Source organism: Clostridium novyi NT (assembly GCF_000014125.1).
GTDB lineage: Bacteria > Bacillota > Clostridia > Clostridiales > Clostridiaceae > Clostridium_H > Clostridium_H novyi.
Genome location: NC_008593.1, coordinates 1,556,631 through 1,614,301, shown reverse-complemented (window position 1 = coordinate 1,614,301; position 57,671 = coordinate 1,556,631). Strand labels below are relative to the sequence as shown.

The following is a 57,671-nucleotide window of genomic DNA, read 5'->3' as shown; positions in this document are numbered from 1 at the left end:
ACCAGAGATAATAGACCTGTTATTGTAGAATTAAAAAAGGAGACTTTAATAAGAGAAAATATTGCTCAAATACTTGAATATAGGGCATTAATGGTTTCTATGGATGACGAAAGTAAAATAGAGTGGAAAAGTGAGTTTGGACAAAATTACTATTATCCTAAATTAATACTTGTTGGGACATTTGCTTCAGAAGAAGTAAAAATAAGTGCTAATTTAGCAGGTATTGAAATAAGAACTTTAGTTGGAATAGAAGATTTAGAAGTTAATTTTAGTGATATTAAGGACATAAATGATAAATTAAATAATTGGAATAAATTTCTTAATACTGGCAATAGAACTCTTGAAGATAGAGATGAATGGATAGAGGAAGTATATCACTGGACAAAAGAAATAATAGATGAATATGAAAATAAAGAAGTAAATACAATAAAAAGGTTGTATAAAACATCTATAAAAGATGCATGGATAACAGAAAGAGCAAATGCATTTATAAATATCCCATTTTATTATAAAGATAGATATTTATGTGGATTGTATGAATACTATGATGAGGAACTAAGTTTTTCACAAGACCATGTTTATTTTGATTTTTTAATTCAAAGTATTTATTATAAGGAATACAAAAATCATGAACAATTAGAAGAAATGAATAAAAAATCAAATGAATTGATAAAAATTAAGGGGTATAAATTATTAAATTTTGAAGAAGGAATGATGTCGATAAAACTACCAAGAAGTATTTTAAATAATTATAATAAGTTTAAATATAAATTGATTTCATTAATTGATGATGCTGTATATATAAATGATAAGGTTGCTGAAATATTTAAAGATTTTAATAAAAACACATGAAAATTAATTATGAAGGCATGGAAATAGAATATAAACTAAGTTACAAAAGAAGAAAGACTTTAAAAATTTCAGTTAAACCTGATTGTACAGTAGAAGTAGTTGCTCCTTTAGGAGTAAGTGAGGAAGAGGTTAAGAAGATTATTTTAAAAAAATCTAAGTGGATATTAGATAGGAAAAAGTACTTTAAAGAAAATCCTCCAACACAAGAGATAATAAGTTATAAAAGTGGAGCAACCCATAGGTATTTAGGAAAGAACTATAAGCTTAATGTATTCTCTTCTAAAAAGAACTATGTAAAATTAGAAGAGAATAATATTTACATATATTCACGGTATAGTACCAATGAAGAATACAATAAAAAGTTGTTATATAATTGGTATAGAGAAGGTGCTAAAATAGAGTTTGAAAGAGTTTTTCAAGAATGCTTTGAAAAATTTACAAAATATAATTTTGAAAAACCAACTTTGTCTATTAGAAAGATGAAGAGAAGATGGGGAAGCTATACACCTTACAAAAATCATGTAATGTTGAATTTAGAATTAATAAAGGAAGATAGGGAACTAATTGAATATGTTATAATCCATGAACTTTGTCATATAAAACATCAAAATCATAGAAAAGAGTTTTATGAGTTTTTGAGTGAAATATTGCCACTGTGGAAAGATAGAGAAAAGAGACTAAAAGAAAGATGAGGTATACATATGAATAAAATTATGAATCAAGCAAAATCAATAAAGAATGACTTAATAGACTACAGAAGAACTATACATAGTAATCCTGAAGTAGGATGTGAGCTACCAAAAACTAAAGCTTATGTAATGGATAAATTAAGAGAGTTTGGATATAATCCAAGGGAGATATGTGAAAGTGGTATAGTTGCTACAATAGAAGGAAATAAAAAGGGAAAAACATTTTTACTTAGAGCTGACATGGATGGACTACCAATGGAAGAAGCTACTGAATGTGATTTTAAATCAACTAATGGTTGCATGCATTCATGTGGACACGATATACACACAGCAATGCTATTAGGTGCGGCTAAATTACTTAAGGAAAATCAAGATGAAATAGAAGGAACAGTTAAATTAGTATTTCAGCCAGATGAAGAAGGATTTACTGGAGCGAAAAGAATGCTAGATGCAGGTGTTCTTGAAAATCCTAAAGTTGATGCGGCTATGGCTATGCATGTGAGTTCTGGAACACCTTCAAATACTGTGTTATGTGGACTTGGAACTACTATAGCAGGATGTATTAGATTTAGAATAGTTGTAAAAGGAACAGGATGTCATGGAGCTATGCCAGAACTTGGGGTAGATCCTATAAATATAGCATCACACATATATATATCTTTACAAGAAATAATCTCTAGCGAAATATCGGCTCTTCAATCTGCTGTTTTAACAATAGGTAAGTTTGTAGCTGGAGAAACAGGAAATATAATACCTGGTGAAGTTATTATGGAAGGTACTATAAGAAGCTTAAATAAAGAAGTAGGAGAATTTATATTTAATAGGATGAATGATATAGTAGTGTCTACTGCTAAGATGTTTAGGGGAGAAGCAGAACTTATAAAACTTCCATCAGTACCACCATTAATTAATGATATTAATCTATCTAAAGAAGTTACTTCTTATGTGGAAGATTTGATAGGTAAAGATTCAGTTATTTTATTTGAACAAGGTGGAATGGCATCAGAGGATTTTGCTTTTTACTCAGAGGAAATTCCAAGTGTTTATTTAATGATTGGTGCTGGTTCAAAAGAAGAGAATTCTTTATATGGTGAACCAATGCACAATAAAAAGGTAGTATTTAATGAAGATATATTAGTTACAGGTGCAGCTATGCATACTCATTGTGCTATTTCATGGCTTAAAAACAATAAGGATAATGCATAATATTTAAAATAAGAAGTTTAGTATATTAAAATTAGGCTAGTTTTTATAAATAATATTGTCAATTAATAAAGGAACTTACTATGTTACTTAGTAGGTTCCTTATAAGTTTATTCATCACTTGTTTTACATAATTCTGATGATTGTATTCCTTTACCTTTTGAAATCATAATTTCTTTTGCAAATTTTAAAAACAATTCAGTGGAAAGTGGTAGTTTTGCATCTTTACGTTTTATATAATAAACATAACGCAGTAATTTAATATCATTAACTAGCTGAATTTTAGTTAATAATCCTAGATTAAGTTCTTGCTTTACTGCACTTTCAGATACTACAGATATTCCTAAATTATCATAGATGCTTTGTTTTATTGCTTCAACACTTCCAACCACACATATGTTTTTTGGAACAAATTTAAAGTTTCCTGTCTTCTCTAAGTAGTAAATTAATGAAGTGTTTGGATTAGATATTAAAAAAGTTTCATTTTTCATCTCATGAAAGAATATTCTTTTTTTCTTAGCCCAAGGGTGATTATTATTTACTACTATTACAAGAGGATCTTCTAAAATAGGTTCGCATAATATGTCTTCATTGTCAGACAAGTAGGGCTGAGAAATTATTCCTAGAGAATAAGTTTTATTTAGTATGCTATCAATTACGTTTTGGGTATATTGAACATTATTAACTACGGTGATAAAAGGATATTTTTGTCTAAATAAAAATAATATATTTGGCAATATATATGTTCCAGGTGTACTAGATGATGTAATTGATATTTCGGATTCTTCCATTAACTTTGATTGTAGTAAATGTTCTTTAGCATTAATAAAAGTATTTGATATTTGCTGGGCATAGGGTAGAAAAAGGATACCATCTTTAGTTAGCTCAGCTTTTTTTGAATTTCGGTTAAATAAACTACAGTTTAAGTATTTTTCAAGCCTTCTAATTCTCATAGAAATTGCAGCTTGTGTACAGAACATTTCTTTAGCTGTTTTTGTAAAACTTTTATTCTGTGATATGAGTAAAAAAGTTTGAATAGTTTCTAAGTCCACTATTTTTCCCCCTTATACAATATAGATTAATAAAATTTAAGGATTTTATTGAATTTATACATAAATATTATTTATTATAGTATAAGCTATTTATTATATAAAGTATATAAAAATAATAGTATAATATTATTGTTTTAATTGAGTTATAAATAATATTTATGAATAGGGTTTAATTAATATAGTTATAAATAATATTTATGATTGTTATAATTAAATATAATTGGAATATATAAAGTTTTTTGATTATTATTAATTTATCAAACAGTTAACTTTTGATTGAATTTTATATTTTATAAAAGGAGAGGTTAAAATTATGGAAACAAAAGTTAAGGTTAAAAAGGTAAAAAGTCCTTTTGAACTTAAAATGCAGTTTTTTGGTTTACCATTGGCATTATTAGTTTTTGCAGCAATATATACAATGCCGACTCCAGTGGGTTTATCTTACGCAGGAAAAATGGCATTGGGAGTTTTCCTTACAGCCCTAATACTTTGGATTACAGAAAGTTTACCTAATTATGCGGTATCTTTACTAGTAATTGTTGCCTTACCATTAACGGGAGCTTGGACTGAAAAACAAGCTATGGGAGTTCTTGGATATGAAGTAATTTGGCTTACTTTTGCCGCATTTATAATAGCTTCTGGTATGGAGAAAAGTGGACTAGCCAAGAGAATGGCATTATATTTAATAACTAAGTTTGGAAAAAGTGTTAATAGTGTATTGATACTTCTTATTGTAATAAATTTCTTAATATCATTTGTTGTTCCTTCAACTACAGCTAGAGCAGCTATGATGTTCCCAATAGTACTTTTAGTTGTGGAAGCTTTTGAAGTAAATATTAATGATCCAAATAATAATCTTGGAAAATTACTTGCTATACAAGGTATACAAGCTAATAATTTTTCTACGGCTGCAATTGTTACAGCTACATCATCACAAATTCTTGCAATTAGTTTTATAAAAGATTTCACAGGACATGATGTTTCTTGGATGGAATGGTTTATAGCATCTGCACCAATTACAATTTTAACTTTAGTTGCAATGTTTTTTATAGGTAAGATGTTATTTAAAATACCGAAAACAGATTCAAAAACACTTGATCTTACGAAACTTAAAGAAGAATATAATAAGCTTGGAAAAATGACTATTACAGAGAAAAAGGCACTAGTAATTTTTGCTATAACTTTAGTTCTTTGGGCAATGGATAGTCTTCAACTTAAACTTTTCGGATTCCAACTAAGTCTTGTAATGGTTGCTATATTGTCAGCTGGACTTTTCTTCTTACCTTATATAGGAATTTTAAAATGGAAAGAAGCAAAAATATCATGGAATCTATTGATATTTGCATGTGGTGCTTACGCTGCTGGTGTAGCACTTGATGAAACAGGATTAGCATCTTGGGGATTAAAGATTGTTTTTAAGAAGTTAGGAGTAGAAAATATGAGCTTTACTGTATTATTTGCAGTAATAATGTTTATTGCAAGTTTCAGCCATCTACTATTTACTTCAAAGACTGTGAGAACTATTATACTTATCCCAACTATAATTGGAATTGCAAATACTACAGGATATAATCCAGTTGCATTAGCATTACCAGCTGCATTTTGTATAGCAGATACTGTTACTTTACCGCCTCATAGCAAAGTTAATTTGGTTTACTATGGTACAGGATATTTTACAGTACTTGAACAAATGCTTTATGGAGTACTAGTGTTACTTGCTAAGTGGGGAATATTAGTTTTAGCTTCACTTACATGGTTTAAAATTATAGGAATTGTATAGGAGGGACAAAGGTATGAAAAAAATGATTTTTGCCCTATTAGCTGTTGTTTTTACTTGCATGGTTTCTGTTAATGCTTATGCAGTTGATTTAGGAAAGTTAGAAAAGGTTGAGGATACTATTATACCTGATGGAAAAAATGCAATTATATCACAAAAAATTACTGCTGTAACAAATGATAAAGGTGAAGTTGCTTTTCCGCTTTACAGTAAGAGTAAGATATCAAAAGTAGAATCTATAAAAGGTAATATATCTGAAAAACAAAAGAAAGTAGAGTATGGAGATGAAAAATATAATCTTATAGTATTTAAGGAAAAGAATTCTCAGGTTATTTTTCAAGTATCTATGAATAAAGAAAATGGTTATAAGGGGAAAAAAGCTAAGATTGGTGATACTTTTCCAGGAGGAGCATTAGCTATAGAACATAAAGTTGTAAATACTTCTCCAAATACTATTAAATCTTATTCAACTAAGATAGCTGTGCCAAAGGGAAAAGAACTTTTAAATATTGTAGGATATGATGCTAAAAAAGATTTTAAAGTAACAGAAGAAAATGGATATATATTTGGTGGATTTGATTTTGGAAGTGTTAATTCTGGAAAAGAAACTAAATTTGCTATAAATACTTTTAGTCCACTTAAAGTACACAGAATACTTGTGTGGGTAGGAGCTGTTGTATTATCAGTGGCATTTATGCTTAAAAATAAACATTTACTTAAAGGTAAAAAAGCTTAGAAAAATACTAAAGATTTGGAATTTATATATTAGGGTGGTGTAGGTTATGAGAAAAAGACAAGGAGTACTTATCATATTAGATGGGCTAGGAGATCGTCCAAATCCTCAATTAAAGGGGATGACTCCACTTGAAAGTGCAGAAACACCAAATTTAGATTATCTTGCGTCAAGAGGAATGTGCGGAAATGTTTATCCAATAGCACCAGGTATAAGAGTAGGTACTGATGTTGGACATCTTCACATATTTGGATATGATAGTGATAAAGTTTATTCTGGAAGGGGACCACTTGAAGCTTATAGTGCGGGAATAAAATTAATGCCAGGTGATGTTGCATTTAGAGGAAACTTTGGAACTATTGATGAGGATTATACTGTTATTGATAGACGTGCTGGTAGAATTCGTAAGGGTACAAAAGAATTAGCAGAGGCACTTAATGGTTTAGTGTTATCTGATGGTACACAAGTTCTTGTAAAGGAACTAACAGAACATAGAGTTGCAGTTGTTTTAAGGGGAAATGAATTAAGTGACAAAATATCATGTACGGATCCAGGTACTGCAGAAGAAGGTGCTAAACTTATTGTTCCAAGTGCATTAGATGGCACAAATAATGCAGAAAAAACAGCAAAAAATTTATGGGAATTTACAAATCGTGCTTATGAAATTTTAAAAGAACATCCTATAAATAAAGAACGTGAAAAACAAGGGTTAAAGGTTGCTAATGTTGTAATAACTAGAGGAGCAGGTCAGGAAAATCATATACCATCTATTAAAGAACTTTATAATATAAAGGCTGCTTGTGTAGCTGGAGATATAACTGTTGGTGGTATTGCAGAACTTGTAGGAATGGATTACTTTAGTGATGAAAGTTTTACTGGAAGTTTTGATACTAATCTAATAGGAAAAGTTAATTTAACTCTTAAACTTCTTAATGAAGATAAATATGATTGGGTTGTAATGCATGTTAAAGCCACTGACCTTGCAGGACATGATAATCTACCAATGGCAAAAAAGGATATGATTGAAAAGGTGGACAATGCTATTGGAATAATTCTAAAAAATATTGATCTTAATAAATGCTATGTATCGGTTACAGCGGATCATTCTACACCTTGTGAAGCACGAGATCATACTGGGGATGGAGTGCCAACAATTATTTCAGGTGGAGATACTAGAAAAGATGGTGTTAAATCTGCCGGAGAATCTCAATTTACATCAGGAAGTCTTAACAATATTACTGCAAATGATGTTTTTATGTTACAGATGGATTTATTAGGCTTTACTGAAAAAGTAGGTTCTTAAAACAAAATATTTTAAAAAAGGACATCTATCTATAAAAGATAGGTGTTCTTTTATATTTTATAAACTAAAATAACTTTGAAATATATGAAACATGATTTTCCATATATTGATTTATATAGACAAAAGTTAATAAATACTATATATTTATTAATTGACAAATAAGACAAATATATAAACATTCAAAGGAGTTAAAATCATGGAAAAAAGATTAACCAAAGATATATTAAACTTAGCTGCTCCAATATTTCTTGAAACATTACTTATAATGTTACTTGGTTTTGGAGATATTCTTGTTTTAGGCAGATATTCTGATAATGCAGCCATAGCAGTAAATACAGCTAATCAGCCTATAAATATAATGAATATAGTTTTTACACTTATGGCAAGTGCGTCTTCAGTCTTAATATCACAAGCACTTGGAGCTAAAGATAGAAAACGAGCTTCTGAAATTGCTATAGTTTCTATAATTTTTACACTGGTACTCGGAATTTTTTTTACCTTATTTTTTTGTTTTATGGGAAAGGAGGTTCTTATTCTTATAGGATTAAAAAAAGAACTTCTTGAGTATGGACAAGTTTATACTTTAATTGTAGGTGGATTTTTATTTTTGCAAGGAATTATATCTGCATGTACTGCAATAGTAAGGACTCATGGTAGACCAAATGTTTCTCTTAAAATTACATTCCTTATGGTAGTATTAAATTTATTTTTAGACTATGTACTTGTTTATGGAATTTTTATATTTCCTTCATTAGGTGTAGCTGGAGCTGCTATTGCAACAACAATTAGTAGGTTTATTGGAGCATTAATATTATTTATTTATGTGTTTAAGAATTTTGAGACACTATCCTCTTTTAAAATTATTAAAAATTTTCCTAAAAAAGTATTAAAAGAATTGATGAAAATAGGAATTCCTTCGGCATTAGAGTCTTTAAGTTATAATGTTGTACAAATTATATTAACTTCTTTAATATTACGTTACTTAAGCAAAGAAGACATAGCAGCTAGAACCTATGTTTTTCAATTAGCTACATTTGTGTATGTATTCTGCCTGTCTATTGCCCAATCAAACCAGATATTAATTGGGTATTCAGTTGGTGAGAAGAATTATGATATGGCTAACAAGACTTGCATGTTATCAATGAAGTTATCCTTAATTATTACTATGATAATGAGCTTTATGGCAGCTTTATTTAGATATAAATTGATTTCTATATTTACAACTGATGAAAAAGTTATTTTAATAGGAGCAGGTATTTTAATAGCAGATATTGCTGTGGAGTTTGGTAGAACATTTAATCTTATATTTATAAGTGGCCTTAGAGGGGCTAGTGATGTAATATTTCCAGTAGTTATGGCATTAATATCTATGTGGGGTATTTCATTAGGATTAGCTATAGTAAGTATATATAATGGATGGGGAATTATAGGCATATGGTTAAGTGTAGCTTTAGATGAATGTTTTAGAGGAATTTGTATGCTTATTAGATGGAAAAGTAAAAAGTGGATTAACAAAAAACAAATATAAATCACAAAGTAAAGCCAGTTAGAGTAACTTTTTATAAAATTATTCTGACTGGTTATTTTTATTTTAGAATATGGATAAGTGCATATCATTTCGGTATTAATGGTAAGATAAATTTAATTGCTAAGCATATAGGAGGTACTTTTTAATGAATGTTTTAGAAAAAGAAAAAGATAAACATAATAATCCTAATAAATTAATAAATGAAAAATCACCATATTTACTTCAACATGCTTATAATCCAGTACAGTGGTATCCATGGTGTGAAGAAGCTTTCATAAAAGCAAAAGAGGAAGATAAACCTATTTTTTTAAGTATAGGATATTCTAGTTGTCATTGGTGTCATGTTATGGAAAATGAGTCCTTTGAAGACGAAGAAGTGGCAGAGATTTTAAATGATAATTATATATCTATAAAAGTAGATAGAGAAGAAAGACCAGATGTAGACAATATATATATGACATTTTGTCAGGCTGTTACAGGAAGTGGTGGATGGCCTTTAACAATTATAATGACACCTGATCAAAGACCATTTTTTGCAGGAACATATTTTCCTAAAAAAAGGATGTACGGTAGACCTGGACTTATTCAAATACTAAATCAAATAGCAGATGAATGGGAAATTAATAAAAATAATATTATAAATTCATCCGATGAATTATTAAAAACATTAAAAGAACATGAAGCACAAGATAAATCAGGAGAAATAAATGAAGAAGTATTACAAGATGCTATAGAAGAAATGAAATATTATTACGATGATGTTTATGGGGGTTTTGGTATTGCACCTAAGTTTCCTACACCTCATAAGTTGATGCTGCTTTTAACCTACTATAAAGAATATAATGATAAAAATGTGCTACATATAGTAGAACATACACTGAAATGTATGTATAAGGGGGGAATATTTGATCACATAGGTTTTGGCTTTTCACGTTACTCTACAGATGAAAAATGGCTTGTTCCTCATTTTGAAAAAATGCTATATGATAATGCATTATTAGCTTATGTATATACTGAGGCATATCAATTAACAGGTAAATCTTTTTATAAAGAAGTAGCGGAAAAAATATTTACCTATATCTTGAGAGACATGACCTCACCTGAAGGAGGATTTTATTCTGCAGAAGATGCAGATTCAGAAGGTGTAGAAGGAAAGTTTTATTTATGGAAGTTAAATGAGATAGAAAATATTTTAAAAGAAGATTATAAGAAATTTTGCAATACATATGACATAACTAGAGTTGGCAACTTTGAAGGAAGTAATATACCTAATTTAATAGGTAAAGATATAGAAAATATAGATAAACTAGAATATATAAGAGAAAAGCTTTTTCAAATAAGAGAAAAGAGAATTCATCCATTTAAAGACGATAAAATATTAACTGCTTGGAATGCACTAATGATATCAGCACTAGCCTATGGAGGTAGGGTTTTTGAAAATAAAGAATATATAAAAAGAGCAAAAGATGCCTATGATTTTATAAAAAATAATTTAATAAGAAAAGATGGGAGACTTTTAGCAAGGTTTAGATATGGAGAAGCGGCATATATAGCGTATCTTGAAGATTATTCTTTTTTAGTGTGGGCACTTATAGAACTTTATGAAGCTACATTTGAGTCTAAGTTTTTAAAGGAAGCACTATACTTTCAAGATGAAATGATAAAACTATTTTGGGATGAAAAATCTTATGGATTTTTCCACAGTGGTAAGGATGGAGAAAAGCTTATATTAAATTTAAAAGATAGTTATGATACGGCAATACCATCTGGAAATTCTGTAGCAGCTATGAATTTAATTAAACTTTCAAAAATCACAGGATATAATAGCTTAGTAGAAAAAGCATATAAAATGATTAAAGGTTTTGGAGGAAATATTAAAGAAAGTCTGCAATCTCATAGTGTATTTTTAATGGCTTATATGAATTACATTAGACCTAGTAGACAAATAATAATAGCTTCTAATAAAGAAGATAAAGTGCTTAATGATATGATAAGAGAAGTAAACAAAAAGTTTATGCCATTTACAACTGTACTATTAAATGATGGAACTTTAGAAGATATAATACCCTCTATAAAAAATGAAAAAATAATAGATAATAAAACTACTGCTTATGTATGTGAAAATTTTTCATGCAATAGACCGGTGAACAATGTAGAAGATTTTAGAAAATTACTAAATTAGATAATAATAAATATAAGAAAGAAAAGACTATGAAAAAAGCTGTTAGGGGCTTTGAAATTCATAGTCTTTTATTTAATCAATTTTAAATACAAATAATAAAATAAGAAGTTTATTCTTCAGCAGCCTCTGCAATTGCTTTGGTTTCATGAACTGTACCATATGGATGCTGAGGTGGTGCATATATGGAGTATAATTTAATGGGCTTATTACCAGTATTGATTAAATTATGCCATTTACCAGCAGGGATAATAATTGCAAAATTATCGTAGACATTTCTTTGGAAATTTAAGTTAAATTTATTATCACCCATTTTAACAATTCCTTGACCTTCTTCAATACGTATAAACTGATCAGTATTAGGGTGAACCTCTAAACCTATGTCTTCTCCAACGTTTATGCTCATTAGGGTAAGTTGTAAATGTTGTCCAGTCCATAATGCGGTACGAAAATTATTATTGAGTTTAGTGGCTTCTTCAATATTAATTACAAATGGTTTTCCACCATAATCTTTTAGCTGAAGTGAATTGTAATTATTTGGAGATTGCCCCCAACCATGTCTTGAATAGCATTCCATTTCATCATCATAAGGAATATATTTTCTAGAAAAATTATTCATAAAACTTGATATATACATTGGATTGTTATAGTAATAAGGACACGGATATGCATTATAAGGATTATACATATTATCTAAATAAGGGTTTGGATGTACGTTATAAGCATTGTACAAATTGCTCATTCCTTTCATAGAACTTTATAACTTTATAATATGTTATATATTTAGATGTGTGATTTTAGTGACAAGATTAGACTATAAAATATATAGAAATTTATTAAGATAATCAGAGTATTAGAACATTTAAAACTATTCTTTTAGATAATATATTTACTATTATAATTTATTGATTATGAATTATATGAAAATTATGGAAAAAATATTTAATATTTTATATAATCATAATATATTTTATGTTTATTTGTATATATAGAAAAAAATGTAAAGTATATATAAATATATACAGAAGGATAACATGTACACTATATGTCCATGTTATTGACTAATATATTATATAGAGAGGTGATAAACATGTATGAAGAAAAAGGTGGAAAGGTTAACAGAAGCTTATTGATTTATGAAAAATTTATAAGGAGGGAAGTTGTAAATAAAAAGCAATAAATAGATAATACTCAAAGAAAACATGTTAATGAGCTTATAGTTAATGAGTTATTTAATTTTGTGCCATTGAAGCACAATGATAAATTATTATCTAAAATATGGGATTTAATTGAGTATATAAGACTTAAACAAGTCATAAATATAAATTATGTGAAAGTGTATAGGGTTAAAGTTAATAGAACAATAAAACCAGTAGCTATTATTTTTCAGAGTATTATTTTTATTTGATAGCTTATTTTGAAGATAGAAATAAAATTCAATTTATGTATTCTGGTGAATTTATAAAGGTTAAATTTAAATTTTGGGGAAGTTCTGTAGAGGCTGTCTTAGATAGATTAGCAACTGCAAGAATAATTGAAAAGGAAGGTAATAAATATATAATTCAGGCAGGAGTATATGGAAAAGGGATATTAATGTGGATAATGAGTCAAATGCAATTTATAGAAGTAATGGAGCCTAAAGAGTTTAGAGAAGAAATAAAAAAATTATAGTAGAAATGAATAAAAACTATAATTAAAAAGGAATATAAACATATATGTAATGAAATATTGGGGTGGTGATATCATATGAATTATGAGAATATGACCAAAGAAGAGCTTATTGAAATTTTAAGATATAAGGAGAGTGTATTAAATAAGTTATATTTAGAAAAAGAAAAGTTAAAATATTATGCAAATACAGATGTTATGACAGGTGTATTAAATAGAAGAGCTGGTCTAAAGCTTTTAAATAAGGAATTTGATTTATCAAAAATAAGTAATGAGAATATTGTTATTTGCTTTGCTGATGTAGATAAGTTAAAGATGATAAATGATACCTTTGGACATAAAGAGGGAGACAAGGTATTAAAATTTGTAGCTAAAACATTAAGGGATAGTATTAGAAAAGATGATTTTATAATTAGAATGGGTGGAGATGAATTTTTAATAGTGTTTCCTAGAACCAGTATAAAAGATGTTGGTAAAATATGTAATAGAATTGATGAAATTTTAGAAGAAATTAATAAAAATAGTTGTGATTATAATTTAAACTTAAGCTATGGATTTTATGAATATAATTCTAAAGTGGATAATAAAATGACTCTTAGTGATTTAATAAAAAGTGCTGATATGGAAATGTATAAGAAAAAAAGAGAAAAGACATAAAGTGAATAAAATTAGTTTAACAATATATTGTAATACTTTTAGATTAAAACAATAATTATTTATGGACAATAAGATATATTAAGACGAATTGAGTTTCTAGATATGATTTTATAAGTAGATTCTAAAAACAAAGAATTATTATAAAAAGTTTTTATTAAAAAATAAGTTTAGATATTGTTATTGTAAAAATTATATAAAATAAGTAGAAGATTTCTATTACATTTGTGATATTTTTCTAAAGCATGTACTTCAATTACAGGTTTGCGTTACACTTCCGTGGTTGATAGAAAAATAAATAAAATATAGAATATAGTTTTCAAAAAGATATTGCCGCATTTATTTTACAATAAAAATCATCTGGTATATTGAGGATTTGTAATGTGGCAATATCTTTTAATATAAATCAATTAGAGATTTAATATATTTGAATTCGATTTGTTACTTTTTTGAAGATGTAATATAATAATATTATTATTAGTGCAAATGATTTGCATTTGCACTATATTAAAATAGATGTAAGGAGATGGGGATATGATAAAAACAAAAATAGATATTTTTTCAGGTTTTTTAGGAGCAGGTAAAACTATGCTTATAAAAAAGCTTATAACGGAAGAACTTAATAAAGAAAAAATTGTTATTATTGAAAATGAATTTGGAGAGGTTGGAATAGATGGTGCTATATTGAAGAAAACCAATATTGAAGTTAAAGAAATAAATGCAGGTTGTATTTGCTGTACGATAGTAAATGATTTTACAAATGCTATAAAAGAGATTACAGAAAAATTTCATCCAGATAGAATAATAATAGAGCCATCTGGTGTCGCAAAGCTTTCGGAAATATTGGATACTTTTAAAAGACAAGAATTAAAGGAAAAAGTATCAGTGAATATAGTTATGACTGTAGTAGATGTATTAAAGTTTGATATGTATATTAAAAACTTTAGTGACTTTTATAAAAATCAAATTGCTAATTCTAAAACTATAATTTTGAGTAGAACTCAGTGTACATCTAATGATAACATATTAAAAGTTACAGAGAATATAAAAAAAATAAATGGTAGTGCAACAATTATAACAACTCCATGGAATGATATGACTGCAATGAATATATTAGAAAGTGCCAATAAAGAAAATGAAAGTATAATTAAAAAACTTAATTTATTAAAAAAACCTACAAATTTTAAAATAAAGAATGTAGATAAAAAGACAAATGAAACATTTCAATTTTGTAGTATAGAAACTCCTAAAGAGTTTTCAAAAGATAAATTGAAAAAAATATTTGATATTTTAGAACAAGATAATTCTTTTGGATACATTCTTCGTGGTAAAGGAATAGTTAAAAATGATTTAGCGGAATGGATACAGTTTAATTATGTTCCTAGAGAATTAACATTTAAAAAATCTCTGCCAGAGTATACTAGTCTAATTTGTATTATAGGTAGCAATTTAAATAAATTAGCTATTAAAGCGTTATTTGCAAAATAAGGATTGATAAAAATGAGAACAAAGTGTGATATTGAAGTTGTTACAGGATTTATAGGATCAGGTAAAACTTCATTTATAAATGGATTAGTTCGATGCACGTTGGTGAAAAGTGAAAAAATAGTTATAATTTCTTGTGAAAAGGGAAATTCAAATATAAGTCAAGATATATTAAAAAATACAAATATAGTTTTTTATGAATGCAACAATAATATAATGGAAAAAGATTATATAAAACAAATTATACAAAAGCATAATCCAAATAGAATTATTATAGAATATAATGGAACAATACTTTTAGATAATATGCTAAGTATTATATATAGCAATGAATTAAAAATGTTATGTAAGATAACTTCTATATTTTTTACTATTGATGCTAAAACCTTTGAAATGTATATAAATAATATGGGAAATTTTCTTATACCATTTATAAAGTTTAGTAATCTTATAGTTATAACAAATGCTAAAGATATTAAGTATTTAGAGTGTGTAAATATGGAGGAAAGGTTAAGAAAAATAAATAATTATGCTCATATTATAACTATAAATAATATGAGTAATATGAATAAAGATTTAGAGAAATATGATTTATTAGATACAGGATTATTAAAACAGATTAGAATATATTTAAAAAATTTCATAAGTGGAATTTAAGGAGGTTTAGGTGATTACTATTAGTAGAAAAACAACTGTAAAAGAGTATAAAATATGTAGAAGTATTTTAATATTAGTATTATGTATTATGATTTTTCAAATTACTACTTTAATGGTAGATAGTAAAATAATATTTTTTGAAAATTTTTGTACCATATTTACTAGCATACTTTTAGAAGGTGTACCATTTATATTAATCGGATCTTTTATATCTTCTTTGATTCAAGTATTTGTATCGGAGGAATTTATAACTAGAATGATTCCTAAAAGTAAATTTTTAGGATTGATATTAGCATCTTTAGTTGGATTGATTTTTCCAGTATGTGAATGTGCTATAGTACCAATAACTAAAAAATTAGTAAAAAAAGGTGTACCATTAGGTATAGCTTTTACATTTATGCTATCAGTTCCTATTGTAAATCCAATTGTAATAATGTCTACATACTATGCTTTTTATAATAAAATTTCTATTTTTATAATAAGATGTGTAGGAGGAGTTTTGGCATCAATATTAATTGGATACATAATTTCATTATCAGAGTGCAAAAAAAATGGAGATATATGTGTAGACAAACCATATGAAAATTCTAATTGTGGGTGCGGATGTAACTCTCAATATAACATGTATACTTATAATTCTAAAATAAAGATAGTATTGAATCATACAATTAGTGAACTTTTTAATATAATAAAATATTTAGCAATAGGGGCATTTTTATCGACAATATTTCAGCTAACAATATCTAAACAGTCTATTGCATTTATAGGAAAAAATCCACTAGTATCAGTAATAGCTATGATGGTTTTGGCGTTTGTTTTGTCTGTTTGCTCTGAGGCGGATGCTTTTATAGCTAGAACATTTTTAAATGAATTTACCATGGGCTCTATTTCATCATTTTTAATTTTAGGACCTATGATTGATATTAAAAATGCCATAATGCTATTTGGAAATTTTAAGAAAAGGATAGTTGTGAAGCTTATTTTTTATATTTTTGGAGTTTGTTATCTAATAGGTATTTTAGTAAATATTTTTGAAAGGTTAGGAGTTATTTAAATGAAGCGTTTTAATACAGAGGAACTTTTGAAGTTTTTAGCACTCCTTGGATTTACGATATACTTTGACTATTTATTATTGACTGATAAGATTAGGATATTTATAAGTCCTAGGATGGTTAAATATACTGTGTTTGCATTAATTATATTTACTATACTTACAATATATCAATTTACTAAAATATTTACTATAAAAAGTCCATTTCCAATTGACAAAAGTTATATAATAATGTTTCTAACTTTATTAATAGGAATTAATGGTATAAAGGTTGGAATGAATGCTAACCTTGGTAATAATAAGGTAGCTTCTGTAAACAAGCCTAAAGCAAATACTCAAAAGACTTCTAGTGATAATAATGTAAATAAGATAAAGGAAGTAGTATTTAGTGATGATAATTATGCTACATTAGTTTTTGATATTCAAAATAATATTAAAAAGTATAAAGGAGTAAATATTAGTATTAATGGATGTGTATATAAAGATTCAACTTTTAAGGACAATGAATTTGCGGTAGGAAGACTTATGATATCCTGTTGTGTAGCAGATGCTGAACTAGTTGGACTTACTTGTGTATATTCTAATGCTAATAATATAAAAGTTAATAGCTGGATTAAGGTTGAAGGAATATTAGAGTATAAAAATAATGTACCTATTGTTAAAGTAAGAAATATAAAAACTATTTCAAAGCCTGAAAATGTATATATATATCCTATGTAGTACTATTATTTGTGTATTATTATAAAATTATACTAGTTTATGATAATATAAATATATAGAATTATTTTATACTACAGGGGGAAAACCGATGATAAAACTAATAGCAACTGATATGGATGGTACTTTGGTTGATAATAAAGGTAAGATAAATGACAAGGTATTTGATTTAATACATGAATTTGATGATAAAAATGTAAAGTTTGTAGCAGCTAGTGGAAGATTTTATTCTCAGCTTAATAATAATTTTAATAAAGTAAATGGAGATATGATTCTTATTGCCCATAATGGTGCAGTTGTAAAATACAATAATAATGGTAAAACTTTATATACAAATGCCATAAAGAAAGAAGATATAGAAAATGTAATGAATTATAAGCTTAGTTTAGATGGATTTGTATTTTTAGGAGGAGAAAGTGATGCTTATGTAATAGATCCATCAGAAGAATTATTACATAAGTTTGCCAAAAGTGAAGTGCCAGTAGTTGTATTAAACTCATTAGAGGATATAAATGTTCCAATATACAAAATAACTTATTACATAGCTGAAGGAGCAAGTGACGAATTTGTAGAAGATCTAAGACAAAATATAAGTGACAATTTGGAGATTGTAGTATCGGGTTATAACTGGGTTGATGTAATGAATAAAGGGGTAGATAAGGGAAGTGCAGTAAGAATACTTCAAGAGAAGTTTCAAGTGGCTCCTAAAAATACAATGGTTTTTGGAGATTACTATAATGACTTATCTATGTTTAAAGTAGCGCATCATAGTTATGCTATGAAAAATGCACCAGAGGATGTAAAGAAAAAGGCTAATTTTATTGCAGATAGCAATGAGAATGATGGGGTATATAAAGTTCTTAATGAATGCATAAAAAAACTTAGATAAAATAAAAAGTAATATAAATTTAAGTATTAAATTTGTATAATAAAATAAATCCTATGGAATAGATATAAAAATTTATTTCATAGGATATTAAATAAACATGTGATTTTATTTATAAGGTTTTAGATAGAAATTTTTATTTCATATATAGCTCTTTAAATTTTAAATATCCTTTTTTTCTAAGTTTACAGGAAGGACATTCTCCGCAGCCATTACCCTTAATTCCATTATAACAAGTTAAAGTTTCGTTTTTTATAATATCGAGTACACCGAAATCATAAGCCATTTTCCAAGTCTCAGCTTTATCAATCCACATTAGTGGGGTATGTAATACAAATTCATAATCCATAGCCAAGTTTAGAGTTACATTTAATGATTTTATAAATACATCTCTACAATCAGGATATCCACTAAAATCACTTTGGGAAACCCCTGTTATTATATGACTAATTCCTCTTTGCTTTGCAAATACAGCTACAAAAGTTAGAAATAGCATATTACGTCCATCAACAAATGAATTTGGCACTCCATCTTCTGGAGCGTTTTTATCAACTTTTATATCAGTTCTTGTTAATGAGTTTGGTGCTAATTGATTCAATAATCCTAAATCTAAAATGTGGTGTTCTATATTATATTTTGAGCATATTTCTTTAGCACATTCTAGTTCTAATTTGTGTTTTTGATTATAATCAAAGGATACAGCTATGACTTCTTTAAATCTTTTTTTTGTCCAAAATAAACAGGTAGTGCTATCTTGACCACCACTAAATACTACGATTGCTTTTTCGTTATTAATTGACATTTATTAAACACCTCTTTTATTAGGATCCCAAATAATTTTGTGCAGTTGCATTTGGAGGGTAACTCCATTTAATTTGTTTTCCTTCATAAATTCTACTATTGAATTCATTTCTATTTCACCATATACGGGACTAATATAAATGTTGGTTTTATCTATAAGGTTGTATTTATATATTATAGATTTCAGTTTTTGTAAATCATTTTTATTAGCCACTACAAATTTAATGACATCTTTTTTAGTTAAATAATTAAAGTTATCAGTAATCATATGATTTTCCATGTTGCTATAAGGAAGTTTGTAATCCATTGTAAACTTAGGAGGGTTATTTTTAATTGAAGTGAAATCTTTTAATGGAATACTTCCGTTAGTTTCTATTTCTATATTTAGATTTTCATCACTACATAGAAGTTTTAGTAGCGTTAGTATTCCTTCTTGAAGTAGGGGTTCGCCTCCAGTTAAGGTTACATTTTTAATTTCTGTTAGTTTTATATATTCATATATTTCTTTTTCCGTCATAATAGAGTAGGGGGCCTTTTCTTCATTTGCCCACTTTGTATCGCAGTAACTACAATTTAAATTGCAACCTGCAAATCGTATAAATACTGATAATTGTCCAGAAGATTTTCCTTCGCCGTTAATACTTATAAATTTTTCTACTACTTTATAATTCATTTATTTCACCTCATCTTTGGAATGTAGCACAGTTATTTGGTGTTTCATAAATTGTAGATTTTCTTACGTTATATCCTTTTTGTTCCATAAGATTAAAAAAATGATGAGCAAGATTTTCAGCTGTAGGTCTAAATTCAACCTCAATAATCCTAAAACCATCATTTTTTAAATTGTCTAGAGCTTCTAACTTCATAGAATTTTGTTCTATTATTAAAGAGTGATCATAAAAATCCACTATAGACTTTAAATCTTTTTTAAAATCTCCAAAGTCAACTATCATGCCTTTAAGTTTACCAGTAGGATTTAAAGTTTCAGATTGTATTTCTATTTCAACTGTCCATCTATGACCATGTATGTTACTGCACTTTCCATCATACTCTGAGAGAAAGTGGGCGCTATCAAAACTTTGTTTTGTTTTTAAAATATACATAATAATAATCTCCTTTATAAAAAGTTTTCGCCATAATAACAACATCCTATGGCACCGTTAAATTGAGGATTATTTAAAGAAATAGTCTTGTTATAATCATTTTGTAAATATTTTTTAATTGATGAGTTTTGGGATACTCCCCCTGTTAAAATAAGTGTTTTGTCTTTAAAGTTACTTAACATGGGTTTTAGTTTTTTATAGAGGGAATAGTTAACACTAGCACATAGTCTTTCAGTGTTTATTCCTTCAGCAATTTTTCCTATTAACTCAGATTCTGAAAATACGGCACAAGTTGAGTTTAGTTCCACTGGATTTTCAAAGTAATTGCTCATGTAGTCAAGGGAAACCTCAAGGATATTTGCCATGTTTTCTAGATATCTACCACAGGAAGCGGCACATTTATCGTTAAGCTCTAAATCTGTTATAAATCCTTTTTCAACTTTTACTACTTTGACATCTTGTCCACCAATATCTAAAAGAGTAAAGTCTTTTAGATTAGTTTCATAAAATGCACCGTATACATGGGCTTTTATTTCATTGATAGGGTGGAATATATTTAAGTTTGTATTATTTCTGCCATATCCTGTGGATACAAATTTATCTACATTTTTTATATTTAGTTTTTCTAAATCTACTAATATTTTTCCGTTATATGTGCAGTAATCTCTATAAAAGGACATGGTACTTATCTTTTGTGCATGAACTATGCTGTGATTTTCCATTAGCACTATTTTTACTTCACGACTTCCAAGGTCAATTCCAAGTGTTTTCATTTATTTTCTCCTTTTTAAATCAAGTAACATATCCATAAAAGCTTCTAATCTTAATTTTGTTCTAGAATCTAAAACATTTAGTTTATCACCTTGAACATTTAAAATAGGTATGTCCAAATTTTCTTTTAGGATAATATCTTCAATAGCTCTATGGCAAAATGATTGAGTGTAGTGGATAAGTCCATCTAACTTTCTCATTTTTATTTGTTTTTTTATTTCTTTAATTCTAAAGTTATTGTCATAAGGATATGTATAGTCATAATATTGTTCGTATATATTCTCACATATGTCAGCTCGTGGAAATGCAAATTCTCTTTGAACTTCGTTATATATAATTTGTCCATTAAATTTTTCAACAAAAGAATATAGATCAGAAGTCATAGGAGGAACTCCTATATACCCAAGTTTAAGTAGGGGAGGATTTGAATTTCTTTTTTTTATATCTGAAATTCCGTTTTTGAGAGTTATTTTGAAATCATCAGGATTACCATTAAAATCGCTTAAACTTACTTGGTATAGATGATTTTCAAATCCTGTTGCTTTGTAATCAATATAAGTTAGCTTGTCTATTGTTTTAGAAAGATTTCTAATTGAGTTTAGTTTTTTTCGAGTTTTCTCTACTTCATTAATTTCAACATTAAATAAATTCATGAATTTATCTATTTCTGTTTTAACATCATTTAAGGTATGGTTATGAGGAAATGAGAAAGGGTGTACCTTAATTCCTTTCATAGATAATACTTCAGTTAGAATTTTAGTGTTTGAACAATCACCTTCAACAACACCTATGATTTCTTCTATTTCTTCACTTATACAAACTCCATAAATTCCTTTAATCCAAGAACAAATATTTTTTGGAAATCCATCTTTTTCAGCAATATCAATGTATTTTAAATAATCATATGAAGTTATAAAGATGTTATTAAGATCAACAGGTATGTATTTTGCTGTAAGTAAAATTTCAATAGGGACTGTTGTTGTTAATCCTATTTTCTTCATTGTTTTCTCCTTTCGTTTTAATGTCATACATGACATAGTTAAAAAAGGACATTAAAAAAAGGGCATAGCTGCCCTATAAACAAAAAACTACCTAAGACGGTAGTTTAATAAAGTCCTAGTTTTGTTTATAGACAGGATGGTTACGAACTGTCTTATATTATTATTGAATAATTTATACTTTTTATGATAAATAAGTATATCATATATACTTATTTATTGCAATTCTTCAAAAACAAGGGATAGGGTATTTATAGCTAAATCAATGTCATCTTTAGAAACGTTAAGAGGTGGAAGAAGTCGTATTACATTATCATTAGCGCTTATTACTAAAAGTTTTTTATTAAAACAAGAATCAACTATTTTATTGCAATTAATGTTAACTTTAATTCCAAGAAGTAGACCTTTGCCTCTAATTTCTTCTATAATTTTATAATTATCTTTAAGTAAAGATAATTTTTGTATTAAGTAATTACTTTTCTTTGGAATTTCATCTATAATGTGATTTTCAGTCAATTCTTTTAATACTGTTAATGCTACGGTACAAGCCAGTGGATTTCCTCCAAAGGTGTTTCCATGATCACCTGGCTTAAAGGCATTAGCAAATTTATTTTTAGCAATAATTGCACCTATGGGAAATCCTCCTCCTAATCCTTTAGCCATACAAACAACATCAGGTATTACATCAAAGTTCTTGTATGCAAAAAGTTTACCTGTACGGCCTATGCCGCATTGTACTTCGTCGAATATTAATACACTATTAAATTTATCACAAAGTTTTCTTGCTTCTTTTAAAAAATCTTTATTGGATACTTTTATTCCACCTTCTCCTTGAATTGGTTCTATTATGACTCCACATACTTCATCATTCATTTTATCTTTTAATTCGTCTATATTATTAAATTCCACTGTCTTTATTCTATCTATTAGTGGATAAAAAGGTGTTTTGTAATTTTCATTATAGGTTATTGAAAGGGCACCTAAAGTTCTTCCATGAAAAGAGTTTTTCATATGAATTATTACATTTTTATTTTTATTTATTAAGCTACCATATTTTCTAGCAAGTTTTATAGCAGCTTCACAAGCTTCAGTTCCACTATTGCAGAAAAATGCTTTATCGTGATCACTTAATTTGCACAATTTTTCTGCAAGAGATATGGTTTGTTCATTCCAATAGTAATTTGAGATATGCATAAGTTTTTCACATTGATTTTTTATAGTGGATATTATAGAAGCATTGCTATGTCCTAAACAATTTACAGCTATACCAGATACAAAATCTAAATATTCCTCTCCATTAACATCATATAATTTGCTACCTATGCCTTTTTTAAATATTACATCTTTTCTATTGTAAGTATTCATTAAATTGCTTTTTGGCATTTTAAATCATCTCCTTTAACAATTTTAGTTCCACATTTATTAAAAAGTGCATTGTATATGCAATGACTTCTATTACCATTTATCAATTGAACACTTTTGGTGCCATGTTCTATGGAATGACTGCAACACTGAAGTTTAGGAATCATACCATTGTTTACAATACCATTTTTTATATACTTTTTTATTGAAGTTAAGTTTATATTTTCAATTAGAGAACTTGAATCATTTATATTTTTATATATACCATCAACGTCAGTTAATATTATTAGTCTATTTGCATTTAATGCTGAACTTATGGAAGACGCAGCATAATCGGCATTTATATTATACCTATTTCCATTTATATCAGTACCAATAGGAGAAATTATAGGTATAATTCCTAAATTCATAATATTAATTAATAGATCTGTATTTACTTTATAAATTTCTCCTACATATCCTAAATCTTTTTTTATTTCATTTACAAAAGTATATTTTTTTTTGCACAATAATAAGTTATTATCTACACCACTTAAACCAATAGAATTTATACCTTCTTTTGAGAGAGTTGATACTAACTGTTTATTTATTTTACCTGATAAAACCATCTCAACTATTTCTATTGTAGTGCTGTCAGTAACCCTTAGTCCGTTTATAAATTTATTATTAATTTGTAATTTTTTTAGCCATTTAGAAATTTCATTGCCACCACCGTGAATAATTATTATATTTGCCCCACACTTTTTTAAAGTTTTCAAATCTTCTATAAAACTTTTATTATTTTTAAGAGTATGAAATATACTTCCACCATATTTTATAACTATGATTTTATTTTTTAGACTTTCCAGTTGAAACATCCCCCTTCCAATTTTGAATAATTATACTATAAATGTAATAAAGATTCAATGAAAATTATAGAAAATATACATAAAAATTAAAATACTTGAATAATTATGCTTAAACGTGTATAATTTCAGTATATTATTAAAGGAGGCGCTTTAAATGATAAAAGTGGGGATTATAGGTTCTACAGGATATATAGGTCAGCAACTTGTATGGCTTTTAAAAATTCATCCAAATGTAGAAATAGTATTTTTAAGTTCGTATAATTATGCAGGATATTCCTTCAATTCTGTATATAATAATTACAAAGGATTTGTTGAAACAACTTGTATAAATATAAAAGAGGTGAAAACCAGACTTAAAGATGTAGATATTGTATTTATGGCTTTGCCTCATGGAAAATCTTTTGAAATGGTAAAGTATTCTTTGAATTTAGGGATAAAAGTTATAGATTTAAGTGGGGATTTTAGATTAAAAGATTCTAAAGAATATGAAAAATGGTATAAAATTGAGCATCCTTTAAAAGAAGTTCTTAAATATTCAGTATATGGATTACCTGAATTATTTAGAAAAGATATAAAAAAAGCTTCGTTAATTTGTAATCCAGGATGTTATGCTACTGCAAGCATATTAGCTTTGGCTCCATTGATTAAATTAGACTTAGTAGAAAAAGGTTCTATAATAGTAGATGCAAAATCAGGAGTTTCAGGAGCAGGAAGAGCATTAAAAACTCAATCATTATACTGTGAATGCAATGAAACTATGAAGGCCTATGGAATTGGAAATCATAGGCATACTCCGGAAATAGAACAAGAACTTTCAAGGTTTTGTAAAGAAGATATAAAACTTACATTTACTCCTCATTTAGTACCTATAAATAGGGGAATATTTGCTACCTGTTATGCAACTTTAAAAAAAGATTTAAACAAAGTACAGTTAGAAGAGGCATATGAAAAGTTCTATGAAAATGATTATTTTATAAAAGTGATGAAAGAACTGGTTGAAGTAAAGTGGATAAAGAATTCTAACTTTTGTAATATGAATGTGAATATTGATGAAAGAACTAATAAGGTTATAGTGTCTTCAGTTATAGATAATTTAATGAAAGGGGCAGCTAGTCAAGCTGTACAAAATATGAATATATTATTTGGAATAGATGAGAAAACCGGATTAAATATTCCATCTATGATGATATAGTAAATAAAAAAAGGGGTGCTTTAAATGAAAATATTAGAAAATAAAAATTTAACTGATGTTCCTTACTTTAAGGCTACTGGGGTAAGTTGTGGTCTCAAAAAAAATTCTAAAAAAGATATATGCTTAATATATAGTGAAAAACCAGCGGTGTCAGCAGCTACATTTACTAAAAATAAAATGAAAGCAGCGCCAATTATAGTAGATATGGAAAAGATAACTTTTGAAAATACGCAAGCTATAATTGTAAATAGTGGATATGCAAATGCTTGTACTGGAAAACAAGGTTTAGAAAATGCAAATAATATGTGTGAAATTACAGCTAAGTATTTAAATTTGTGTAAAAATGATGTATTGGTATGTTCCACGGGTGTAATTGGAGAACAACTTCCTATGAAAAATATAGAAAATGGGATAAAAAATGCATGTGATTCATTAGAATATGGAAATGCAAATGATGCTGCTGAAGCTATAAAGACAACAGATACTTATATTAAAAAACTTACTTTGGAAGTAGAGATAGATAATAAAAAAGTACTAATTAGTGCTATTGCAAAAGGTTCGGGTATGATACATCCCAATATGGGAACTATGCTAAGCTTTATAGTTACTGATGCGAGTATATCTAAAAAAATGCTTAGTAAAGCTTTAAAGGAATCTGTAGAAGATTCATATAACATGATTTCCGTAGATGGAGATACTAGTACAAATGACTCGGTTATAATATTAGCTAATGGAGCTGCAAATAATAATAAAATAAGTAATGAGAGTGAAGATTATATTAAGTTTAAAAATGCTTTAGACTTTTTAAATAAGGAAATTGCAAAAATGATTGCAAAAGATGGAGAGGGGGCTACAAAATTATTAGAGTGTACTATATTGAATTCCAGAACATTGAAGGATGCTAAAAAATGTGCTAAATCGGTGATCAAATCTAGTTTGGTTAAGTCGGCTATATATGGTAATGATGCCAATTGGGGAAGGATTTTGTGTGCTATAGGATATTCAGAAGCTGATTTTAATATAAATAATATAGATGTATCTATAAAAAATTCAAAGCAATATTTGGAAATAGTTAAAGGAAGTGTTGGGGTAGAATTTAATGAAAATTTAGCTAAAGATATTATAGATAGTGAATATGTAAATATAACTATAGATTTGCATGATGGCAGCTTTTCAGCTACATCTTGGGGATGTGATTTAACATATAATTATATTAAAATAAATGCATCATATAGATCTTAAAAATATACTTTAAAGAAATATAAAAATTCGATATATTAGGGATATATAGAAAAATAAAGAAAATTTCCAGGAATAGTAACTGGAAAATTTAAAATAAATATTTTATAATTTTATTAGATATCCTATTAACTTACTAAAGTATAAAATATAGGGATAAATATAAAGTTTGGAGGTACATATGAAGAAAAAAGTTTTAGCTGGATTAATTATGGCAGGTATGATGAGTATTCCAAATGTCGTACAAGCTACCGAAAGAATCAATGTAAATAGACTTTATAGACAAGACATATGCAGAACTTACAACTATGTAGGAGAGGATTTTTATAGTATTCTTTGCAAAAATTTAAATGGACAAAATAGGACATGCAGTTTAATGGTAATAAATACATACGATATAGTAAAATTATTAAATAAACCGTTTATGTTTAATAATACAAATACATGTGTATCAAATTATGTTGTATATCCTTATACTTCTATGAACATGAAAGAAAATATATTTAAATATAATGATATAACTAAAAAAGCAAATTTAGAAATATCAAAAAATAACAACAAAGATGTAAAAGAAAATAGTGAAATAGAAGTTAAAAATCAAGACAAGCCACAAGTTAATAATGAAGCTACTGAAAACAAAGCAATGGTAAGTAATTCAAATTTAAATAAAGAAGAGAACAAGAATGAATCTTTAAAACCAGAAGTTAAATCGGAAGTTAAACCTGAAGTTAAAAAAGAAACTACATTAAATAAGAAAGAAGAAGGAAAATTAACTGCAGCTTACAAAAAAGCAGTTAATGAAAAAATGGTTCAACTAGTTAATGAACTTAGAGCATCAAAAGGTGCAGCGCCACTTAAAAGTATAGAAGTATTAAATAATTTAGCTGAAAAACGTTCAGAGTATATGGCAAAGACAGGAGAATTTTCTCACAATGATAGAAATGGTAACTTCATATTTAAAGATGATTTAAATAGAGTTAATTATACATGGAACTTTGTTGGAGAAAATATAGCACAAAATTATTATTCAGAAGATCCAAATAAATTAGCTGAAGCATTATTTAATCAATGGAAAAACTCACCTGGACATTATGCAAATATGATAAAACAAGACTTTAATCAAATAGGATTTGGAATAGGCATATCAAATGATGGTAAATTATATGCTACACAAGGTTTTGTAGGGGTAAGATAGTAAAAAGCATCGGAGAAAATCCGATGCTTTTTACTTCTATAGAAGTTTTTCAATTTCAGGAATAATTTCAGATGGTTCTGTGGTAGGTTCAAATCTACCAACTACATTTCCTTCTTTATCTATTAGAAATTTTGTAAAGTTCCATTTGATAGAGTTTCCTTCTAAGTATTTAGGAAAGTTTTCTTTTAAAAAATTATTTAAAGTATTTCCATTAGGATGATTTAAATTAAATCCTTTAAAGGGAAGGGATTCGCTTAAGTGTTTAAATAATGGGTGAGCAGAATCACCGCGAACATCTATTTTTGCAAATAGTGGGAAAGTAACTCCATAATTTAACTCACAAAATTTCTTAACTTCAGAGTTACTACCAGGTTCTTGTTCTGCAAATTGATTGCATGGAAATCCTAATATTTCAAACCCTTTTGAATTAAATTTTTTATATAATTCTTCTAAATCTTTATATTGAGGAGTAAATCCACATTTACTAGCAGTATTTACAATAAGTAATACTTTTCCTTTGTACTTTTCTAAAGGGATTTCTTGGCCCTCTATAGTTTTTACTTTAAAATCGTATATTGACATACTTAAAATCTCCTTTCAAATTATAAGTTAAGAAGAGAATCTAATTTTTCTTTTTCAAATCCTATAATGACATTTCCATCTACATTTATTACAGGAACTGAGCTTTGATTTGTAAGAGATATCATTTCTTCTCTGCCGTCTACATTTTCTTGGACGTTTATATCTTCAAATTCTATATTTTTAGAATTAAGATACTTTTTTACTTTTACACACCATGGACAATCGGGAATTGAATAAACTTTTACCATTTTAAATCACTTCTCCTTTGTATTTATAAACTTTTCGGCCATAAGAGCAGCTACAGTTCCATCGGCCGTTGCGGTAGTTAATTGTCTAAATGATTTGGAACGAACATCTCCAGCTGCAAATACACCATCTATATTAGTTTTTGTTGTTTCGTCTGCTAATATGTTTCCAAATTCATCAAGTGTTATATAATCTTTAAATAAGTCTGTTCTTGGAATAAATCCTATATAAACAAAAATTCCATCTACGGAGAGTTCAGTTTCTTGTTTTGTTTTAATATTTTCAATAGAGATTTTGGATATATGGTTGTCACCTATAGCATGTTTTATTTCGCTATTCCAAAGTATATTTACCTTTGGATTTTTAAATACTTCATCTTGAACTTTCTTTTCAGCTTGAAAATAATCTAGCTGATGGACTATTGTAATTTTTTCAGCATATTTAGAAAGAAAGTTTACTGCAAGTAGAGCAGAATTACCTCCACCTACTACTGCGATATGTTTTCCATCATACATATGTCCATCGCAAAGTTCACAGTAGTGTATTCCTTTACCGTGAAATTTTTTCTCTTCTGGTATGGGAAGTTCACGTCTTTTAGCTCCTGATGCTATAATAACGACTTTAGCATTGTATATATGATCTTCAGTTTCTACTGTTTTTGTGGAATTTGAAAGTTTTATAGATATAATTTTGTCAAATTCATCTATAATAGCACCGGAGGCAATAGCTTGTTCCTCCATTTTTTTAGTAAGGTCAACACCACTTATATTTATAAAACCAGGATAGTTTTCGATTGTATAAGCATCTCTTATTTGACCCCCCATAATTTCATCTTCTAATACAAGTGTCTTTAGTTTTAGGCGTGACGTATATATAGCAGCAGTTAATCCAGCGGGGCCTGCTCCAATAATTAAAATATCAATATTTTTATTTTCTTTTTCCATGGTATATCACCTCGATTTTTTCTTTAACAATTTAAAATAAAAGTATTTATATTTATGATATACCTATGATTATTAAGATATACTACATATTATATAGTGGAAATTTTTTATATAAATATGTAATGTTATTTATAATAACTACATTAGTAATTATTAGATCACTAGTAGTGTAATAATATATGTTTTAAAATAAAGTTTTGAAATCACATAAGAGGAATGATATACTAATAATGTAAAATTAAACCAAGAGCTTAATTAAAATATCTTATGGAGGAATGTGAATATGAAAAAGGTTAAGGTTTTTGTTGCAACTATGCTTATAGCTTCAAATCTTGGAGGGGTAGCTTTCGCACAAGATGTTATTTATACTGACAGTGGATTAGTTGGAGCTAAAATTGAAATGAAACATGATATTAATACTATTAAAAGAGAATTAAAGAAAGAAATAAAAGGAGATAAATATCAAATAAAAAGATATTTAAAAGGACAAAAGCACCAATTAAAAACAGGATTAAAAGAATTAAAGTATGCACTAAAGTATGGAATATAAAAATAATAAAAATAGTTAAGAAAAATAGCAAACTTATAGATTTTATGATGAAATCTATAAGTTTGTTATTTTTTTGACTTTTTAAGGAAAGAATAGTTAGAAAATTTACAAAATTTATAAAAAATATTGGTTGTATATATTATGAAATTATGAATTAAAGCGAAAAGTTCAATATTGAATGATAATAATTCAAGTTGAATTTATGAAATTCAATTGAATTATTTGCTCCAATAATAGTCAATCGGATTTGATTTAAATTTTATTGAAACTGTATTAAAATATTTTTAGAAACACAGTTAAATATTTCACACGGGCATTGTGTGAAATTAATATTAAAAATAGTAGTTTGTTAAATCACAAACATAACATAACCAATGACAAGGCTGTGTGTAAAATTTAAATTTAATATCTGCGCAGAATTTTTTTAAACATATTTAAAAAGACAAAAAACAAAGTCGAAAATGGTTAAAGGGGGAAGAACATGAAAAAGGTTAAAGTACTTACAGCAGATGAAGCTGTTAAGATTGTTAAAGATGGGGATACATTAACTACAAGCGGATTTGTTAGTAGTTGTTGTCCAGAAGCACTTAACAAAGCAATTGAAAAAAGATTCTTAGAAACTGGTTCTCCTAAAAATTTAACACTTATGTATGGATCATCTCAAGGTAACAGAGATGGTAGTGGTGCTGATCACTATGCACATAAGGGACTACTTAAGAGAATAATAGCAGGACATTTAAACACTGCACCTAAAGTTGGAGCAATGTGCATGAATAATGAAATAGAAGGTTATAACTTACCACAAGGTGCGTTACTTCACTTATTCAGAGATATTGCTGCACACAGAATTGGTACTATAACTCACGTAGGATTAGATACATTTGTAGATCCTAGAAATGGTGGAGGAAAAATCAACGAAATAACTAAAGAAGATTTAGTTGAAGTTGTTAATATAGCAGGACAAGAAAGACTTTTATATAAAGCATTCCCTATAAACGTTGGATTTATAAGAGGAACTTATGCAGATGAATATGGTAACATAACATTTGAAAAAGAAATCACTCCATTAGAAGGAACAGCTACAGCTCAAGCAGTTAAAAACAGTGGTGGTAAAGTTATTGTACAAGTTGAAAAAGTAGTTAAGGGTGGAACTTTAGATCCTAGACTTGTAAAAATACCAGGAATTTATGTTGATGCTGTTGTAGTTGCAAGACCAGAAGATCATGAACAAAGCTTTGGACAAGAATACGAACCAGGAGTTTCTGGTGAAGTAAGAGTTCCAGTAGATAGCTTAGCACCAATTCCATTAAGCGCTAAAAAGATAATTGGAAGAAGAGCAGCTATGGAATTAGAAAAAGATACAGTTGTAAACTTAGGAATAGGTGCACCTGAATATGTAGCACAAGTTGCTGGAGAAGAAGGCATTGAAAACTATATGACTTTAACTGTTGAATCTGGTCCAATAGGTGGTATCCCACAAGGAGGAACTAGATTTGGATCAAGCTTAAATCCAGATTGTCTTATCGATCAACCATACCAATTTGATTTCTATGATGGTGGCGGTCTTGATTTAGCATTCTTAGGACTAGCTCAATGTGATGAAGTTGGTAACATAAATGTTAGTAGATTTGGCCCTAAAATTGCAGGTTGTGGCGGATTTATTAATATAACACAAAACTCTAAAAAAGTATTTTTCTGTGGAACATTTACAGCTGGCGGATTAAAAACAAAAGTTGAAGATGGGAAACTAATAATAGAACAAGAAGGTAAGAGTCACAAGTTCTTAAAACAAGTAGAACAAGTTACTTTTAGTGGAAAATATGCTAATAGAACAGGTCAAATAGTAAGATACATTACAGAAAGAGCTGTATTTGAATTAAAAGAAGATGGAGTACATTTAATAGAAATCGCTCCAGGAATTGATCTTCAAACACAAGTTCTTGACTTAATGGACTTTGTACCTAAGATGGATGAAGTTAAGCTTATGGATTTAAGAATTTTCAGAGATGAAAAAATGAATCTAAAAGAAGACTAATAGATAATTAGATTTATAACATACTAATTATAAATAAAAATATAAATAAAAAATATTATGTATATATTTAGGAGGAAAAAGTTATGAAACCTATGAGATTACACCATGTTGGAATAATACTTCCTACATTAGAAGCAGCACACAGATTCTTAGAAAAATTTGGATTAGAAGTAGATTACCAAGGATTTGTTGATGCATATCATGCAGATTTAATATTCACAAAATACAACGAAAACGAAAGTCCACTTGAATTAATTATTCCTAAAGAAGGAGTTCTTACTGAATTCAATAACGGAAAAGGTGGAATTGCTCACATCGCTTTCGAAGTAGAAGATGTTGAAGCTGTTCGTAAAGAATATGAAAGCAAAGGCATGAAAATGTTAGAAGGTAAAGCAGTACCAGGAACAAGTGATATTATAGTTAACTTCTTAAGACCTAAATATGGAGAAGGAATACTAGTTGAATTTGTTGAAACTGTTGCACCAATCCAAAGATAATAAATTTTTAAAACAAAAAGGAGATTAAGCTATGTTTACAATGGGAATTGATATTGGATCTGCATCTTCAAAAGTAGTAATACTTAAAGATGGGAGCGATATTATTGCTGCAGAAGTCATTCAAGTTGGAACTGGGTCTTCAGGACCTAAGCGTGCACTAGAAGCAGCTCTTTCAAAATCAGGACTTAAGATGGAAGATATGGACAAGATAGTGGCAACTGGTTATGGAAGATTTGCTATAGAAGAAGCAGACAAACAAATCAGTGAAATAAGCTGCCACGCTAAAGGAATATTCTTTTTAGTACCTACAGCTAGAACAATCATTGATATTGGAGGCCAAGATGCCAAGGCTATAAAACTTGACAAAAATGGTGGTGTTAAACAGTTCTTTATGAATGATAAATGCGCCGCTGGAACAGGCCGTTTCCTTGATGTAATGTCTAGAGTACTTGAAGTTGAATTAGGCGATATGGCAGAATATGATAGCCGTGCAACAGAACCAGCAAGCATAAGCAGTACTTGTACAGTTTTTGCTGAATCTGAAGTAATATCTCAGCTTTCAAAGGGAGTTGCTAAAGAAAACATTATAGCTGGTGTTCATCAATCAGTTGCTAGTAAAGCATGTGGTCTTGCATATAGATGTGGACTTGAAGAAGATGTTGTAATGTGCGGTGGTGTTGCTCAAAACGCAGGTGTTGTAAGAGCAATAGAAAAAGAACTTAAAAAGCCAGTAATAGTTGCGCCAACTCCACAAGTAACAGGTGCAATTGGTGCAGCATTATTTGCTTACGAAGAAGCTATTAAAGCTAACAAATAAAAGGAAAGAGGGATAAATATGACTGATATGCAAAATATGAGTGCAAAAGAATTATTAGGGTACTATCAGCAAAAATTAGATGAAGAAGCAAGACAAGCAAAAAAAGAAGGGAAGCTTGTTTGTTGGTCAGCATCTGTTGCTCCACCAGAATTCTGTGTAGCTATGGATATCGCTATGGTATATCCAGAAACTCACGCAGCTGGTATAGGTGCTAGAAAAGGTTCATTAGATATGTTAGAAGTTGCAGATAGAAAAGGATATTCAACAGATATCTGTTCTTATGCAAGAGTAAACCTTGGATATATGGAACTTTTAAAAGAAAAAGCTTTAACTGGAAAAACTCCAGAAGCATTAGCTAATTCACCAGCAGCTGACGTTCCACTACCAGACCTTATAATTACATGTAACAACATTTGTAATACATTATTAAAATGGTATGAAAACTTAGCAGTTGAATTAAATATCCCATGTATTGTAATTGACGTTCCATTCAACCACACAATGCCAATTCCACAATACGCAAAAGATTATATAGCAGAACAATTTAAAGATGCTATAGCTACATTAGAAGAAGTATGCGGAAGAAAATTCGATTACGATAAATTCTTAGAAGTACAAAAACAAACTCAACGTTCAGTTGCTCAATGGAACAGACTTGCAGCATTATCATCACACAAGCCATCTCCATTAAACTGTTTCGATCTTTTCAACTTCATGGCTCTTATAGTATGTGCTAGAAGCAGAGACTATGCTGAAATCACATTCAAGAAGTTTGCAGATGAACTTGAAGAAAACTTAAAGAACGGAATCTATGCTTTCAAAGGTGCTGAAAAGAAACGTATCACTTGGGAAGGTATAGCAGTATGGCCTTATCTTGGACATACATTTAAATCATTAAAATCTCTAGGATCAATAATGACAGGTTCTGCATACCCAGGTCTTTGGAACCTTACTTATACACCAGGAGATATGAGCTCAATGGCAGAAGCTTATACTAGAATCTATATAAACACTTGCCTAGACAACAAAGTAAAAGTTCTTAGCGACATAGTTGAAGGTGGAAAATGTGATGGTATTGCATACCACTTAAACAGAAGCTGTAAACTTATGAGTTTCTTAAACGTAGAAACAGCTGAAAAATTACAAGAACAAAACGGATTACCTTATGTAAGCTTCGATGGAGACCAAACTGATCCACGTAACTTTGCTCCTGCACAATTCGATACTCGTGTGCAAGCATTAGCTGAAATGATGGAACAACAAGGTGAGGAGGAAAATTCAAATGAGTAGAGTTGAAACTATTATAAATGAATTATCACTAATAGCTAGCAATCCAAGAAAAGCTATGGAAGATTATAAAAAAGAAACTGGAAAAGGTGCTGTAGGTATAATGCCTGTATACGCTCCAGAAGAATTAGTACACGCTGCTGGATTCTTACCAATGGGAATTTGGGGTGGACAAAAAAGCATATCTAAAGCTCGTACTTACTTACCTCCATTTGCTTGTTCAATCATGCAATCTGTTATGGAAATGCAACTTGAAGGAGTATACGATGATTTAGAAGCAGTAATTTTCTCAGTTCCATGTGACACATTAAAATGTCTTAGCCAAAAATGGAAGGGAAAATCTCCTGTAATAGTATTTACACACCCACAAAACAGAAAATTAGAAGCAGCAAACAAATTCTTAGTTGAAGAATTCAAACTTGTTCGTGAAAAATTAGAAAAAATTCTTAACGTTAAAATAACTGACGAAGCTATAAACAACAGTATAGAAGTTTATAACGAAAACCGTAAAGTTATGCGTGAATTCTCTGATATAGCTGGACAATACTCAAAAACTATAAGTGCTGCAGCTCGTCACGCAGTTATAAAAGCTAGATTCTTCATGGAAAAATCTAAGCACACAGCAATGGTAAGAGAATTAATAAATGAACTTAAAGCTATGCCAGCTGAAGAATGTGGAAAGAAAGTTGTGTTAACTGGTATCATGGCAGAACCAAACGAAGTATTAGATATCTTAACTGAAAATGGATTCACTGTAGTTGCTGATGATTTAGCACAAGAATCTAGACAATTCAGATTAGATGTTCCAGCAGGAACTGATCCATTATACAGACTTGCTGAATGGTGGCAACAATTTGACGGATGTGCTCTTGCAACAAACGTTAAAAAACCAAGAGGTCAAATGTTAATGGATATGGTTAAAAAATATGATGCAGATGCAGTTATAGTTTGCATGATGAAATTCTGTGATCCAGAAGAATTCGATTATCCAATATACTACTCTCAATTCGAAGAAGCTGGAATTAAGAGCTTATATATAGAAATAGACCAAGAATCAACATCTTTTGAACAAATCAAGACAAGAGTTCAAAGTTTTGGTGAAATGCTATAAATTTATATTAATTATATTATATTAAATATAGAATTCCACAAAGCTAGTATAAAGCTTTGTGGAATTTTGTTTTTTTGTGGAATATTTGAATTAACAAAATATAATTGATATAATATAGAAATATGGTTGTTATTGTATGAAAAGCTTTTTTACGTTTATAGACATAGAAAGATTAAAAATAAAGGCGGAGGTGTTTTATGAAAATAGATCAAAAATATGGTTCCGTATTGAAAAAATTGCTATGTTTCACAGACACTAAGTTTATGGTATTATCAAAAGCTTTAGGATATGATATATCTTACATAAGTAAGTGGTGTAATAATATAAAGATACCAACTACTAAGAATATTGAAATTATTAATGAAAAAGCATCTGTAATTTTTGCTGAAGAAATAGTCAAAAAAGATAAAATTAATGAGTTTTATGAAACTTTTAATATTTCTGAGTATATGGGTGTTAACGATTTAAATGCAACGGATGTTTTAGAAGATCAAATATATAGGCTACTAGATAATGCGTATAAAATTACAGAAAGTAATTCCTATGAAAAACTTGAAAAGAGAGAAAGAGATACAAAAGTTATAGTTGGAAAAAATGAATCAACAAATTTTATCAAGGATATAATTCAAAAAACTATTGAAGAATCAACAGAAGACATAGAATTTATATCAACACTTGATATTTGTAAGTCCACTTCAAATATTAATCTTGATATAATAGAAGAATTTAAATGTAAAGATATAAGAATTACTGCAAAAGTAGGATTTGATATGGATGAGTTTGAAAGAAACCCTAATTTCTACCTTTGGAGAATATACATTATTTTAAACAAAAGATGGAATGTAGAATTTAATTTTTTTGATAATAAAGAAATAAATAAATTAAACATAATATCCATAAGAAATAAATTCGCTATTATATGTTCACTTGATGTAGATGGTCTTATAGAAGTTGCAACAGTGATTACAGAAAGGGATATTGTAAATAGAATATATGATAAAACTGTAGTCAAATTTAGAATGGGAGATATATTAATTAGATCAGCTGAAACTTCTGGCATGGAACAAGGTGGATATAGAACAGATTTTTATTCAAACAATGAATTTCAGTTTTTATCTACTAATGGATTTGAATTTTTATTACCATCAGAAGTTATTTCAGACATTATTAACACTGCTTATCATAAAGGATTTGATGATGAGACAGCTTTCTTAATTCGTAAATTGCAAATCACTTGGGAAGAAAGATTTGAAAAGAGCAAGATTAATTTTATGATACTAAAATCTACCTTAATGAAATATATTGAAGATGGAGAAATATTTTATACTTACGTTAGATATAATTTATCTACTGAACAAAGAAAAAATCATGCTCGAAATATAGTTGAATCTATGAAAAAAAATAATAATATTAGAATAATAATATTAGATGATGAAATGCTTAATTATGATTTGGGATTTTTCAAAATCTCAGCTTATGTAAATAGTAAAAAAGTATTTTTTAAGAAGAACTTAAAATGTATACCTGATTATACACCTTTATTTTATACAATAGCCAATGAAAAACTTGTTAGATACATAAATCAATACTTTACACATATAAGAAATAAAGATTTTTGTGTAGAATATGATGTAAAAGCAGTTGAAGAGTTTTTGGATAAATATGGAAAAATGTTTTTTAGAATGATTGAAGCAAGAAATTATGAAAATAAAATATAGTTTTAAAGTACTACTTTATTTTGTAAAAACCCTCTAAGGAAAAATTCTTAGAGGGTTTTTAATATAATTATAGATTTTATGGTTAAATTAGAGTTGATAAAAGAAATGTTGTCTTTTATAATAATAGTAAGCAATAATTGTTATTCATTAATAGAAATTATTTTTAAAATTCATTAATACTAAAAATAGGAAAGAGGACAAATTTTAAATATGGATATTAAAGTTAGAAAGCGAAATGGAGAATATGAAAAGTTATGCGTAGAAAAAACTAAAAAAATGGTAAGTCTTGCTTGTGAAGGATTAGACGGATGTGATCCTTTAGAACTTGAAATAGATTCTAGAATTCAATTTAGAAATGGGATGAGCACAAAAGAAATTCAAAAGATATTAATACAAACAGCAATCGAAAAAGTTATATACATAGATAAAAATAATTATGATAATAGTCCATCTAAAAAAACTAATATAAACTGGCAATACGTTGCAGCAAGACTTCTGGCATTTGATTTATATAAGGAAGCAAAAATAAACAGAAATTATAGTCATTTTGGGTATGGAGACTTTTTATCACTTGTTAAGAAGTTAGTGAATATGGGATTGTACGGTAAGTATCTAATTGAAAACTATTCAGATGAAGAAATAAAAGAACTTTCAGAGTATATAGAACCTAAAAGAGACGAGCTTTTTAATTATGAGGGATTAAAATTATTAAATGATAGATATTTAATAAAAGGATTTAATGGAGAAATATTAGAACTTCCTCAAGAGCGATTTATGGTTATAGCAATGCATCTTGCAATACCAGAAGGGAAAAATAGAGTTTACTTTGCAAAGAAGTTTTATGATTTAATGAGTAAACTAAAAATGACTGTAGCTACACCTACTCTTGGAAATGCAGGAACACCTTTTTATCAACTAAGTAGTTGCTTTATATCTGTAGTTGGAGACAATCTTTGGTCTATATATGACGTTAATCAAAAATTTGCTCAAGTTTCTAAACATGGAGGAGCTCTTGGAATATATATGGGAAAGATTAGAGCATTAAATAGTGAAATAAGGGGTCACAAGAATGCATCAGGTGGAGTTATACCATGGATAAAACTTTACAATGATACTGCAGTTGCTGTAGATCAGCTTGGAAAACGTAAAGGGGGAGCTTCTATAACTCTTGATATATGGCACAAGGATATATATGACTTTTTAGATCTTAAAACTAATAATGGAGATGATAGAAGAAAGGCACATGATATATTTACATCTGTAAGTATACCTGACATATTTATGAAAAGACTTTTAAATAGAGAAAATTGGTCACTATTTGATCCATACACGATACAAAAATTAATGGGATATAAGCTTGAAGATTACTTTGATGATGAAGAGAATAAGGAATTTACAAAGAGATACTTAGAGTGTGAGGCAAATGAGAATTTACCAAGAGATACTGTTTCCTGTCTTGATGTAATGAAAAAAATAATGAAAAGTGCAGTAGAAACAGGAGCACCATTTATATTTTTTAGGGATACAGTAAATAGAGCTAATCCTAATAAACATAAAGGAATGATTTATTCATCTAACTTATGTCATGAGATAGCTCAAAATATGAGTGAAAGTGAACTTATTAGTGAAGAAGTAACTGATAAAAATGGATTTAATGAAGTAGTAAGTAGAATTAAATCAGGAGATATGGTAACTTGTAATCTTAATTCTATTAATCTTAGTAAGGTAAGTAGAGACGAACTTAAAGAATCTATTCCATTACAAATAAGAATGCTTGATAATGTTATTTCATTAAATAGATTGCCAGTTAAAGAATCGGCTATAACTAGTGATAAGTATAGAGCTATAGGACTTGGCACCAGTGGATATCATCAATATCTTGCTAGCAATAAAATCAAGTGGGAAAGTGAAGAACATATAAAAGAAGTGGATTCCTTATTTGAAGATATAGCATATGAAGCTATAAAGGCATCTATGGAACTTGCTAAAGAAAAAGGGGCTTATGCTGAATTTGAAGGTTCGGAGTGGCAAAGTGGCAAATATTTTGAAAGAAGGGGCTATAATTCTGAAAGATGGAATAAGTTAAGAGAGGATATAGCTAAATACGGTATTAGAAATGGATATATAATGGCCGTTGCGCCAACAGGAAGTACTTCTAATATTGCTAATACTACAGCAGGAATAGATCCTGTATTTAAAAAATTCTTTATAGAAGAGAAAAAGGGAAGTTTTACTCCTAAAACTGCTCCAGATTTAAATAATGAGAACTTTTGGTACTATAAAGAAGCACATACAATTAATCAAGAGTGGTCCATTAAAGCCTGTGCAGTGAGACAAAAACATATTGACCAATCTCAATCATTTAATTTATATATTACTCCAGAGGTAAAGGCTAAGGACATATTAAATATGTATACAGAATCCTGGAGACAAGGAATTAAGACTATATATTATGTAAGAAATAAATCAATAGAAATGGATGAATGTTCAAGTTGCTCAAGTTAGGAAAGGGGAAATACTATGTTAAAAAAAATGATATTTAATGAAAATGGAAATCGTGGAACAGAATCAATGATAAATGGTAATACAACTAATTTAAGAGAATGGAATAGAATAAAATATAATTGGGCTAATGAATTATATAGAACCATGTTAAATAACTTTTGGATACCAGAGGAAATATCCTTAAATGAAGATGTTAAACAGTTTCCTTATTTAACTGATGGAGAAAGAAATGCTTTTGATAAAATAATTTCATTTTTAAATTTTTTAGATTCAGTTCAAAGCGAAAATTTACCTAATATATCTAGATATATTACAGCCCCTGAAGTATCTTCTCTTTTGAATGTTCAAACATTTCAAGAAGAAATACATGCTCAGAGTTACTCTTATATATTAGACACTGTTACAAATCCTATAACAAGAGATAAAATTTATGATCAGTGGAGAGAAGATAAGAATCTTTTAGAAAGAAATAAATTTATAGCTGGAATATATCAAAGCTTTAACGAAAATCCAACTACTGAAAATTTTCTAAGAACAATAATGGCCAATTACATATTGGAGGGAATATATTTTTATTCAGGATTTAGCTTTTTTTATACTCTAGCTAGACAAGGGAAAATGACAGCCACAAGTACAATATTTAAATATATAAATAGGGATGAAATAACTCATTTGATTTTATTTCAAAATATAATAAAAGAACTTAAAAATGAAAATCCAGATATATTTACGGAAAGTATTATGGAAGAATTTCGTATGATGATGAAAATGGGAGTAGAACACGAAATAAAGTGGGGACAGTATGTTACTAACAATGAGATACTTGGAATTAATGACAATCTTATAGAAAAATATATTAAGTATCTTTCAAATCTTAGATTAAATGCCATTGGACTTGAGGTTCTTTATCCAGAAATAACAGAGCATCCAATGGAATGGATTGAGAATTTTTCAAAACTTAATAATACTAAAACTGATTTTTTCGAAGCTAAAGTTACAAATTATACTAAAGCAGCAGCCTTTGATTTTGATGATTTAGTATAAAATAAATAGCATGATTCAAATGAAATTTGTTTCATGCTATTTTATTTAAATCAGTGTTAAGGTTCTAAAACAAAAGCTTTTGCAAAATAACGACTTGAATAATCAAATGAAGTTGGATTAAATTCTGCTTTAGTAAAGTTTGCGATATAATTTTTAGTAGCATCATTAAAAAATGATATCTTATCTTTGAGTGGTTGAGCGGCATCTATTTCATATTGCTCAATAAATTGATATGTGGCAATTCTTTGGGTTCGTGGTTGAGGTTTAAATTCTACTGTATCTGTTGTAGTTATTTGTTGTGTGATTGACACGCTTGTATTAAAAGATGTTGAAAGCTGTGTTGAAAGTTCCGCAGAAATTTTCCCTATACTTTCTAAACCAATTTCTAAACCAACTCTTGATCCTATAGATAAACCTAAAGATGTACTCTCTGTTTTAGTAATGCCACTAGTAATTGTAATGGATTTAGTAGCACTTGAACCAGGATCTATATTGCTAAATTCCGTAAGTAGATTCCAATAACTATTATTTAATATCTTACTACCATTAGCAGAAGGATCGTTTTTATCTAATAAAAGTGTAAACAATAGATCTCCTTTTTTGAATGGTCCATTCCAGATGATAGTATCTTTAAATTCATTATTTTTATCTAGAAATCCTATACGTCCTGGAATTGTAGGCAAAGTAAATTTTTCATTGCCATCTCTTGTAGCGTAGAAAAATATAGGAATATAGTCTATTAAATTTCCTTTAGCGTTACCTACTGGAACTTTGGTAGGAAATCCAGTATAAAACCAGTTTGGATCTATTTTAGGAAATACAGGTGCTATAACAGTGCCAGATTGAAAATTTGCATTTGCTCCTTGTTTAAGTAGTTGAGTAGTTTTAAATCCACCACTTGTATTTAGTAAAAGTTCGGTGCCTCCAGAATCTGTTCTATACATAGATTTAATACTATAAACATTATAATTAGGAAGAGTGTTTTCTAAAATAGTTAAATTACGAATATCAGAAATTGAATCAATATTTAATGAAATAGGAATCCAAGAATTATTAAACCAATGGTAGCAATAAAGATATTTTCCTAAAATTTCTGTAGGTTTAACCATAAGTGTTAATCCATTAAATAATGTAATATAAAAAGTATTCATGGCATCTCCTTAAAAAAAGTATTTAATATATATTATTTCAATGTGGATTAATTGGTTAATGTTATAAGTTAAAAGTACATAAACTAAATTGATGTATATATTAATTATATAATTAATATAAATTTGGAGGAAGTTATGGTGAGAATTTTAAGGCAGACAGTTTTTGATAGACCTACAGAGATATATATACAAAATAATACAAATCAAGATTTTCAATTATATAATGTTGACCTTCAAAGTGGAATGCTTACAAAACAGCCCCCTAATATAATAAAAGCAGGAGGAAATGGAGTGTTTAATGGAGACCAAACTGGACTTGTAGGTTCTTCAGGATTTGTAACGTACAAAGCTAATATAGGTAAATTAACAGTATATATTACATTTTATTGGAGTCATCCAGAAGGAGCTACATCTAGTATTTATTATGGATATTCAAGTCCATTTGGGACTTTTTATGTAACACCTAAAAATAACTATGATGAAACTGAAACACCATCTACACAGACTGAAAAAATTAAAAATTATATTGATAATCAGTATAGCAGTGAAGATATACTTGTATTAAATCCAACAGGACATATTCAATCAGTTACTTATACAGTTCAATATGGATTAGGACATGTATAAGTTTATATAAAAAGGAAGATAGCCTAAAAGACTATCTTCCTTTTTTAGTGTACTAAAATTTATTGTTCCATGAATATGGTAAGCTTATCATTTTTAAAAGTACAATTTAAGTATTTTGAATTATTATCAAACCAAGTAAATACTTTAATGCCTTTTTCTTCTGATCTAAGTATGCCTTCTCCTAGTATATTTTTCGCTTCATCATAAGACATACCTTTTTTTAAAGAGCTAATTTTTTCGCTTGACAAAACAGAAAAATTATCATTTAGTTTATATTGCTCTTTGGTGATAACGATTCCATTTCTAAAAGTAATAAAAATATTTTTTTCTGTACCATTAACTTTCCAAATATAAGTTGTATTTTTTAGTCCGTTTATTATTGTTGAATCCTTATAACTTTCTTTACCTAAAATTTTAATTACATCATTATAATTTGAACCGATTTCAATTTTTACAAAGTTATCATATGTTATTTGCTTAGGAGAGCAGTTATTAAAAGTATAATAACTATTAGATAAATCATTTGCAAATGTTTTACAAGTAAAAAATACTATGAATAGTGTTGAAAATATTCCGAAAATTTTTAAAAAGAGATTTTTTTTCATAGTCATCCAGCTCCCTTAGGTTATTTAGCGTTATATGTTTATAAATAATTACTAATTAAAAATTTAACAATCATTTAGTCAAAAAACTTTTTCAATTTATGTATCTATTATAACATAAAATTCTATAATTTGTACTAAAAAATGCAAAAAATATTTTATATAATATTGAATTTTATTAAAAAGTAATAAAAAAGAAATAATTACATATACTACAAGTGCAAAAATACAGCATTATTTATGTTATTTATAAATTATTAAGGAATATAGAAGGGAAATTTAAGCATGATTGATGTATTATTTTTAGGAACTGGAGGAGGGATGCCTACTCCTAGAAGAAGTTTGTCATCGTTACTTCTAAACTTTAAAGGATGTAAAATTCTTGTGGATTGTGGGGAAGGAACTCAATTATCTATGAAAAATGCAAAAACAGGATTTAAAGATATAGATATTATTTGTATAACACATTGTCATGGAGATCACATAATAGGGTTTCCAGGTATATTATCCACAATTGGTAATAGCGGTAGGACAAATCCACTAACTATAATAGGGCCAAAGGATATAACAAGAATAGTTAAAGGATTAACGGTAATTACTCCATATCTACCATATGAATTAAATATTATAGAAAATCCTATGCAAAAATTAAGTTTTAATGTTACAAAAGAAAATTTAAAATTAGAAAGTGGAGGAGAGCTTTTAATTGATACACTAGAACTTAATCATTCTATTCCATGTATAGCTTATAATTTTACAGTTAAAAGAAAACCAAAATTCAATAGAGAAAAAGCTGTAAACTATAATATTCCGAGAAAGTTTTGGGGTGATTTGCAAGTTGGGAAAAATATAAATTATGAAGGAAGAGTATACACCCCTAGTATGGTACTTGGAAAAGAAAGAAAAGGTATAAAAATTTCATTTGTAACAGATACCACACCAATAGATTCTATAATATCATTTATAGAAGAAAGTGATATGTTTATTTGTGAGGGAACCTATGGAACTGATGATGATATAGATAAAGCAATAAAAAATAAGCATATGACTTTTTCACAAGCAGCCACCCTTGCATTTAGAGGCAATGTAAAAGAACTTATTTTAACACACTTTGGAGTTACTATGGAAAGGCCAGAAGAGTTTCTTGGCTTTGCGAGAAAAATTTTTAAAAATTCATATGTTGCTGAAGATAGAATGATAAAAAGTTTGAAATTTGATTAAATATGTAAGATACTAATATTATGATATAAAATAAAAAATTAAGAAGTTATCATGAACTAGGAGAGTGAAAAAGTGTTTTCAATAAAAGATGAACTACAATCATTTAAAACTAAATCAGTAAATACATATAGTGAACCATCAAATGATATAAATGATATATTAGAAAATGTTCAAAAAAAGATGGATAATATAGATAAAGTAAGTAAAAAAAATGCAATATCTATGGAAATTTTAAATGAAGAAATAAAGGATAAAAATAATCAAATTATTAATTTAAAAAGAAACTTAAATTATAAAAATAAACAAGAAAAAGAATTTGTAACAAGATTTATAAATATGTTAGATCAAATTGATAACATATTGAATTTTGCAAAGCAAACTGAAAATAATGAGTTAATAAAGAATATACAAAGTATAAAAAACATCATAAAAAAGGATCTATATGAAGTTGGATTTGAAGAGATACCAGCAATTGGGGAAAGGTTTAATGCAAAGTTTCATGAATGTGTACAAACTATTAGTGATGATAAAAGAGAAAAATATGAGATATTAGAGGTTGTAAGGCCGGGTTACAAGTTTAATAATGAAATTATAAGGGTAGCTTCTGTAGTAGCTGTAAAATAAACAATATATAATAATAAAAAACCTATAAAATGAATATAAATATTGTATAAGTAATTGGTTATTGTAACTTATTTTGATATAATAATATATAAGGATAAACTAGTTATTGTAATAAATTTGCGTTTAAAGGGGATGTTGTTATGGATTATGTAGCTAGAACTATAAATCAAGAGCTAGAGTATTTACGTTTGTCTTCTACTGGAAACAAAAGCTTGGTTTATGATAAGTTAGAAGATAAAATGTATAAAATATCTTGTAGTTTAAATTATCATGCAGCAAATTTAATGAATGTTTGTAAAATGTCTGGATTCGAACAGATGCATTTAACTAGGGTACAAAAAAGTTACTTGAATATACAGGGTATAAAAACTCATTTAGTGGAATTTATATTAGCACATATAAATGCAATAGCAATATTAAATTATGAACATCAGCATGATTTAATAAAGAAATTTTCACTTTATAAAGATAAATGTGACAAGCTATTTTCAGATGAAGTAGATGTTGATTTAACTAAAAATGACATTGAAAAATTTTTAATTGATGAATACGTTATCATAAGAAAATTAGCTGAAGATACAATTGATTTTCATACTAAAGCTCAATTATTAATTAGAAGTTTCAATTCTACATTAGAATTTTCAAGTAAGATATTTATAAAAAGTAATTTATTTAATGCTATTAACATGATACAAACTTGTGCAATTCAGGATTTACAACAAGTAAAGAAGTATAATCATTAATATTAAAAATTATTTATAGGCAATTAGTTTTAATAACTAATTGCTTTTTTTATGAATTTTTAGTTTTATGTATAATATGATAAAATGACTTAGAATATTTATTTTGTAAAAATATATTGAAGGGAGTTTATTTAGAATTTAATTATGAAAAATATAAAACTTAGGAATGTAGTAAAATATGGTTTGGTTATAACTTGGATGACAGTGATTTTTTGTTTTTCAAAGGATCCGGCTACAGTTTCTAATGAAAAAAGTGATTTTGTTATTGAGAGTTTAACTTCTGTTGGTATAGATGTAGGTGGAATCTTTGGGAAAATGTCTACCTTTATTGTTAGAAAGATGGGGCATTTTACTGAGTATTTTATTCTTTGCATACTACTTATATTTGCTTTAAAGAGTAAATTTAAAATGAAAAGTAATTATATAATATCAATTGTAATAACTTTTTTATATGCTTGTAGTGATGAGTTTCATCAATTATTTGTTCCAGGAAGAAGTGGACGTATAATTGATGTTTTAATTGATACTACAGGAGGTGTATTAGCCATAGTTATTTGCACTATTATTTTAAAAATAAAAAATATAAAAAAATAAAACCTGAAATTTAATTTCAGGTTTTTGATTTCTATATTAATTATAGAACGCTGATGTTTTCAGCTTGAGGTCCTTTTGCGCCTTCAACAACGTCAAAAGATACGTTTTGACCTTCTTCTAAAGTTTTGAATCCGTCTTTATTGATTTGAGAAAAGTGAGCGAAAACGTCATTTCCTTCTTCTGTAGTTATGAATCCAAATCCTTTTTCTGCGTTAAACCATTTTACTGTACCTGTCATATGTTCGTACCTCCGAAATTTTTATTCCTTTAATTCTTTGTAAAAATAAATATTTAATAAAAATTTCGAAATCTATATATACTAAGATAGTTCTTAATTCTATATAATCTCAAAAATATTAATAATAATAAATAATTTACTTCTGAATCAAAGTTGATTACTTGTTTAAGTATACACTATATAAAAAATAGTGCAAGGGTTTTTGCAAAAATAAATTTATTTTAATACATTTATTTTTTTATTATAAAAAACAGAAAAGCAAAAATCCTTCTTAATACGGTAATAGTATGATATTATTAATTGATTATTATATAAATAAAAATTAAATATATTTTGAAAGTGAAGGTAATAAAAAATGAAGGACTTTAAAAATTTAGGAATTAGTAAAAATATAATAGATATACTTAGCAGAGAAGGAATTAAAAGTCCAACTCCAATTCAAGAAAATAGTATAGAGTTTATAAAGATGGGAAAGGATGTTATAGCAGAAGCTCAAACAGGTACGGGTAAAACTCTTGCTTTTTTACTTCCAATCTTTGAAAACATATCTTTAGAATCAAATTTTGTTCAAGTACTTATAGTTACACCAACTAGAGAACTTGCAATTCAAATAACAGAGGAAGCTATGAAGTTAAAAAAGGCTAAAGACATTAATATATTAGCTGCATATGGAGGAAAGGACATACAATCTCAATTAAAAAAGCTAAAAGGAAATATACAATTAATAATAGCAACGCCAGGAAGACTTTTAGATCATCTTAATAGAAGTACAATAAAGCTAGATAAACTAAAAACATTAGTATTAGATGAAGCTGATCAAATGCTTTATATGGGATTTAAAAATGAAGTGGAAAAGATAATAAGTTATACTTCTAAAAAGCATCAAACATTATGTTTTTCTGCAACAATGAATTCAGATGTTAAAAAGCTAGCTTACAGATATATGAAAGAGCCTAAAGTTGTATCTGTAAAAGCTGAAGAGGTTACTTTAAAAAACATTCAGCAGTTTGTTGTAGAAACTACAGATAGAAGAAAACAAGATGCACTATGTAGTGTTTTAGATGAAGATAATCCTTTTATGGCAATTATATTTTGCAGAACTAAAAGAAGGGTTGATAATTTAGAGGAAGCTCTACATAAAAGAGGATATAATTGTGATAAGTTACATGGAGATTTAGCTCAAGCTAAAAGAGAAAGAGTTATGAAAAAGTTTAAAAATATGGATACTCAATATCTTATAGCAACAGATGTAGCGGCGAGAGGACTTGATATAACAGGAGTTACTCATGTTTATAGTTATGATATACCTGAAAATGCTGAAAGCTATATACATCGTATAGGTAGAACAGGAAGAGCTGGCGAAGAAGGAAAAACGTGTTTATTTATAGATCCTAAGGATAAAAGATTATTAGAAACTATAGAAAAAGAAATAAAACTCACTATACCTAGAAGAAATATAGAAACTAAATAAAAATAATAATTTTAAATAAAAATGTTGACTTATGTAGAAATTTTATTGCATAATATAATAGTATTTAAAAAAGTAAATAACTAAGATAGAGGTGCGAGATTTAAGAGTAGTATTATGGAGTTAAGTGCTAAGAAGTAATAAGAAAGGAAATTTCGCCGAAGCTTATAGATAATACTTTAATGCTATTTGCTGGGCTTACATAAAATATGTGTAAGACTGTCACAAATAAAGTTTGTGGAGAGCTATTATTTTAGGGAATAAATTTTATTAATTTTGTTAATACTATTTGTGCCATGAGTATGTGCTCATGGCACTTTTGATTTTTTTACATATAGTTAGTCTTAGTTAGTTACTTATTGGATTTACATATAAAAATCTTAACTATGTTTTTTAAGATTCCAATAAGGAGGAGTTAGATTGGAAAACAATTTGGAAAGTGGAGAATTACAAAGAGGATTAAAATCTAGACATTTAAATATGATTGCTATGGGTGGTGCCATAGGAACGGGTATATTTTTAGCCATGGGTGATACAATACATCAAGCTGGTGTAGGTGGAGCGCTTACAGCTTATGGATTAATAGGAATAATGGTTTATTTCCTTATAACAAGTCTTGGAGAAATGGCAACCTATATGCCAATATCCGGTTCTTTTAGTGCATATGCAAACAAATTTATAGATCCCGCACTTGGATTTGCACTTGGATGGAATTATTGGTACAACTGGGCTATAACTATTGCTGCTGAAATGGTAGCAGGGGGACTTGTTATGAAATATTGGTTCCCAAATGTAAAGCCTGTGCTTTGGAGTTTGCTATTTTTAATAATAATAGTTGGACTTAATGTTTTATCTTCTAAAGCATTTGGAGAATCAGAATACTGGTTTGCAAGTATAAAAGTAGTTACTGTAATTGTATTTTTATTAATTGGAATAGGAAATATTTTTGGAATAATAGGTGGAGAAGCTGTTGGGTTTAAGAATTTTACAGCTAATGGAGGACCATTTGTTGGCGGAGTAAAGTCAATATTTATGATATTTTTAATTGCTGGTTTCGCTTTTCAAGGAACAGAACTTGTTGGAGTAGCAGCTGCTGAAAGTGAAGAACCAGAAAAAAGTATTCCAAAGGCTATAAGCACAATATTTTGGAGAATATTAATATTTTATTTAGGAACTATTGTAGTTATTGGAGCAATTGTACCTTTAAGTCAACTTGGAGTAAGTAAAAGTGCTTTTACATTGGTATTTGAAAAAGCTGGTGTGGCAATTGCAGCTTCTTTAATGAATGCAGTAATACTTACATCAATACTATCTGCTGGAAATTCAGGAATGTATGCCTCAAGTAGAATGTTATATTCTATGGCAAAGGAAGGAATGGCACCTAAAGTTTTTGCAAGAACAAATTCTAAAGGAGTTCCAGTAAATGCTGTTTTATTAACTACACTTATAGCATCTATTTGTTTTTTAACAGGAATATTTGCTCAAAGTACAGTATATGTTTGGCTTGTTGCTGCATCTGGACTTGCGGGATTTATAGCGTGGATTGGAATTGCTTTATGTCACTATAGATTTAGAAAAGCTTATGTTGCACAAGGACTTGATATGAATAAATTAAAATACAAAGCTAAATTATATCCAATAGGACCTATATTAGCATTAATTATGTGTATAATAGTTATTTTAGGACAAGGATTTGCATATATTAAGCCAGAAGGAATAGACTGGCTGGGAGTAATTGCAGCATATATAGGAATTCCAATATTTTTAGTTTTATATTTAGGATATAAAATCAAGCATAAAACACGTGTTGTAGAATTAAATGATATAGATTTAAATAATGAAGATTAAAAAATAATATAAGATAATAAACTAAAACTACTGATAAATCAAAACTATCAGTAGTTTTTTAATTGTATAGAAAATGATATTTAATTATATTTTAAATGATGTATAATTAACCTGTGATTTTATTAGAAAATATTAGTTAATATATTGGAGGATAAAAGATGAATAATGTGATTCATATGTGTTTTTCGGCATCTGCTAGTGGAAGTTTTAAATATGCCATTAAAGAAAATATAATTAAGGGCAAAAAAGTTATATCCTTTTACGATAATCTTTCGGAAGGGAAGATTGGAAATCTTAAAAATTTAGATGATAGAATTGAATGGTATAAAAGTATTAGTCATACTAAAGAAATTTCTAAAGAAGATATATATGAATATAAAAGAGATTATCACAGATATCGTAGAAAAATTGCGAAGTTAACAAGAGAAGATATTATTTATATGTGGTATGGAGAATGTAGTGAAGATATTTGTGGAATGATGTATGCTTTAGAATTGATGAAAGATAAGTGTTTTAACATATATCTTATTAATGTATCAAGTTTAGTTGAAGAAAATGAGTATGAGGCATTTATACCCAAAAGTGTTTCAGAAGTTATGTCAAAGGATATCAATAAATATATTAAATTTAAGAAAGAGCTAAATAAAAATACATATAAAGATATTTTACAAATGTGGGAAGCCTTAAAAAACCAAAATGAAGTTTTACGCATATTTAAGGACGGAAAAGTGAAAAGTTCTTATAAAGAGTATTTTGACATAGATATACTAAAAAATACAAATAAAAAATTTAGAAAAGCTGCAAGGACAGTTGGATATGTTCTAGGATACAGTGATCAAAATATATCTGATGATTATATTTTTTGGAGAGTTCAAGAACTTATTAAACAAGGCTACATAGAGTATAAAGGAAAATTTGGGGTTATGAGAGAAATGGAAATTAAGATAACAAATAAGGGCATAGAAATGTTAAATAATGATAAAGAAGCTATAGCATTTTGGAAGGAAAGAGAAGAGGAAACAGATAATGAAATAGAATACAGGAGGATTTTTAGAGAAGAATGTGCATTAAAAGAGAGAGTAAATATAGCAAGAAATTTATTGGATGTATTAGAGGTAGAGGTAATAGCAGAAAAAACAGGATTAACTATTGAACAGGTTAAAAATTTAGAAAGGGTTATGAGTAAATAATTAAGTTATATTTTAAATAAGTTTTTTATATCAATATATCATGGTAATGTTATTAGAAGAATATTTTTGAAATAAATATATGGATATGCTAAAATCAGTCTATATTAAGTTTGGGAGGAATTTTAATGAAAAAAGTAATATTATTAAGTGGTAGTCCAAATAAAGAAGGAAATAGTGTACAGATTCTTAGAGAGTGTGCTAAAGTTATTGAAGAAAATGGAGTTGAAGCTGAAGTTGTATCCATCGCAGGAATGAATTTAAAGGATTGTATGAATGGACAAGATGGATACGATGATGGATTTGATAAAATCATAGAAAAGATAAAAGAAGCACAAGGATTAATTGTTGCAACACCAGTTTATTGGGGAACTGCAAGGGCAGAAACAATGACAGCTCTTCAAAGAATAGCAATGGCATCTAAAAAACAAGGAAATTTTTTATCAAGAATGGTTGGGGGGCCTATAGCAGTAGCAAGACGTGGTGGACTTACATCTACAATTGAAGAAATTTTAATGTATTATATGATAAATGATATGATTGTACCAGGTTCTACATATTGGAATATAGTATTTGGACATGATCAAGGAGAAGCATTAAAAGATGAAGAAGGAATGAGAACTGTAAAAAGATTTTCAGAAAATGTAGCTTATTTAATTAACAAAATGTATTAAAAAATGTAACTTTATTTATACTTTTAATATTGGCAAATATGATATAATATACTAATTAAATGACCCAGTATATTTAACTATATGAAGGTAAAGGAGAGTAAAATCATGAAATTTAAGAGAAGTATAAGTAGAATATTAGTAGCATTATTTACTGTATCTATAATTACATCAACTCAAGTAAAAAGAGCCTATGCAGATGCTTATAAAGTTGTAACTTTAGGAGCAGATTTAAATAGTAAGCAAAAGGAAGACATGCTTAAATATTTTGGAGTTAATAAAGATGAAGCAAATGTAATAGAGGTAACTAATAAAGAAGAAAATAGTTATTTAAAAGATGTGGCATCTAAAAAACAAATAGGAACAAAAGCTATATCATGTTCTTATGTAGATCCATCAGGTCAAAATGGATTAAACATTTCAACACACAATATGTATTGGGTTACTGAAAGCATGATAAGAAATGCTTTAATCACTGCTGGAATAGAAAATGCCGATGTTAAGGCAGCAGCTCCATTTAGAGTTTCAGGCACTGCGGCACTTACAGGAATATTAAAAGGTTTTGAAAGCAGTAAAGGTGGAAAAAAGATAGATGAGAAAAAGAAAAAAGCAGCTAATGAAGAAATCGTTGTTACTGGAGATTTAGGTGAAAAAATAGGTAAAGATGAAGCTGCAAGTTTAGTAAATCAAGTTAAAAAAGATGTAATTAAAGAAAAGCCTAAAAATGAAAAAGAAGTACAAAACATAGTTTTAAATGTTACTAATAGCTTTAATAAAAATTCTGACAAAAAATTAGATGATGCAGATATTCAAAAAATAACAGAATTAATGAATAAAATAAATGGATTAGATTTAAACTTTAAACAATTAAAAGCTCAATTAGATGATGTTACAGATAAATTAAAAGGAACAATAACAAGTGATGAAGCAAGAGGATTTTTTGAAAAACTTTGGGATGCTATAACTAGCTTTTTCAAAGAATTATTCTCATCAAATGACAATGATGACAAGAATAAAGAGCAAAATTCTAAAGATAAAGATAATCAAAAGCAGGATAATGGAAATAATCAAAGTGACAAATTACCAGGGGATAATGTAGATACAAAGAATAAATAATTAAAAGTTTATAATAAAGTAAAATAAAAAACGCTATTAATATTATAGAATAGAAAAAGGTTACTGATAAATCAATTTATCAGTAACCTTTTTCTATATAATAAGTATTTATGTAAAATGTAAATTCAAAAGTTTTATTTATGGGTTCTTATTAAATATGAAATAAAATAAAAATTATATATAAAATACAAAAAAGGAAAAATTATCAATAAAGTGATATAATATTATTTAAATAAAAGGAGGTAATAATATGGTACAGGGAATAGCTACAATGATGTATAATTTATTCATATTTATATCATTATGTGTATTATTTATTTACATTTTTAGTAGACCTATAAAAGTAGTTGAATTTCTTACATCAGAAAAAAAAGATATTATAGCTTCTATATTTTTAGTAATAATTTTAAGTATACCAATAATGCTTGCATCAAAATATGCATATACAATAAACGGAACAAAGACAAATATTAGAGATTCTATAGGAGTGTTAAGTGCTATAATAGGTGGACCTATTGTAGGAGTAAGCGTAGGAGTAATTGGAAGTTTTTATAGATATATATTAGGAGGATGGACAGCTTTAGGGTGTTCTATATCTACTCTATTAGCATCCATAATAGCATCTTTTATAGTATATAAGACTAGTTTTAAAATTAAGAATTTAAATATTAAAACCATAGGAAAGTGGATGTTTTTTATAGGTGTATGGGAAATTGTTCATCTTGAAATTTTAGTTCCATTACTAGGGGATAAGACGTTTTCAGAAGCTGTTAGTATAATGTCTAAAACATTACTTATTCCTATGTTTTTTATGAATATGATAGCTATATTAATATTTTTAGTATTAATAAAGGACATGATTGTAAATGATAGTAGACTTATAGTAAACAAGCAAAATAAAATGATAAAAGAAATAGAGGAATCGGAAAACAAAATATTATCTGTAAACAAAAAGATAGGTTCTTTTATAGATGAATTATCAATGCTATCTAAGAATTTGCAAAATGATATGGACAATGCAGTTGAATCAAGTAAAAATATATCTAGTACAATAAAAGATATTGCAAATAGAGTATATAATGAAGATGAAGAAATACAGAATACTGTTAAGATAATAAATGAATTATCAAATGATATAAATGAAACAGTAAACGTAAATGAAAATATATTAAAGTTTTCAAATGAAGGAAAACTACTTAATGAAAAAGGGATAAATGCTGTTGAATTTTTAAAAAATAAAACCTTAGAAGGAGATAATACAATATCTGAAGTAGGAGAAAAGGTAACAATTTTAAATGATAAAATAGAAAAAATAGATGGAATAATTGAGGTTATTACAAGTATATCAGAACAAACAAATTTACTTGCATTAAATGCCGCAATAGAAGCTGCTAGAGCAGGAGAAGCTGGAAGGGGATTTGCTGTAGTAGCAGAAGAGGTTAAAAAACTTTCAGAAGAAACTTCAAATGCAGCAGAGGAAGTTAAAAAGATGTTACTGGATATAGGAATAGAGGCGGGGAAAGTTGTACAATCGATGAATGATGTAAAAAAGATAGTTGTAGAACAGGATAAAGCCGTTGAGGATACAGGATTTATTTTTAATGATATATATAAATCTATAAACAATATATTAAAGTTAATTGAACTTGGAAAAGGAAATATAAATCATATTGATAGTAGTAAAGATGGTTTAATAAATATGATAAACAATGTATCAGATGTATCCAAAGATACATCAAGTGGAACTCAAGAGGTAAGTGCAGCTGTACAGGAAAGTATAAATTCAATGAATATGATTGCTGATATAGTAGAAAGACTAAATAATATGATACATGATTTAAAAAATATACAAGAATAAGAAATTATGTACTATAATTCTTTGTTTATAGTACATATAACATGGAATTATAACGCAATAATTAAAATTATAAGGTTTTTAAAAGATGCTATGCCCCCAATAATATGAAAATTATTGGGGCATAGCATCTTTATTATTTAAATATAAAATTTAATTTAAATACCACCATAAATTATTCCTAAAACAATAACAATTAAAGTAACAATAACAAAAACATATTTTCCAAGGAAAATAAATTTATCAGTTATTTGTTTATTTCTACCAATGTTTATTTCTTTTAATGCTATTTGTTTTCCAAGTACATAATATAAAACAATAGAAACAATTAAAGTTCCAGTTGGAGAGAATATTATAGTTATTATATCAGAAAACATAGTAAATGCATTCATATTTAAGCAAAGAGGAACAGCAACTAAAAAGCTTATTATTGTAATAACTATAGCTACCTTTTTTCTTTTAAAATTTGTTTGAGATAGTACAGCTTCAACAGGTCCTTCTAACATAATAAGTGCAGATGAAATTGAAGCAAAAATCATACTTAAAAAGAAAATTCCATTAAAAATTTGTCCATGAGGTAAAGATTTAAATATAGTTGGAACTGTAATAAACATAAGTGCAGGTCCAGATGTAACATCTAATTTAAAAGCAAAAGCAGCAGGTATTATCATAAGTGCAGCAAGTAATGCAGCAATAGTATCAAATATAGCAGTTTCTATTGCAACAGATGTTAAATTTACTTCTTTACCAGTATAACTAGCAAATACTACTAAGGCACAACCAGTTAAAGATACAGTAAAGAAAGCTTGACCAAGAGCCATTATCCAAGTTTTAATACTTAATAAACATTCCCATCTAGGAATAAATAAATATTTAATACCTTCTACAGCTCCAGGAAGTGTAACACTTCTAACAGTTAAAATTATAAATAAAACAAATAATAAAGGCATCATTATTTTATTTAATTTTTCTATACCTTTAGATACGCCCATACATATAACAATAAGTGTTAAAATCATAGCAAGTGATAACCAAATTAGTGATTGAGAACTAGTTACAAAACTATTGAAGTAATTAGGAATATCTATATTTTTTAAGTTACTAGTAAAGTTTATTGAAAAATATTTTAGTATCCAACCTACAACAACACTATAAAAAACAAAAGTACACCATAAACTTATAACAGGAATAGATCCAAGTATATTTCCGCCTTTTAAATTTTTTTCTTTAAATATATTTTTAATTCCCTTTAACGGACCACTTCCAACGTATCTTCCAAAAGCAAATTCTGAAATTACCCCAGTTACTCCTAGTAAAAAAACAAATAAAATGTAAGGAATTAAAAATGCGCCTCCGCCATTTTGACCTAATCTGTATGGAAACATCCATATGTTGCCTAAGCCTATGGCAGCTCCCACGCAGGAAAGTATAAATCCTAGTTTGTTTGAGAATGAATCTCTGGTTTTTTCATTGTTCATAATAGAACCCCCCCTTAAAAAATAAATGAGGTCACAAAGTTTTAATACTATGTGACCTCATAATTTCTCAATTATTAAAAGCCACATATTTTTATCTATGTGGCTACATTTTTTAGCATAATAATAAACTTTAGCCTCATAGATGCAAATCCTTAATTAGGAGGTTTGCATCTATGAACGAAAATTCAATAAACGCAAACCCTATCTAAAGAAGCTAAAGAAAAATATATGGAATTGTTTAGAAATACATTTATTATTCATAATAAAACCACTCCATTGATAGAATTTAACTTGTTTTCTATATTACCATAAAAATCTATTTATTTCAATAATTTTTTTAAAATGTGAAATTAATAAAATTGGTGTCAGTGAAAAACATAGTTTAAGTTACTGTAAAATTTTATATATGGAAGTTTATTGCAAAATGTGTTAAATTATATAATATGAGGTTGTAAAATAATTATTCGGTAGAAAAGAGGGAGCTCAATGAAGTACGTATTTTTTTTAATTTTGCTTATTAGTTTTTTAATATATTTTCTTACAGGAATATACATACTTAAAAAAGACGGAAAATCTACTTCTAATAAAGTGTTTTTCTCTTTATGTACGGTTACAAGTTTTTGGGCTCTGGGATATGCTGGTATGTTAGTTGGTCATGACATACTCGTTGTAAACATTTTCAGAATTATAGCATCTATAGGATGGTGTTTTTTGCATGGAATTTGGCTTGAATTTGCAATTGTAACTAGTAATGGAGGAAATTACAAATTATCATATAAACATAAAGTTTTAATTTACTTATTTCCTGTAATATTTTTTGTAAGAAATTCATTACATGAACCTAGAGCAGTACTTGTAAATACAGAAATAGGATGGGTTGATATATGTCCAATAGATTGGATGTTCCCTTTTCTTGTGATTTATTTTATGTTCTGTATTTTAGGCGGAATATTTATAATATATAGATGG

Annotated in this window: 55 protein-coding genes and 1 riboswitch (2 of these 56 cut by a window edge); of the genes, 39 read left to right on the top strand and 16 right to left on the bottom strand. The window is 27.8% G+C overall.

What is annotated here, in order from left to right; genetic code table 11:
* The 3 genes in view from NT01CX_RS11975 to NT01CX_RS07530 are tightly spaced (at most 9 nt apart) and all read left to right on the top strand, a layout consistent with a single transcriptional unit that may run on beyond the window.
* A protein-coding gene (locus NT01CX_RS11975; protein WP_011722471.1) for a hypothetical protein crosses the window boundary here: on the top strand, positions 1–852 show its 3' portion. 168 nt of this gene lie to the left of the window's left edge; the window shows 852 of its 1,020 coding nt (coding positions 169–1,020); its start codon lies off the left edge, out of view; its stop codon occupies positions 850–852.
* Positions 849–1,544, top strand: a complete 696-nt coding sequence (locus NT01CX_RS07535; protein ID WP_011722470.1) for a M48 family metallopeptidase — start codon at positions 849–851, stop codon at positions 1,542–1,544. The genes NT01CX_RS11975 and NT01CX_RS07535 overlap by 4 nt, the downstream gene beginning before the upstream one ends.
* A 9-nt stretch (positions 1,545–1,553) precedes the next feature.
* Positions 1,554–2,747 (top strand): M20 metallopeptidase family protein, encoded by a 1,194-nt coding sequence (locus NT01CX_RS07530; RefSeq protein WP_011722469.1) that lies wholly within the window; start codon positions 1,554–1,556, stop codon positions 2,745–2,747.
* Positions 2,748–2,854: 107 nt separating this feature from the next.
* On the opposite strand, the gene NT01CX_RS07525 is transcribed toward NT01CX_RS07530, so the two are convergent.
* Complete coding sequence (locus NT01CX_RS07525; RefSeq protein ID WP_011722468.1) at positions 2,855–3,796, bottom strand: LysR family transcriptional regulator; 942 nt, start codon at positions 3,794–3,796, stop codon at positions 2,855–2,857.
* Positions 3,797–4,109: 313 nt separating this feature from the next.
* On the opposite strand from NT01CX_RS07525, the gene NT01CX_RS07520 reads away from it, so the two are divergent.
* From NT01CX_RS07520 to NT01CX_RS07500, 5 genes are all read left to right on the top strand, one after another.
* A complete protein-coding gene (locus tag NT01CX_RS07520; RefSeq protein ID WP_011722467.1) occupies positions 4,110–5,576 on the top strand; it encodes an SLC13 family permease in 1,467 nt (488 codons plus the stop codon).
* A gap of 13 nt (positions 5,577–5,589) precedes the next feature.
* Complete coding sequence (locus tag NT01CX_RS07515) at positions 5,590–6,309, top strand: hypothetical protein (RefSeq protein WP_011722466.1); 720 nt, start codon at positions 5,590–5,592, stop codon at positions 6,307–6,309.
* Between the two features lie 46 nt (positions 6,310–6,355).
* Complete coding sequence (apgM, locus tag NT01CX_RS07510) at positions 6,356–7,609, top strand: 2,3-bisphosphoglycerate-independent phosphoglycerate mutase (RefSeq protein ID WP_011722465.1); 1,254 nt, start codon at positions 6,356–6,358, stop codon at positions 7,607–7,609.
* Positions 7,610–7,805: 196 nt separating this feature from the next.
* Positions 7,806–9,137: an MATE family efflux transporter gene (locus NT01CX_RS07505; RefSeq protein ID WP_011722464.1), complete on the top strand. Its 1,332-nt coding sequence runs from the start codon at positions 7,806–7,808 to the stop codon at positions 9,135–9,137.
* Positions 9,138–9,282: 145 nt separating this feature from the next.
* Positions 9,283–11,319, top strand: a complete 2,037-nt coding sequence (locus tag NT01CX_RS07500; RefSeq protein ID WP_011722463.1) for a thioredoxin domain-containing protein — start codon at positions 9,283–9,285, stop codon at positions 11,317–11,319.
* A gap of 109 nt (positions 11,320–11,428) precedes the next feature.
* Here the strand turns inward: NT01CX_RS07500 and NT01CX_RS07495 are convergent, their stop codons facing one another.
* Entirely contained in the window at positions 11,429–12,049 is a 621-nt protein-coding gene (locus tag NT01CX_RS07495) for a cupin domain-containing protein (protein ID WP_011722462.1), read from the bottom strand.
* A gap of 671 nt (positions 12,050–12,720) precedes the next feature.
* Between NT01CX_RS07495 and NT01CX_RS07490 the strand changes: the two genes are divergently transcribed.
* The 7 genes from NT01CX_RS07490 (at position 12,721) to NT01CX_RS07460 (ending at position 18,437) form a co-directional block, all read left to right on the top strand.
* A complete protein-coding gene (locus tag NT01CX_RS07490; protein ID WP_011722460.1) occupies positions 12,721–12,987 on the top strand; it encodes a WYL domain-containing protein in 267 nt (88 codons plus the stop codon).
* Positions 12,988–13,062: 75 nt separating this feature from the next.
* On the top strand, positions 13,063–13,641 hold the full coding sequence (locus NT01CX_RS07485; protein ID WP_011722459.1) for a GGDEF domain-containing protein: 579 nt from the start codon (positions 13,063–13,065) through the stop codon (positions 13,639–13,641).
* A 531-nt stretch (positions 13,642–14,172) separates the two neighbouring features.
* Entirely contained in the window at positions 14,173–15,126 is a 954-nt protein-coding gene (locus tag NT01CX_RS07480; RefSeq protein WP_011722458.1) for a CobW family GTP-binding protein, read from the top strand.
* A 12-nt stretch (positions 15,127–15,138) separates the two neighbouring features.
* Positions 15,139–15,780 (top strand): GTP-binding protein, encoded by a 642-nt coding sequence (locus NT01CX_RS07475; RefSeq protein WP_011722457.1) that lies wholly within the window; start codon positions 15,139–15,141, stop codon positions 15,778–15,780.
* 10 nt (positions 15,781–15,790) lie between these two features.
* Positions 15,791–16,834, top strand: coding sequence for a permease (locus NT01CX_RS07470; protein ID WP_011722456.1), 1,044 nt, complete (start codon positions 15,791–15,793; stop codon positions 16,832–16,834).
* The gene (locus NT01CX_RS07465) at positions 16,835–17,551 is read left to right on the top strand and encodes a TIGR03943 family putative permease subunit (RefSeq protein WP_011722455.1); all 717 of its coding nucleotides are present in this window, start codon (positions 16,835–16,837) and stop codon (positions 17,549–17,551) included.
* An 88-nt stretch (positions 17,552–17,639) separates the two neighbouring features.
* On the top strand, positions 17,640–18,437 hold the full coding sequence (locus tag NT01CX_RS07460) for a Cof-type HAD-IIB family hydrolase (protein ID WP_011722454.1): 798 nt from the start codon (positions 17,640–17,642) through the stop codon (positions 18,435–18,437).
* A gap of 133 nt (positions 18,438–18,570) precedes the next feature.
* Here NT01CX_RS07460 and queC read toward each other — a convergent pair whose 3' ends face one another.
* From queC to argB, 7 genes are all read right to left on the bottom strand, one after another.
* On the bottom strand, positions 18,571–19,236 hold the full coding sequence (gene queC / locus NT01CX_RS07455) for a 7-cyano-7-deazaguanine synthase QueC (protein WP_011722453.1): 666 nt from the start codon (positions 19,234–19,236) through the stop codon (positions 18,571–18,573).
* Positions 19,237–19,239: 3 nt separating this feature from the next.
* Positions 19,240–19,908, bottom strand: a complete 669-nt coding sequence (gene queE / locus NT01CX_RS07450) for a putative 7-carboxy-7-deazaguanine synthase QueE (RefSeq protein WP_011722452.1) — start codon at positions 19,906–19,908, stop codon at positions 19,240–19,242.
* A 10-nt stretch (positions 19,909–19,918) separates the two neighbouring features.
* Complete coding sequence (gene queD, locus NT01CX_RS07445; protein WP_011722451.1) at positions 19,919–20,338, bottom strand: 6-carboxytetrahydropterin synthase QueD; 420 nt, start codon at positions 20,336–20,338, stop codon at positions 19,919–19,921.
* A gap of 14 nt (positions 20,339–20,352) precedes the next feature.
* Positions 20,353–21,111: an acyl-CoA dehydratase activase gene (locus NT01CX_RS07440; RefSeq protein WP_011722450.1), complete on the bottom strand. Its 759-nt coding sequence runs from the start codon at positions 21,109–21,111 to the stop codon at positions 20,353–20,355.
* Complete coding sequence (locus NT01CX_RS07435; protein WP_011722449.1) at positions 21,112–22,110, bottom strand: 2-hydroxyacyl-CoA dehydratase family protein; 999 nt, start codon at positions 22,108–22,110, stop codon at positions 21,112–21,114.
* 213 nt (positions 22,111–22,323) lie between these two features.
* Positions 22,324–23,490, bottom strand: coding sequence for an aspartate aminotransferase family protein (locus NT01CX_RS07430; protein ID WP_011722448.1), 1,167 nt, complete (start codon positions 23,488–23,490; stop codon positions 22,324–22,326).
* The gene (gene argB / locus NT01CX_RS07425) at positions 23,472–24,326 is read right to left on the bottom strand and encodes an acetylglutamate kinase (protein ID WP_011722447.1); all 855 of its coding nucleotides are present in this window, start codon (positions 24,324–24,326) and stop codon (positions 23,472–23,474) included. The genes NT01CX_RS07430 and argB overlap by 19 nt, the downstream gene beginning before the upstream one ends.
* A gap of 145 nt (positions 24,327–24,471) precedes the next feature.
* Between argB and argC the strand changes: the two genes are divergently transcribed.
* The 3 genes from argC (at position 24,472) to NT01CX_RS12165 (ending at position 27,943) form a co-directional block, all read left to right on the top strand.
* Entirely contained in the window at positions 24,472–25,509 is a 1,038-nt protein-coding gene (gene argC, locus NT01CX_RS07420) for an N-acetyl-gamma-glutamyl-phosphate reductase (RefSeq protein ID WP_011722446.1), read from the top strand.
* Positions 25,510–25,533: 24 nt separating this feature from the next.
* Positions 25,534–26,751 carry a bifunctional glutamate N-acetyltransferase/amino-acid acetyltransferase ArgJ gene (argJ, locus tag NT01CX_RS07415; RefSeq protein ID WP_011722445.1) on the top strand — a complete coding sequence of 406 codons (1,218 nt, stop codon included), beginning with the start codon at positions 25,534–25,536 and terminating at the stop codon, positions 26,749–26,751.
* A 178-nt stretch (positions 26,752–26,929) separates the two neighbouring features.
* Entirely contained in the window at positions 26,930–27,943 is a 1,014-nt protein-coding gene (locus tag NT01CX_RS12165) for a CAP domain-containing protein (protein WP_011722444.1), read from the top strand.
* 36 nt (positions 27,944–27,979) lie between these two features.
* Here NT01CX_RS12165 and NT01CX_RS07405 read toward each other — a convergent pair whose 3' ends face one another.
* Genes NT01CX_RS07405 through trxB form a run of 3 tightly spaced genes read right to left on the bottom strand, consistent with a single transcriptional unit; the run spans position 27,980 to position 29,715 of the window.
* On the bottom strand, positions 27,980–28,525 hold the full coding sequence (locus tag NT01CX_RS07405) for a glutathione peroxidase (protein ID WP_011722443.1): 546 nt from the start codon (positions 28,523–28,525) through the stop codon (positions 27,980–27,982).
* Positions 28,526–28,545: 20 nt separating this feature from the next.
* Entirely contained in the window at positions 28,546–28,773 is a 228-nt protein-coding gene (locus tag NT01CX_RS07400; RefSeq protein ID WP_011722442.1) for a glutaredoxin domain-containing protein, read from the bottom strand.
* A 6-nt stretch (positions 28,774–28,779) separates the two neighbouring features.
* Positions 28,780–29,715 carry a thioredoxin-disulfide reductase gene (trxB, locus tag NT01CX_RS07395; RefSeq protein ID WP_011722441.1) on the bottom strand — a complete coding sequence of 312 codons (936 nt, stop codon included), beginning with the start codon at positions 29,713–29,715 and terminating at the stop codon, positions 28,780–28,782.
* A gap of 283 nt (positions 29,716–29,998) precedes the next feature.
* Here trxB and NT01CX_RS07390 point away from each other — a divergent pair, with 283 nt between their 5' ends.
* From NT01CX_RS07390 to NT01CX_RS07350, 9 genes are all read left to right on the top strand, one after another.
* Positions 29,999–30,265, top strand: a complete 267-nt coding sequence (locus NT01CX_RS07390) for a hypothetical protein (protein ID WP_011722440.1) — start codon at positions 29,999–30,001, stop codon at positions 30,263–30,265.
* A gap of 481 nt (positions 30,266–30,746) precedes the next feature.
* Positions 30,747–32,300, top strand: a complete 1,554-nt coding sequence (locus NT01CX_RS07385) for an acyl CoA:acetate/3-ketoacid CoA transferase (RefSeq protein ID WP_011722439.1) — start codon at positions 30,747–30,749, stop codon at positions 32,298–32,300.
* Between the two features lie 83 nt (positions 32,301–32,383).
* Positions 32,384–32,797, top strand: coding sequence for a VOC family protein (locus tag NT01CX_RS07380; protein WP_011722438.1), 414 nt, complete (start codon positions 32,384–32,386; stop codon positions 32,795–32,797).
* 31 nt (positions 32,798–32,828) lie between these two features.
* Complete coding sequence (locus NT01CX_RS07375; RefSeq protein ID WP_011722437.1) at positions 32,829–33,614, top strand: acyl-CoA dehydratase activase; 786 nt, start codon at positions 32,829–32,831, stop codon at positions 33,612–33,614.
* A gap of 18 nt (positions 33,615–33,632) precedes the next feature.
* Positions 33,633–34,904: a 2-hydroxyacyl-CoA dehydratase subunit D gene (locus NT01CX_RS07370; RefSeq protein ID WP_011722436.1), complete on the top strand. Its 1,272-nt coding sequence runs from the start codon at positions 33,633–33,635 to the stop codon at positions 34,902–34,904.
* Positions 34,897–36,012: a 2-hydroxyacyl-CoA dehydratase subunit D gene (locus NT01CX_RS07365; RefSeq protein ID WP_011722435.1), complete on the top strand. Its 1,116-nt coding sequence runs from the start codon at positions 34,897–34,899 to the stop codon at positions 36,010–36,012. The genes NT01CX_RS07370 and NT01CX_RS07365 overlap by 8 nt, the downstream gene beginning before the upstream one ends.
* Positions 36,013–36,209: 197 nt before the next feature.
* Positions 36,210–37,730 (top strand): hypothetical protein, encoded by a 1,521-nt coding sequence (locus NT01CX_RS07360; protein ID WP_011722434.1) that lies wholly within the window; start codon positions 36,210–36,212, stop codon positions 37,728–37,730.
* 210 nt (positions 37,731–37,940) lie between these two features.
* Entirely contained in the window at positions 37,941–40,235 is a 2,295-nt protein-coding gene (locus tag NT01CX_RS07355) for a ribonucleoside-diphosphate reductase subunit alpha (protein WP_011722433.1), read from the top strand.
* Positions 40,236–40,250: 15 nt separating this feature from the next.
* On the top strand, positions 40,251–41,279 hold the full coding sequence (locus NT01CX_RS07350; RefSeq protein WP_011722432.1) for a ribonucleotide-diphosphate reductase subunit beta: 1,029 nt from the start codon (positions 40,251–40,253) through the stop codon (positions 41,277–41,279).
* Between the two features lie 56 nt (positions 41,280–41,335).
* On the opposite strand, the gene NT01CX_RS07345 is transcribed toward NT01CX_RS07350, so the two are convergent.
* Positions 41,336–42,430: a hypothetical protein gene (locus tag NT01CX_RS07345; RefSeq protein WP_011722430.1), complete on the bottom strand. Its 1,095-nt coding sequence runs from the start codon at positions 42,428–42,430 to the stop codon at positions 41,336–41,338.
* A 135-nt stretch (positions 42,431–42,565) separates the two neighbouring features.
* On the opposite strand from NT01CX_RS07345, the gene NT01CX_RS07340 reads away from it, so the two are divergent.
* Positions 42,566–43,057, top strand: a complete 492-nt coding sequence (locus NT01CX_RS07340) for a hypothetical protein (protein WP_011722429.1) — start codon at positions 42,566–42,568, stop codon at positions 43,055–43,057.
* Positions 43,058–43,116: 59 nt separating this feature from the next.
* Here NT01CX_RS07340 and NT01CX_RS07335 read toward each other — a convergent pair whose 3' ends face one another.
* Positions 43,117–43,662: a hypothetical protein gene (locus tag NT01CX_RS07335; RefSeq protein WP_011722428.1), complete on the bottom strand. Its 546-nt coding sequence runs from the start codon at positions 43,660–43,662 to the stop codon at positions 43,117–43,119.
* A gap of 282 nt (positions 43,663–43,944) precedes the next feature.
* On the opposite strand from NT01CX_RS07335, the gene NT01CX_RS07330 reads away from it, so the two are divergent.
* The 4 genes from NT01CX_RS07330 to NT01CX_RS07315 all read left to right on the top strand — a co-directional run bounded on the left by NT01CX_RS07330 (position 43,945) and on the right by NT01CX_RS07315 (position 46,841).
* Complete coding sequence (locus tag NT01CX_RS07330) at positions 43,945–44,880, top strand: ribonuclease Z (protein ID WP_011722427.1); 936 nt, start codon at positions 43,945–43,947, stop codon at positions 44,878–44,880.
* Between the two features lie 72 nt (positions 44,881–44,952).
* Entirely contained in the window at positions 44,953–45,504 is a 552-nt protein-coding gene (locus NT01CX_RS07325) for a nucleotide exchange factor GrpE (protein WP_011722426.1), read from the top strand.
* Positions 45,505–45,644: 140 nt separating this feature from the next.
* Positions 45,645–46,247, top strand: coding sequence for a hypothetical protein (locus NT01CX_RS07320; RefSeq protein ID WP_011722425.1), 603 nt, complete (start codon positions 45,645–45,647; stop codon positions 46,245–46,247).
* Positions 46,248–46,391: 144 nt separating this feature from the next.
* On the top strand, positions 46,392–46,841 hold the full coding sequence (locus NT01CX_RS07315) for a VanZ family protein (protein ID WP_011722424.1): 450 nt from the start codon (positions 46,392–46,394) through the stop codon (positions 46,839–46,841).
* A 40-nt stretch (positions 46,842–46,881) separates the two neighbouring features.
* Here the strand turns inward: NT01CX_RS07315 and NT01CX_RS07310 are convergent, their stop codons facing one another.
* Positions 46,882–47,079 carry a cold shock domain-containing protein gene (locus tag NT01CX_RS07310; RefSeq protein ID WP_003365500.1) on the bottom strand — a complete coding sequence of 66 codons (198 nt, stop codon included), beginning with the start codon at positions 47,077–47,079 and terminating at the stop codon, positions 46,882–46,884.
* 355 nt (positions 47,080–47,434) lie between these two features.
* On the opposite strand from NT01CX_RS07310, the gene NT01CX_RS07305 reads away from it, so the two are divergent.
* From NT01CX_RS07305 to NT01CX_RS07280, 6 genes are all read left to right on the top strand, one after another.
* Positions 47,435–48,550 (top strand): DEAD/DEAH box helicase, encoded by a 1,116-nt coding sequence (locus tag NT01CX_RS07305; protein WP_011722423.1) that lies wholly within the window; start codon positions 47,435–47,437, stop codon positions 48,548–48,550.
* Between the two features lie 78 nt (positions 48,551–48,628).
* Positions 48,629–48,803, top strand: a riboswitch (Lysine riboswitch).
* Positions 48,804–49,027: 224 nt separating this feature from the next.
* A complete protein-coding gene (locus NT01CX_RS07300) occupies positions 49,028–50,395 on the top strand; it encodes an amino acid permease (RefSeq protein WP_420834413.1) in 1,368 nt (455 codons plus the stop codon).
* Between the two features lie 158 nt (positions 50,396–50,553).
* A complete protein-coding gene (locus NT01CX_RS07295; protein WP_011722421.1) occupies positions 50,554–51,585 on the top strand; it encodes a DUF1835 domain-containing protein in 1,032 nt (343 codons plus the stop codon).
* Positions 51,586–51,710: 125 nt separating this feature from the next.
* Positions 51,711–52,256, top strand: a complete 546-nt coding sequence (locus NT01CX_RS07290) for a flavodoxin family protein (RefSeq protein ID WP_011722420.1) — start codon at positions 51,711–51,713, stop codon at positions 52,254–52,256.
* Positions 52,257–52,361: 105 nt separating this feature from the next.
* Entirely contained in the window at positions 52,362–53,369 is a 1,008-nt protein-coding gene (locus NT01CX_RS07285) for a DUF1002 domain-containing protein (RefSeq protein ID WP_011722419.1), read from the top strand.
* Positions 53,370–53,619: 250 nt separating this feature from the next.
* Positions 53,620–55,227 (top strand): methyl-accepting chemotaxis protein, encoded by a 1,608-nt coding sequence (locus NT01CX_RS07280; protein ID WP_011722418.1) that lies wholly within the window; start codon positions 53,620–53,622, stop codon positions 55,225–55,227.
* 155 nt (positions 55,228–55,382) lie between these two features.
* Here NT01CX_RS07280 and NT01CX_RS07275 read toward each other — a convergent pair whose 3' ends face one another.
* Positions 55,383–56,702, bottom strand: a complete 1,320-nt coding sequence (locus NT01CX_RS07275) for a sodium-dependent transporter (protein WP_011722417.1) — start codon at positions 56,700–56,702, stop codon at positions 55,383–55,385.
* Positions 56,703–57,188: 486 nt separating this feature from the next.
* Here NT01CX_RS07275 and NT01CX_RS07270 point away from each other — a divergent pair, with 486 nt between their 5' ends.
* Positions 57,189–57,671: the start of an EAL domain-containing protein gene (locus NT01CX_RS07270; protein WP_011722416.1), read on the top strand. It continues 1,980 nt past the right edge of the window; the window shows 483 of its 2,463 coding nt (coding positions 1–483); its start codon is at positions 57,189–57,191; the stop codon falls past the right edge of the window.

What these genes read in the sequence shown, in the direction of transcription:
- NT01CX_RS07330 (WP_011722427.1), top strand. Translation starts at nt 43,945, where the DNA reads ATGATTGATGTATTATTTTTAGGAACTGGAGGAGGGATGCCTACTCCT.
- NT01CX_RS07360 (WP_011722434.1), top strand. Translation starts at nt 36,210, where the DNA reads ATGAAAATAGATCAAAAATATGGTTCCGTATTGAAAAAATTGCTATGT.
- NT01CX_RS07295 (WP_011722421.1), top strand. Translation starts at nt 50,554, where the DNA reads ATGAATAATGTGATTCATATGTGTTTTTCGGCATCTGCTAGTGGAAGT.
- NT01CX_RS07315 (WP_011722424.1), top strand. Translation starts at nt 46,392, where the DNA reads ATGAAAAATATAAAACTTAGGAATGTAGTAAAATATGGTTTGGTTATA.
- queC (WP_011722453.1), bottom strand. Translation starts at nt 19,236, where the DNA reads ATGTCAATTAATAACGAAAAAGCAATCGTAGTATTTAGTGGTGGTCAA.
- NT01CX_RS07520 (WP_011722467.1), top strand. Translation starts at nt 4,110, where the DNA reads ATGGAAACAAAAGTTAAGGTTAAAAAGGTAAAAAGTCCTTTTGAACTT.
- NT01CX_RS07300 (WP_420834413.1), top strand. Translation starts at nt 49,028, where the DNA reads ATGATTGCTATGGGTGGTGCCATAGGAACGGGTATATTTTTAGCCATG.
- argB (WP_011722447.1), bottom strand. Translation starts at nt 24,326, where the DNA reads ATGTTTCAACTGGAAAGTCTAAAAAATAAAATCATAGTTATAAAATAT.
- NT01CX_RS07350 (WP_011722432.1), top strand. Translation starts at nt 40,251, where the DNA reads ATGTTAAAAAAAATGATATTTAATGAAAATGGAAATCGTGGAACAGAA.
- NT01CX_RS12165 (WP_011722444.1), top strand. Translation starts at nt 26,930, where the DNA reads ATGAAGAAAAAAGTTTTAGCTGGATTAATTATGGCAGGTATGATGAGT.
- apgM (WP_011722465.1), top strand. Translation starts at nt 6,356, where the DNA reads ATGAGAAAAAGACAAGGAGTACTTATCATATTAGATGGGCTAGGAGAT.
- NT01CX_RS07355 (WP_011722433.1), top strand. Translation starts at nt 37,941, where the DNA reads ATGGATATTAAAGTTAGAAAGCGAAATGGAGAATATGAAAAGTTATGC.
- NT01CX_RS07515 (WP_011722466.1), top strand. Translation starts at nt 5,590, where the DNA reads ATGAAAAAAATGATTTTTGCCCTATTAGCTGTTGTTTTTACTTGCATG.
- NT01CX_RS07370 (WP_011722436.1), top strand. Translation starts at nt 33,633, where the DNA reads ATGACTGATATGCAAAATATGAGTGCAAAAGAATTATTAGGGTACTAT.
- NT01CX_RS07405 (WP_011722443.1), bottom strand. Translation starts at nt 28,525, where the DNA reads ATGTCAATATACGATTTTAAAGTAAAAACTATAGAGGGCCAAGAAATC.
- trxB (WP_011722441.1), bottom strand. Translation starts at nt 29,715, where the DNA reads ATGGAAAAAGAAAATAAAAATATTGATATTTTAATTATTGGAGCAGGC.
- NT01CX_RS07400 (WP_011722442.1), bottom strand. Translation starts at nt 28,773, where the DNA reads ATGGTAAAAGTTTATTCAATTCCCGATTGTCCATGGTGTGTAAAAGTA.
- argC (WP_011722446.1), top strand. Translation starts at nt 24,472, where the DNA reads ATGATAAAAGTGGGGATTATAGGTTCTACAGGATATATAGGTCAGCAA.
- NT01CX_RS07435 (WP_011722449.1), bottom strand. Translation starts at nt 22,110, where the DNA reads ATGAAGAAAATAGGATTAACAACAACAGTCCCTATTGAAATTTTACTT.
- argJ (WP_011722445.1), top strand. Translation starts at nt 25,534, where the DNA reads ATGAAAATATTAGAAAATAAAAATTTAACTGATGTTCCTTACTTTAAG.
- queE (WP_011722452.1), bottom strand. Translation starts at nt 19,908, where the DNA reads ATGAATTATAAAGTAGTAGAAAAATTTATAAGTATTAACGGCGAAGGA.
- NT01CX_RS07320 (WP_011722425.1), top strand. Translation starts at nt 45,645, where the DNA reads ATGGATTATGTAGCTAGAACTATAAATCAAGAGCTAGAGTATTTACGT.
- NT01CX_RS07280 (WP_011722418.1), top strand. Translation starts at nt 53,620, where the DNA reads ATGGTACAGGGAATAGCTACAATGATGTATAATTTATTCATATTTATA.
- NT01CX_RS07365 (WP_011722435.1), top strand. Translation starts at nt 34,897, where the DNA reads ATGAGTAGAGTTGAAACTATTATAAATGAATTATCACTAATAGCTAGC.
- NT01CX_RS07290 (WP_011722420.1), top strand. Translation starts at nt 51,711, where the DNA reads ATGAAAAAAGTAATATTATTAAGTGGTAGTCCAAATAAAGAAGGAAAT.
- NT01CX_RS07285 (WP_011722419.1), top strand. Translation starts at nt 52,362, where the DNA reads ATGAAATTTAAGAGAAGTATAAGTAGAATATTAGTAGCATTATTTACT.
- NT01CX_RS07275 (WP_011722417.1), bottom strand. Translation starts at nt 56,702, where the DNA reads ATGAACAATGAAAAAACCAGAGATTCATTCTCAAACAAACTAGGATTT.
- queD (WP_011722451.1), bottom strand. Translation starts at nt 20,338, where the DNA reads ATGTATATTTTAAAAACAAAACAAAGTTTTGATAGCGCCCACTTTCTC.
- NT01CX_RS07390 (WP_011722440.1), top strand. Translation starts at nt 29,999, where the DNA reads ATGAAAAAGGTTAAGGTTTTTGTTGCAACTATGCTTATAGCTTCAAAT.
- NT01CX_RS07505 (WP_011722464.1), top strand. Translation starts at nt 7,806, where the DNA reads ATGGAAAAAAGATTAACCAAAGATATATTAAACTTAGCTGCTCCAATA.
- NT01CX_RS07385 (WP_011722439.1), top strand. Translation starts at nt 30,747, where the DNA reads ATGAAAAAGGTTAAAGTACTTACAGCAGATGAAGCTGTTAAGATTGTT.
- NT01CX_RS07310 (WP_003365500.1), bottom strand. Translation starts at nt 47,079, where the DNA reads ATGACAGGTACAGTAAAATGGTTTAACGCAGAAAAAGGATTTGGATTC.
- NT01CX_RS07475 (WP_011722457.1), top strand. Translation starts at nt 15,139, where the DNA reads ATGAGAACAAAGTGTGATATTGAAGTTGTTACAGGATTTATAGGATCA.
- NT01CX_RS07345 (WP_011722430.1), bottom strand. Translation starts at nt 42,430, where the DNA reads ATGAATACTTTTTATATTACATTATTTAATGGATTAACACTTATGGTT.
- NT01CX_RS07305 (WP_011722423.1), top strand. Translation starts at nt 47,435, where the DNA reads ATGAAGGACTTTAAAAATTTAGGAATTAGTAAAAATATAATAGATATA.
- NT01CX_RS07535 (WP_011722470.1), top strand. Translation starts at nt 849, where the DNA reads ATGAAAATTAATTATGAAGGCATGGAAATAGAATATAAACTAAGTTAC.
- NT01CX_RS07465 (WP_011722455.1), top strand. Translation starts at nt 16,835, where the DNA reads ATGAAGCGTTTTAATACAGAGGAACTTTTGAAGTTTTTAGCACTCCTT.
- NT01CX_RS07335 (WP_011722428.1), bottom strand. Translation starts at nt 43,662, where the DNA reads ATGAAAAAAAATCTCTTTTTAAAAATTTTCGGAATATTTTCAACACTA.
- NT01CX_RS07440 (WP_011722450.1), bottom strand. Translation starts at nt 21,111, where the DNA reads ATGAAAACACTTGGAATTGACCTTGGAAGTCGTGAAGTAAAAATAGTG.
- NT01CX_RS07460 (WP_011722454.1), top strand. Translation starts at nt 17,640, where the DNA reads ATGATAAAACTAATAGCAACTGATATGGATGGTACTTTGGTTGATAAT.
- NT01CX_RS07430 (WP_011722448.1), bottom strand. Translation starts at nt 23,490, where the DNA reads ATGCCAAAAAGCAATTTAATGAATACTTACAATAGAAAAGATGTAATA.
- NT01CX_RS07500 (WP_011722463.1), top strand. Translation starts at nt 9,283, where the DNA reads ATGAATGTTTTAGAAAAAGAAAAAGATAAACATAATAATCCTAATAAA.
- NT01CX_RS07380 (WP_011722438.1), top strand. Translation starts at nt 32,384, where the DNA reads ATGAAACCTATGAGATTACACCATGTTGGAATAATACTTCCTACATTA.
- NT01CX_RS07375 (WP_011722437.1), top strand. Translation starts at nt 32,829, where the DNA reads ATGTTTACAATGGGAATTGATATTGGATCTGCATCTTCAAAAGTAGTA.
- NT01CX_RS07480 (WP_011722458.1), top strand. Translation starts at nt 14,173, where the DNA reads ATGATAAAAACAAAAATAGATATTTTTTCAGGTTTTTTAGGAGCAGGT.
- NT01CX_RS07340 (WP_011722429.1), top strand. Translation starts at nt 42,566, where the DNA reads ATGGTGAGAATTTTAAGGCAGACAGTTTTTGATAGACCTACAGAGATA.
- NT01CX_RS07530 (WP_011722469.1), top strand. Translation starts at nt 1,554, where the DNA reads ATGAATAAAATTATGAATCAAGCAAAATCAATAAAGAATGACTTAATA.
- NT01CX_RS07485 (WP_011722459.1), top strand. Translation starts at nt 13,063, where the DNA reads ATGAATTATGAGAATATGACCAAAGAAGAGCTTATTGAAATTTTAAGA.